Origin of the sequence: Phenylobacterium sp. (assembly GCF_030693405.1) — a bacterium.
Classification (GTDB): domain Bacteria; phylum Pseudomonadota; class Alphaproteobacteria; order Caulobacterales; family Caulobacteraceae; genus Phenylobacterium.
Genome location: NZ_JAUYAW010000064.1, coordinates 1 through 56,102 on the forward strand (window position 1 = coordinate 1; position 56,102 = coordinate 56,102).

The 56,102-nt window shown below is 68.8% G+C and carries 51 protein-coding genes and 1 tRNA gene; 19 read left to right on the top strand and 33 right to left on the bottom strand.

Translation table 11 applies throughout. The features are described 5' to 3' along the window. Both Q8N19_RS13285 and Q8N19_RS13290 read right to left on the bottom strand, forming a co-directional pair. A partial coding sequence (locus Q8N19_RS13285) for a cytochrome P450 (protein WP_305591408.1) occupies positions 1–1,158 on the bottom strand: 1,158 nt, incomplete at its 3' end. Between the two features lie 129 nt (positions 1,159–1,287). Further along, positions 1,288–1,686: a hypothetical protein gene (locus Q8N19_RS13290; protein ID WP_305591410.1), complete on the bottom strand. Its 399-nt coding sequence runs from the start codon at positions 1,684–1,686 to the stop codon at positions 1,288–1,290. Positions 1,687–1,770: 84 nt separating this feature from the next. Here Q8N19_RS13290 and Q8N19_RS13295 point away from each other — a divergent pair, with 84 nt between their 5' ends. Beyond that, positions 1,771–2,301, top strand: a complete 531-nt coding sequence (locus Q8N19_RS13295; protein ID WP_305591412.1) for a TetR/AcrR family transcriptional regulator — start codon at positions 1,771–1,773, stop codon at positions 2,299–2,301. A 77-nt stretch (positions 2,302–2,378) separates the two neighbouring features. Here the strand turns inward: Q8N19_RS13295 and Q8N19_RS13300 are convergent. Continuing rightward, a tRNA-Arg gene (locus Q8N19_RS13300) sits at positions 2,379–2,455 on the bottom strand. 79 nt (positions 2,456–2,534) lie between these two features. Beyond that, a complete protein-coding gene (locus Q8N19_RS13305; protein ID WP_305591414.1) occupies positions 2,535–3,485 on the bottom strand; it encodes an ABC transporter ATP-binding protein in 951 nt (316 codons plus the stop codon). A 123-nt stretch (positions 3,486–3,608) separates the two neighbouring features. Here Q8N19_RS13305 and Q8N19_RS13310 point away from each other — a divergent pair, with 123 nt between their 5' ends. Then, the gene (locus Q8N19_RS13310) at positions 3,609–3,926 is read left to right on the top strand and encodes a zinc-finger domain-containing protein (RefSeq protein ID WP_371133854.1); all 318 of its coding nucleotides are present in this window, start codon (positions 3,609–3,611) and stop codon (positions 3,924–3,926) included. Between the two features lie 279 nt (positions 3,927–4,205). Here Q8N19_RS13310 and rarD read toward each other — a convergent pair whose 3' ends face one another. Then, on the bottom strand, positions 4,206–5,126 hold the full coding sequence (gene rarD, locus Q8N19_RS13315) for an EamA family transporter RarD (RefSeq protein WP_305591416.1): 921 nt from the start codon (positions 5,124–5,126) through the stop codon (positions 4,206–4,208). Positions 5,127–5,277: 151 nt separating this feature from the next. After that, a complete protein-coding gene (locus tag Q8N19_RS13320) occupies positions 5,278–6,309 on the bottom strand; it encodes an aspartate-semialdehyde dehydrogenase (protein WP_305591418.1) in 1,032 nt (343 codons plus the stop codon). Positions 6,310–6,491: 182 nt separating this feature from the next. Between Q8N19_RS13320 and Q8N19_RS13325 the strand changes: the two genes are divergently transcribed. The 5 genes from Q8N19_RS13325 to Q8N19_RS13345 all read left to right on the top strand — a co-directional run bounded on the left by Q8N19_RS13325 (position 6,492) and on the right by Q8N19_RS13345 (position 12,443). Continuing rightward, the gene (locus tag Q8N19_RS13325; RefSeq protein WP_305591420.1) at positions 6,492–6,899 is read left to right on the top strand and encodes a PaaI family thioesterase; all 408 of its coding nucleotides are present in this window, start codon (positions 6,492–6,494) and stop codon (positions 6,897–6,899) included. A 191-nt stretch (positions 6,900–7,090) separates the two neighbouring features. Further along, the gene (locus Q8N19_RS13330; protein WP_305591422.1) at positions 7,091–7,375 is read left to right on the top strand and encodes a hypothetical protein; all 285 of its coding nucleotides are present in this window, start codon (positions 7,091–7,093) and stop codon (positions 7,373–7,375) included. 121 nt (positions 7,376–7,496) lie between these two features. Continuing rightward, entirely contained in the window at positions 7,497–7,814 is a 318-nt protein-coding gene (locus tag Q8N19_RS13335) for a GNAT family N-acetyltransferase (RefSeq protein ID WP_305591424.1), read from the top strand. A 115-nt stretch (positions 7,815–7,929) separates the two neighbouring features. Beyond that, a complete protein-coding gene (locus tag Q8N19_RS13340) occupies positions 7,930–10,692 on the top strand; it encodes a M16 family metallopeptidase (protein WP_305591426.1) in 2,763 nt (920 codons plus the stop codon). Continuing rightward, positions 10,689–12,443, top strand: a complete 1,755-nt coding sequence (locus tag Q8N19_RS13345; protein ID WP_305591428.1) for a tetratricopeptide repeat protein — start codon at positions 10,689–10,691, stop codon at positions 12,441–12,443. The genes Q8N19_RS13340 and Q8N19_RS13345 overlap by 4 nt, the downstream gene beginning before the upstream one ends. 11 nt (positions 12,444–12,454) lie before the next feature. Here Q8N19_RS13345 and leuB read toward each other — a convergent pair whose 3' ends face one another. From leuB to leuC, 5 genes are read right to left on the bottom strand one after another with little or no spacing between them, the layout of a single operon-like run. Continuing rightward, complete coding sequence (gene leuB / locus Q8N19_RS13350; protein ID WP_305591430.1) at positions 12,455–13,510, bottom strand: 3-isopropylmalate dehydrogenase; 1,056 nt, start codon at positions 13,508–13,510, stop codon at positions 12,455–12,457. Between the two features lie 35 nt (positions 13,511–13,545). Continuing rightward, the gene (locus Q8N19_RS13355; RefSeq protein WP_305591432.1) at positions 13,546–13,848 is read right to left on the bottom strand and encodes a putative quinol monooxygenase; all 303 of its coding nucleotides are present in this window, start codon (positions 13,846–13,848) and stop codon (positions 13,546–13,548) included. Continuing rightward, on the bottom strand, positions 13,845–14,456 hold the full coding sequence (gene leuD, locus Q8N19_RS13360) for a 3-isopropylmalate dehydratase small subunit (protein ID WP_305591434.1): 612 nt from the start codon (positions 14,454–14,456) through the stop codon (positions 13,845–13,847). The genes Q8N19_RS13355 and leuD overlap by 4 nt, the downstream gene beginning before the upstream one ends. Then, a complete protein-coding gene (locus Q8N19_RS13365; protein WP_305591436.1) occupies positions 14,453–15,331 on the bottom strand; it encodes a VOC family protein in 879 nt (292 codons plus the stop codon). The genes leuD and Q8N19_RS13365 overlap by 4 nt, the downstream gene beginning before the upstream one ends. Then, a complete protein-coding gene (gene leuC, locus Q8N19_RS13370; protein WP_305591438.1) occupies positions 15,331–16,755 on the bottom strand; it encodes a 3-isopropylmalate dehydratase large subunit in 1,425 nt (474 codons plus the stop codon). Before leuC ends, Q8N19_RS13365 begins: the two co-directional genes overlap by 1 nt. Before the next feature lie 118 nt (positions 16,756–16,873). Between leuC and Q8N19_RS13375 the strand changes: the two genes are divergently transcribed. Further along, positions 16,874–18,418, top strand: a complete 1,545-nt coding sequence (locus Q8N19_RS13375) for an MFS transporter (RefSeq protein WP_305591440.1) — start codon at positions 16,874–16,876, stop codon at positions 18,416–18,418. A gap of 57 nt (positions 18,419–18,475) precedes the next feature. Beyond that, entirely contained in the window at positions 18,476–19,447 is a 972-nt protein-coding gene (locus tag Q8N19_RS13380) for a LysR family transcriptional regulator (protein ID WP_305591442.1), read from the top strand. Here the strand turns inward: Q8N19_RS13380 and rplS are convergent. Together rplS and trmD are read right to left on the bottom strand one after the other, a co-directional pair. Then, on the bottom strand, positions 19,444–19,899 hold the full coding sequence (gene rplS / locus Q8N19_RS13385) for a 50S ribosomal protein L19 (protein ID WP_305591444.1): 456 nt from the start codon (positions 19,897–19,899) through the stop codon (positions 19,444–19,446). The genes Q8N19_RS13380 and rplS overlap by 4 nt on opposite strands. A gap of 26 nt (positions 19,900–19,925) precedes the next feature. Then, the gene (gene trmD / locus Q8N19_RS13390; RefSeq protein ID WP_305591446.1) at positions 19,926–20,636 is read right to left on the bottom strand and encodes a tRNA (guanosine(37)-N1)-methyltransferase TrmD; all 711 of its coding nucleotides are present in this window, start codon (positions 20,634–20,636) and stop codon (positions 19,926–19,928) included. Positions 20,637–20,752: 116 nt separating this feature from the next. Here trmD and tesB point away from each other — a divergent pair, with 116 nt between their 5' ends. Next, positions 20,753–21,616 carry an acyl-CoA thioesterase II gene (tesB, locus tag Q8N19_RS13395; protein WP_305591448.1) on the top strand — a complete coding sequence of 288 codons (864 nt, stop codon included), beginning with the start codon at positions 20,753–20,755 and terminating at the stop codon, positions 21,614–21,616. Positions 21,617–21,749: 133 nt separating this feature from the next. On the opposite strand, the gene rimM is transcribed toward tesB, so the two are convergent. From rimM to pgl, 7 genes are all read right to left on the bottom strand, one after another. After that, the gene (rimM, locus tag Q8N19_RS13400; RefSeq protein ID WP_305591450.1) at positions 21,750–22,253 is read right to left on the bottom strand and encodes a ribosome maturation factor RimM; all 504 of its coding nucleotides are present in this window, start codon (positions 22,251–22,253) and stop codon (positions 21,750–21,752) included. A gap of 158 nt (positions 22,254–22,411) precedes the next feature. Further along, positions 22,412–22,912 (bottom strand): 30S ribosomal protein S16, encoded by a 501-nt coding sequence (gene rpsP / locus Q8N19_RS13405; protein WP_305591452.1) that lies wholly within the window; start codon positions 22,910–22,912, stop codon positions 22,412–22,414. An 18-nt stretch (positions 22,913–22,930) separates the two neighbouring features. Continuing rightward, entirely contained in the window at positions 22,931–24,469 is a 1,539-nt protein-coding gene (gene ffh / locus Q8N19_RS13410; RefSeq protein ID WP_305591454.1) for a signal recognition particle protein, read from the bottom strand. A 221-nt stretch (positions 24,470–24,690) separates the two neighbouring features. Continuing rightward, entirely contained in the window at positions 24,691–25,332 is a 642-nt protein-coding gene (eda, locus tag Q8N19_RS13415) for a bifunctional 4-hydroxy-2-oxoglutarate aldolase/2-dehydro-3-deoxy-phosphogluconate aldolase (RefSeq protein ID WP_305591456.1), read from the bottom strand. Beyond that, the gene (gene glk / locus Q8N19_RS13420; protein WP_305591458.1) at positions 25,329–26,303 is read right to left on the bottom strand and encodes a glucokinase; all 975 of its coding nucleotides are present in this window, start codon (positions 26,301–26,303) and stop codon (positions 25,329–25,331) included. Before glk ends, eda begins: the two co-directional genes overlap by 4 nt. Then, positions 26,303–28,117 (bottom strand): phosphogluconate dehydratase, encoded by a 1,815-nt coding sequence (gene edd / locus Q8N19_RS13425; RefSeq protein WP_371133859.1) that lies wholly within the window; start codon positions 28,115–28,117, stop codon positions 26,303–26,305. Before edd ends, glk begins: the two co-directional genes overlap by 1 nt. Before the next feature lie 16 nt (positions 28,118–28,133). After that, entirely contained in the window at positions 28,134–28,817 is a 684-nt protein-coding gene (gene pgl, locus Q8N19_RS13430; RefSeq protein WP_305591462.1) for a 6-phosphogluconolactonase, read from the bottom strand. 149 nt (positions 28,818–28,966) lie between these two features. On the opposite strand from pgl, the gene Q8N19_RS13435 reads away from it, so the two are divergent. Continuing rightward, entirely contained in the window at positions 28,967–30,043 is a 1,077-nt protein-coding gene (locus Q8N19_RS13435; RefSeq protein WP_305591464.1) for a glycosyltransferase family 4 protein, read from the top strand. 6 nt (positions 30,044–30,049) lie between these two features. Then, on the top strand, positions 30,050–32,194 hold the full coding sequence (locus Q8N19_RS13440; protein ID WP_305591466.1) for an amylo-alpha-1,6-glucosidase: 2,145 nt from the start codon (positions 30,050–30,052) through the stop codon (positions 32,192–32,194). 5 nt (positions 32,195–32,199) lie between these two features. Here the strand turns inward: Q8N19_RS13440 and pyk are convergent, their stop codons facing one another. Further along, complete coding sequence (pyk, locus tag Q8N19_RS13445; protein ID WP_305591468.1) at positions 32,200–33,618, bottom strand: pyruvate kinase; 1,419 nt, start codon at positions 33,616–33,618, stop codon at positions 32,200–32,202. A 155-nt stretch (positions 33,619–33,773) separates the two neighbouring features. On the opposite strand from pyk, the gene Q8N19_RS13450 reads away from it, so the two are divergent. Continuing rightward, entirely contained in the window at positions 33,774–35,570 is a 1,797-nt protein-coding gene (locus Q8N19_RS13450) for a glycoside hydrolase family 15 protein (RefSeq protein ID WP_305591470.1), read from the top strand. A 17-nt stretch (positions 35,571–35,587) separates the two neighbouring features. Here the strand turns inward: Q8N19_RS13450 and Q8N19_RS13455 are convergent, their stop codons facing one another. The 4 genes from Q8N19_RS13455 to vapB form a co-directional block, all read right to left on the bottom strand. Further along, positions 35,588–37,036, bottom strand: a complete 1,449-nt coding sequence (locus tag Q8N19_RS13455; RefSeq protein ID WP_305591472.1) for an amidase family protein — start codon at positions 37,034–37,036, stop codon at positions 35,588–35,590. Further along, on the bottom strand, positions 37,033–37,827 hold the full coding sequence (gene dapB, locus Q8N19_RS13460; RefSeq protein WP_305591676.1) for a 4-hydroxy-tetrahydrodipicolinate reductase: 795 nt from the start codon (positions 37,825–37,827) through the stop codon (positions 37,033–37,035). The genes Q8N19_RS13455 and dapB overlap by 4 nt, the downstream gene beginning before the upstream one ends. 86 nt (positions 37,828–37,913) lie before the next feature. Continuing rightward, positions 37,914–38,321 (bottom strand): tRNA(fMet)-specific endonuclease VapC, encoded by a 408-nt coding sequence (gene vapC, locus Q8N19_RS13465; RefSeq protein ID WP_305591474.1) that lies wholly within the window; start codon positions 38,319–38,321, stop codon positions 37,914–37,916. Beyond that, positions 38,322–38,543 (bottom strand): type II toxin-antitoxin system VapB family antitoxin, encoded by a 222-nt coding sequence (gene vapB, locus Q8N19_RS13470; RefSeq protein WP_293321750.1) that lies wholly within the window; start codon positions 38,541–38,543, stop codon positions 38,322–38,324. It abuts the gene before it with no gap. 177 nt (positions 38,544–38,720) lie between these two features. Here vapB and Q8N19_RS13475 point away from each other — a divergent pair, with 177 nt between their 5' ends. After that, positions 38,721–39,017 carry an addiction module antidote protein gene (locus Q8N19_RS13475; RefSeq protein ID WP_305591476.1) on the top strand — a complete coding sequence of 99 codons (297 nt, stop codon included), beginning with the start codon at positions 38,721–38,723 and terminating at the stop codon, positions 39,015–39,017. A 35-nt stretch (positions 39,018–39,052) separates the two neighbouring features. On the opposite strand, the gene Q8N19_RS13480 is transcribed toward Q8N19_RS13475, so the two are convergent. Next, complete coding sequence (locus Q8N19_RS13480; protein ID WP_305591478.1) at positions 39,053–39,433, bottom strand: hypothetical protein; 381 nt, start codon at positions 39,431–39,433, stop codon at positions 39,053–39,055. 111 nt (positions 39,434–39,544) lie between these two features. Beyond that, complete coding sequence (locus Q8N19_RS13485) at positions 39,545–40,543, bottom strand: hypothetical protein (protein ID WP_305591480.1); 999 nt, start codon at positions 40,541–40,543, stop codon at positions 39,545–39,547. A gap of 318 nt (positions 40,544–40,861) precedes the next feature. Between Q8N19_RS13485 and Q8N19_RS13490 the strand changes: the two genes are divergently transcribed. Next, positions 40,862–43,150 carry an NADP-dependent malic enzyme gene (locus tag Q8N19_RS13490; RefSeq protein WP_305591482.1) on the top strand — a complete coding sequence of 763 codons (2,289 nt, stop codon included), beginning with the start codon at positions 40,862–40,864 and terminating at the stop codon, positions 43,148–43,150. 91 nt (positions 43,151–43,241) lie between these two features. Further along, the gene (locus Q8N19_RS13495) at positions 43,242–44,579 is read left to right on the top strand and encodes an Hsp70 family protein (RefSeq protein WP_371133855.1); all 1,338 of its coding nucleotides are present in this window, start codon (positions 43,242–43,244) and stop codon (positions 44,577–44,579) included. Between the two features lie 51 nt (positions 44,580–44,630). On the opposite strand, the gene Q8N19_RS13500 is transcribed toward Q8N19_RS13495, so the two are convergent. From Q8N19_RS13500 to Q8N19_RS13515, 4 genes are all read right to left on the bottom strand, one after another. Then, a complete protein-coding gene (locus Q8N19_RS13500) occupies positions 44,631–46,217 on the bottom strand; it encodes an alkaline phosphatase (protein ID WP_305591484.1) in 1,587 nt (528 codons plus the stop codon). Positions 46,218–46,272: 55 nt separating this feature from the next. Then, positions 46,273–47,520: an NAD(P)/FAD-dependent oxidoreductase gene (locus Q8N19_RS13505; RefSeq protein ID WP_305591486.1), complete on the bottom strand. Its 1,248-nt coding sequence runs from the start codon at positions 47,518–47,520 to the stop codon at positions 46,273–46,275. 54 nt (positions 47,521–47,574) lie between these two features. Continuing rightward, on the bottom strand, positions 47,575–50,388 hold the full coding sequence (locus Q8N19_RS13510) for a pitrilysin family protein (RefSeq protein ID WP_305591488.1): 2,814 nt from the start codon (positions 50,386–50,388) through the stop codon (positions 47,575–47,577). Positions 50,389–50,482: 94 nt separating this feature from the next. Next, positions 50,483–51,268, bottom strand: coding sequence for a phosphatase PAP2 family protein (locus Q8N19_RS13515; protein ID WP_305591490.1), 786 nt, complete (start codon positions 51,266–51,268; stop codon positions 50,483–50,485). Between the two features lie 21 nt (positions 51,269–51,289). Here Q8N19_RS13515 and Q8N19_RS13520 point away from each other — a divergent pair, with 21 nt between their 5' ends. Then, the gene (locus Q8N19_RS13520; protein WP_305591492.1) at positions 51,290–51,430 is read left to right on the top strand and encodes a hypothetical protein; all 141 of its coding nucleotides are present in this window, start codon (positions 51,290–51,292) and stop codon (positions 51,428–51,430) included. Between the two features lie 58 nt (positions 51,431–51,488). On the opposite strand, the gene Q8N19_RS13525 is transcribed toward Q8N19_RS13520, so the two are convergent. Beyond that, the gene (locus Q8N19_RS13525; protein ID WP_305591494.1) at positions 51,489–52,547 is read right to left on the bottom strand and encodes a deoxyhypusine synthase; all 1,059 of its coding nucleotides are present in this window, start codon (positions 52,545–52,547) and stop codon (positions 51,489–51,491) included. Between the two features lie 105 nt (positions 52,548–52,652). Further along, positions 52,653–53,909, bottom strand: coding sequence for a type III PLP-dependent enzyme (locus Q8N19_RS13530; protein ID WP_305591496.1), 1,257 nt, complete (start codon positions 53,907–53,909; stop codon positions 52,653–52,655). Between the two features lie 306 nt (positions 53,910–54,215). On the opposite strand from Q8N19_RS13530, the gene phnC reads away from it, so the two are divergent. Further along, positions 54,216–55,010, top strand: coding sequence for a phosphonate ABC transporter ATP-binding protein (gene phnC / locus Q8N19_RS13535; RefSeq protein ID WP_305591498.1), 795 nt, complete (start codon positions 54,216–54,218; stop codon positions 55,008–55,010). Further along, positions 55,007–56,077 (top strand): phosphate/phosphite/phosphonate ABC transporter substrate-binding protein, encoded by a 1,071-nt coding sequence (phnD, locus tag Q8N19_RS13540; protein WP_305591500.1) that lies wholly within the window; start codon positions 55,007–55,009, stop codon positions 56,075–56,077. The genes phnC and phnD overlap by 4 nt, the downstream gene beginning before the upstream one ends. Positions 56,078–56,102 lie beyond the last annotated feature (25 nt).

The window sequence follows — 56,102 nt, forward strand, 5'->3', positions numbered from 1 at the left end:
CAGCTGCAGCTCGGCCAGCCGGTTGCCGACGCAGCGATGGATGCCGAAGCCGAACGACATGTGCTGGCGAGGCCGGGGCCGGTCGATGATGTAGGCGTCGGGGGTCTCGATCACCGTGTCGTCCCGGTTGCCCGAGACGTACCACATGACCACCTTGTCCCCCTCCTTGATGGTCTTGCCGCCCATCTCGAAGTCCTGGGTCGCTGTGCGCGCCATATGGGCCAGCGGCGTCTGCCAGCGGATGGTCTCTGAGACCATGGACGGGATCAGGTCGGGATTCCCCCGCAGCTTGGCGTACTGGTCGGGGTTCTGGTTCAGCGCCAGGACCGAGCCGGAGATGGTGTTCCGGGTGGTGTCATTGCCGCCGATTATCAGCAGGGCGACATTGGCGTGGAAGTCGGCCATCGACATGTGCCGGGTCTCCTCCCCATGGGCCAGCATGGAGATGAGATCGCCGGTGGGCTCGGTATTGACCCGTTCGTTCCACAGGCCGGTGAAGTAGGCGAAGCACTCCCCCATCACCTTGCGCAGCTCGGCGATGTCGGCCACCGGCCCATGCCCAGGCGGCGAGGTCATGGTGTCCGACCAGAAGGTCAGCTTGCGCCGCTCCTCGAAGGGGAAGTTGAACAGGGTGGCGAGCGTCATGGTGGTCAGCTCTTTGGACACCAGGTCCACCCAGTCGAATTCCTCCCCCACCGGCAGGCTGTCGAGGATGAATCCGGCCCGCTCGCGGATCAGCGGGGCCATGACCGAAAGCGCCATGGGCGAGAGCGCCGGGCTGACCGTCTTGCGCTGCACGTCGTGGCGCGGCGGGTCCATGGCGATGAAGTTGGCCCCCGACGGCGCATTGGGGTCGCGGAACCCCTGGGCGGCCTTGGGCGTCAGGGTGATGCCCTTGGCCGAGGAAAACACCTGGTGGTTGGAGTCCACCGCCAGGATGTCGTTGTAGCGGGTGATCGACCAATAGGCGCCGTAGTTGCTGTCGGGCGTGTAGTGGACCGGCGACTCCGCCCGCAGCCGCTCGAAAGTCGGCCACATGGCGTCGTCGCGAAACAGCGAGGCCCGCGCCGGATGCAGCTCCTCGATCGGGGTCTCATAGGCCGCCTTGCGGGCCGCCTCCCGCTTGTCGCGCAGCACGTCCACATATCCGTCAGCCATGACCGGTCTCCTGCCCTTGAGGGACGGAGGCTCTTGCCGGCCCCGCGCCCAAAACATTTCGGCGCCCATGGAGCCGAACCAAACACGGTTCACCAAGGGAAAATGCGCGGAGGAGGGCTCAGGTCTGGCCTATCCTGCGCTCGCGGTGACCTTCCCGGCCGGGCGGCGGCGGGTCTGGCCAAACCGGGTGAGGGCGGGGATCGCCAGGAAGATGACCCACTGGGGCATTGGCCAGACCGTCCCCAGCCGGGCGAGGCCATAGAACAGGAACAGGCCTGCAAACCCGAGCTGAATGCCAGACAGCACGGCCTCGAGCAGCGGGTCACGCCGCTCCGCCAGCCCCCAGAGGCCCACGGCCAGCACGGCCAGAACCACAGTCACCGCGTGCCAGAGGATCGAGGCGAAGGCGCCAAGGTCAGGCTCGCTCAGCGCGGCCAGCATGGGCGCGTGCACCTCTGGGCCGCCTGCGAAGACGTGAGTGAGAAACGTCGCCCCCATCAGGACGGCGGCCAATCGGGTCCAGACCATCTTCATCTCCATACGCTGGCGTATGGTCTAGCCAGGTCGCTTGCGCCCGTCAATACGCCGCCGTACGGTTTTCCCGTGGCGAACATGACAAGGCAAAGGCTCGGCGCCGAAGATTGGCTGAGAGCTGGGCTCCAGGCCCTGGCGAGATCTGGTCCCTCGGCCCTGCGCGCCGAGGCCCTGGCGCGCGACCTCGGCACGACCAAGGGCTCGTTCTACTGGCACTTCAAGGACCTGCCACACTACCTGGATCGCCTCATCCAGTTCTGGGAAGAACGCGCCTTCGAGGGCGTCGTGGCGCGGCTTGATGCGGACCTGCCGCCCCGGGGACGGCTGGAACAGCTATGCCTGTTGGCCGTCGGCCTTCGTGATCCGGACTATGGCGGCGCGGCGCTGGAGCCGGCTCTACGCGCCTGGGCGCTGTCTGATACGAACGTGGCCGAGGCCGTGGCCCGCATGGACGCCCGCCGGGTCGCCTATCTGGGCGACCTGTGTCGCGCGGCCGGGATCGACACATCCACCGCTCCGGCGATGCTCTACGCCCTCTATGTCGGCTTGGAGACCCTGGACCGGGACGACGCCGAAGGCGTCATGTGCGCAGCGCTGCTGCGGATTTGAAGCGACCGACTGTTAGTCCGAGACGGCCCAGAGCTGTTCGGCTCGAGGTCTAGCGGTCTCAAACAGTCATGGAGAAGTGGCGCACCCGACACGATTCGAACGTGTGACCTTTGCCTTCGGAGGGCAACGCTCTATCCAGCTGAGCTACGGGTGCTTGGCGCCTGAGGCGGAGCGGGTTTCTAGCCGAAAGGGGGCCGGACCGCAAACGGGTTTGGGGCGCCGTGCGCGGGCCGTTAGGCCACCTGCGGGGTCTTGTCGGTGGTGAGGTCGACGAAGACGTCCTCCAGGCTCGGATCCTCGGTGGCGATGTCGCGGATGCGCAGGCCTGCGGCGCGGACGGCGGCCAGCACCTGTTCGACGCTGGACTGGCCGGTGCGGTAGGTGACGCTGAAGGCGCCGCCGGCCCGGAGTTTGGTCTCAAAGCCCGCCAGGGCCGGTGCCTCTTCCACCGGGGTCTCGGGGGTCACAACCACGCTGCGGGTGTCGAGGCGCCCCAGCAGCTTGGCGGTGGATTCACAGGCCACCACCTGGCCCCGGTTGACGATGGCGATCTGGTCGCAGAGCGCCTGGGCCTCTTCCAGATAGTGGGTGGTGAGCACGATGGTCACGCCCTGGCGGTTCAGCTCGACCACATAGTTCCAGAGCTGGCGGCGCAGCTCCACGTCCACGCCGGCGGTGGGCTCATCCAGGATCAGGACCGGCGGATTGTGCACCATGGCCTTGGCCACCATCAGCCGGCGCTTCATGCCGCCTGAGAGCTGACGCACATAGGCGTTGGCCTTGTCGGCGAGGCCGAGCGCGGCCAGCAGCTCGTCGGTGCGGCGCTCCTTGCGGGGCACGGCGTACATGCCGGCCTGGACCTCGAGCGATTCCCGGGGCGTGAAGAAGGGATCGGCGGCGATCTCCTGGGGCACCACGCCGATGGCGGCCCGGGCGTCCCGGGGGTGGGTGTCGATGTCCCGGCCCCAGATCTTCACCGTGCCAGACGTCTTCTTGGTCAGGCCGGCGAGCGTGTTGATGAAGGTCGACTTGCCCGCGCCGTTGGGGCCCAGCAGACCAAAAATGGAGCCCCGGGGAATGGCCAGATCGATCCCGCGCAGGGCCTTCATCTCCGGCGTGGTCTTGGTGGCCGGATAGGTCTTGACCAGGCCCTGGGCCTCGATGGCGAATTCCGGAAGGTCCATGCGGTCCCCTTTGGCGCCTGCGCAAGGTCGGTTGGCGGGCGCGAACATTGACGGGCCAAGCCCGCCTCGCATACCTAGGCCCGAGCAGCCTCTGCGCCAAGCTTCCGACCGGAGATTTCCCCCATGGCCCGTGCGACCGAAAACCGTGGCGTCCAGGCCCAGACCTCCCCTGAGCCCATGCCGGCCAAGCCGGCGGTCACCGCCCTGACGGCCAGCGCGCGGCCGGCGCCGGAGGTGGTCTATGTGCGCACCGGCCGGATCGCCTGCGACGGGGTCGGCGGGGCGCTCGGCCATCCGCGGGTCTGGCTGGAGATGGGCGGGGCGACCTTCGTCGAATGCCCCTATTGCGACCGCCGGTTCGAGCTGGCCCCTGAAGCCGGCGAAGGCGCCGAGAACGAGCGCCTCGCGCCCGGCGTCTACGAAGGCCCCCACGGGCACTGAAGTCTAAGGCGCTTCAAGCGCCCGCCGTCTCCCCATCTCCTCCTGTCGTCATGCTCGGCCCTGTGCCGAGCATCCCTGTCGATGACGGGCGCAAGCGTCGCGAGGGATCCTGGGCACAAGGCCCAGGATGACGGTTGAGAGGTCCTGCGATCATCGCAGTCGCCTCAAGCGCCGCAGGCTACTTTTGAACCACGAAGAACACGAAGTTCACAAAGGTAAGCAGGGCCCCTTCGTGTCCTTTGTGTCCTTCGTGTCCGCCCTTAAAAGCGCTGCGCGCGGCTAGGCCACCGCCGCGGTCAGCCGGCGTGAGGCCCGCCAGAGGCCGTAGGCGAAGACGCCAGCCCCGGCCCAGATGAAGGCGAAGGCGGTGATCTTGGCCCATCCGAGCGGCTCGCCCTGGACCACACCCAGCACAAAGGTCATGGACGGCGCCAGGAACTGCATGAAGCCCATGGCCGACAGCGGCAGGCGCCGGGCGGCCCAGGCGAACAGGACCAGCGGCACCGCCGTCGCCGCGCCGGAAAAGATCAGCCAGGCCGCCGGCGTGATCCCGAGCGTGAAGTGGTCGGCGCCGGCCTGGGCCAGCCAGATGGCGAAGATCGCGCCGGGAATCCCCAGGAGCAGGCACTCGATGAACAGGCCAGTCTGGGCGTCCGCCGCCACCTGCTTGCGCACGATCCCATAGCCGCAGAAGCTGGCCGCCAGCGTCAGGGACACCCAGGGCAGGCCGCCGATGGCCACGGCCTGGAAGACCACGCCGATGGCGGCGAGCGCGATGGCGCCCTGGGCGATGCGGTCCAGCCGCTCCCGGAAGAAGAGCGCGCCGGCCGCCATGCTGAGCAGCGGATTGATGAAATAGCCGAGGCTGGTCTGCAGGACCTTGCCGTTGTTCACCGCCCAGATGAAGACCAGCCAGTTGGCGGCGATCAGCAGGGATGAGAGCGCCAAAAGGCCAAGCACCTTGGGCTTGCGGAACACCGCCAGGGCCTGGCCCCCCTGGCCTGCCATCCAGACGAACAGGCCTGCGAACGGAATGGCCCAGAAGGTGCGGTGGGCGAGCGTCTCCCACGGGCCAACCCCCATGGAGCCCAGCATCTGGAAGACCAGCGGGATGAAGCCCCAGATCAGATAGGCCGACAGGCCCGCGGCGAAGGCGCCCGGCGGCGGAGAGGTCGGTGATGACGGCGGCGTCGGGGCCAAGGGGCAGGCTTTCGGCTGGGAACGCGCCCTACCTAGACCTTCGCCCACGCTTCACAAGCGCCGATCCGTAGGCGCCCCGCGGGAAACGGACATGCAAATGGGCGGCCGCGGAACGGCCGCCCATTCTTAGACTCGACGTCGCGCTGCGACCTTAGGCGATGGCCTTGGTCTTGATCAGGCCGCGCTCGTCCAGCAGCTGGGCGATCTGGATGGCGTTCAGCGCCGCGCCCTTGCGCAGGTTGTCGGCCACCACCCACATGTTCAGGCCGTGCTCCACGGTCGGGTCATTGCGGATGCGGCTGACAAAGACCGGGAATTCGCCCTGGGCTTCCTTGGGCGTCATGTAGCCGGTCTCATCGCGCTTATCGATCACCACCAGACCGGGGGATTCGCGCAGCAGGTCGCGGGCCTCGTCCTCGTCGAGGGGCTCGTGGAACTCGATGTTCACCGCTTCGGAATGGCCGACCATGACCGGGACCCGCACGCAGGTGACCGTCAGCTTGATGGCTGGATCGATCATCTTGTGGGTCTCGTTCCACATCTTGGCCTCTTCGTCGGTGTAGCCGTCGTCGCCGAAGGCGCCGATGAAGGGGATGACGTTGAAGGCGATCTGCTTGGGGAACTTGTTTGGCGGGGTTGCGCCCAGGACGAACACGTTCTTCGTCTGGTCGAACAGCTCGTCCATGCCTTCCTTGCCCGCGCCGGAGACCGACTGATAGGTCGAGACCACCACCCGCTTGATCTTCGCCCGGTCATGCAGGGGCTTCAGCGCCACCACCAGCTGAGCCGTCGAGCAGTTCGGGTTGGCGATGATGTTCTTCTTGTGAGCGTAGGAGACGTCGTCCGGGTTCACCTCCGGCACGATCAGGGGCACATCCGGGTCCATCCGGAAGGCCGAGGAATTGTCGATGACGATGGGGCCGGCGGCGCCGATCTTCGGCGACCATTCCTTGGAGAAGGACCCCGACACGCTCATCAGCACCAGGTCGACGGTGGAGAAGTCGAACTGGGCGATATCCTCGCAGGCCACCGTCTGGTCGCCGAAGGACACCTTCACGCCGATGGATTTGCGCGAGGCGATCGCGTGAATCTTGTCCACGGGGAATTCCACTTCCTCGAGGATATTCAGCATCTCACGGCCCACATTGCCCGTGGCGCCGACGACGGCCACCCGGTAACCCATCGAACTCTCTCCTGAATGTCTTTGGCGGTGCGCTCCGTTACGCCGCCGCATGAACGCGCGCAAGCACGCCGCCGCAAGGGCCCGTCCGGCCGCAGCTTCGTCCCCCCTCACCTAGGGGCTAGGATGGGCCGGCGCAACCCGTGGGCGAGACACCGCCCGGGGCGCCTGAGGGAGAAACGACCATGAGCCAACCGTCCACCGGCATGCCGTTTGCTGACCTGATGGGGCTTCAGATCCTGGAGCGGGCCAAGGACAAGGTGGTCGGCCAGCTTGAGGTGCGCGAAGACCTCTGCACCGCCGGCGGCATCCTTCATGGCGGGGCCTTCATGGCGTTCGCCGACGCGCTCGGCGCCATCGGCGGCTTCCTGAACCTGCCGACCGGCGCCCGCACCACGACCCTGGAGAGCAAGACCAACTTCCTGGGGTCGGCCAAGGTCGGAACCACCGTCACAGGCGAGGCCACGCCCCTGCACATCGGCCGCCGCTCCAGCGTCTGGCAGACCCGCATCACCGCCGAAGACGGCAAGCTCCTGGCCATGGTCCTCCAGACCCAGATGACGGTGGAGGTCGGGCCGGCGCCTAAAACCTGACCACCGGCGCCTGATCCTCCCGCAGCGCAGCAGTGCGATGTTGCGTCGCAAAATTGTCGCTTGTGACCCGGGGGAAGGGGGCGCTAAAGCTTCTCTCAAGGCGGCCGACAACGACGCAATCGACGACGAAGGCCGCCAGAGGAACGCCCCGAAAAGTGGTTGTCATCAACCCCTCTCCGGGAACGAAAAAAATGATCGCTCGTATCGCTGCTCTCGCCGCCGTCGCGGCTGTGTCCATCTCGGCCCCCGCCTTCGCCCAAGGCGTCAAGGTCCAGGTCGCCGGCAAGTCCGTCGAACAGGTCCATGCCGACATCGTCAGCGCCGCCCGCACGGTGTGCCTGCGCGAAACCACCACCGAGACCTTCCGCCAGTCCGCCCAGGCCCGCTGCGTGAAGTCGACCGTGGAAGCCACCCTGGAAAAGGTCGGCGACGCCGATCTGGCCGCCGTGGCCGGCATGCAGCTGGCCCAGCGCTAAGCCTCGCCGCCGCAGGCCAGAAGCGCCTGCAGCGACCCAAAGTCTGGAAAGGCCGGCGGCGACGCCGGCCTTTCTTGCGTCTGGGGATCATGCTTGTCTGGATCGCCAGAAGGAGGACCCCATGGCCGAGCCCGACGACCTCAAGGTCACCAACAATACCGAGACCGGCCGGTTCGAGGTCCGCCTGGGGGATGACCTGGCCTTCGCCGAATACCGGCTTTTGAAGACCGGAATCCTCTTTCCCCACACCGAGGTCCCGCCCGCCTTCGAGGGTCGGGGCGTCGGCTCCCTGCTGGTCCGCACCGCCCTGGATTACGCCCGCGAGCACGGCCAGGCGGTGATGCCGGTCTGCCCCTTCTTCGCCAGCTACATCAAGCGGCACGCGGAATATCAGGACCTGCTGCACCCCGACTATCGCAAGAGCCTCGGCCTGGACTGAGCCTGTGAGCTTCGCCCTGCCCGCACGCATACGCGCATGACGAGAGGGGTTGGCGGCGCCCGACAACCTATTGTAGGAAAGTCAGGGCTGTTTCTGTTTTGTTCGGGGGCGAACCTTGCGGAGCTTTTGGGCGGCGTGTGTGCTGGCGGGGTGTCTTGCGCTGGCCGGACTGCCGGGGGCGAGGGCTGATGAGCCGGCGGAGGTTCACCCGGATCTGGTGACCGGGGAGCTGTCCAACGGCCTTGAATACCAGATCCTGCCCCTGGTGGGTCGCGAGGGGGTCGCCTTCCGCCTGCTGGTCTGGGTGGGCAGTCAGGCCGAGACCGACGACAATCGCGGGATCGCCCACTTCGTCGAACACATGGCCTTCCGCACCACCCGTCGGTTCGCCGATGGGGAGATGGACCAGGCCATGGCGAAGGCCGGCGCCGCCTTCGGCCGCGACCATGCGGCCTATACCGGGCGCTGGACCACCACCTATCACCTGGACCTGCCCAGCCGCGATCCCGGCCCGATCGCCACCGGCCTTGAGTGGCTGCGGGATGTGGGGGACGGCCTGTCCTTTCTCCCCGCTGAGGTGGCCGCTGAACGGGGCGTGGTGCTGGCCGAGCGCCTGGACCGGACCTGGACCGGCCAGGCGGTCGAGGAGCAGGAGACCGCCTTCCACTTCCGACCGGAGGACAGCCTCAGCCCGGGCGGAGCGGTGGCCACCCTGCGGGCCATGACGCCGGCGGATCTCAAGGCCTTCCACGCCAGGTGGTATCGTCCGGACCGGGCGTTGCTGGTGGTGACCGGGGATGTGGAGCCCAGGGCCATGGTCGCCGAGTTGGAGCGGCGGCTGGGGGGATGGGCCGGGGCCGGCGAGCGGCCGCGGATGGCCGACACCCCTGACCCCGAGCCGCCCGAGGCGCCGGTCGCCCTCATCCTGCCGCCGACACGCCTGCCCGCCCAGAGCCTGGCCTGTCGCAACGCCCCAGTTCCCGAGGCGGGGGCGGGAGGCCTCGAGGAAGACATTCTGCTGGAGGTGCTCAGCCGCCGCCTGGCCCGGGCTGCGGCGACCGCCCGCGGGGTCTACAGCCTGGAATTCGACACCACCGGCCGATATGAGACGCGGCAGGTGGCCTGCCTCATGGCGAGCCACGGTCCGCAGATGGGGCTGGACGCTCTGAACCTCGGCCAGGGCGAGCTTCGCGCCTTCGCCGTCCATGGACCCGAACAGGGCGAGATCGACGCCGCCGTCGCCGAGCAGCGGGCCAAGGCCCGGGGCGCCCTTACCGAGCGGGCCAACGCCACCGCCGCCGAGACCGCCGATGAGCTGGTCTATTCCATCGCAGGCGGCGGGACCTTCCTGCATCCCCACCAGATGATGCGACAGGTGAGCCGCGGCGCGCCGGGCCTGACCCCTGATCGTCTCCGGCAGACCTTCGCCGCCCTGTGGCCGGCAGACGCCCCGCCGACCCTTTCGGTGGAGGAGGCAGGCGCCACCGCCGAGGCCGTGGTCTCAGGCTGGCGCGCGGCGGCCGCCGGCCCCCTGCCCCGACCCACGCCGGCGCCCCGTCCCATCGACCTTGACCTAGGTCCGCCAGGCAAGGTGATCAAACGCGAGGCCCTGGCGCAGGGGGCGACGCGCCTCACCTTCGCCAATGGCCTCGTCCTCAACCACCTGGCCAGCGACCGCTCGCCCGGATCTGTGGAGATCATCATCCGCCAGGGGCCAGGCGCCCGCCAGCTCAACGCCGGCGACTTCGTGACCGCGTCGGTCGCCGTCTCCATCCTGCCCTATGCGGGGATCGAGGCGGCGAGCTACACAGCCCTCCAGGAGCTGAACGCCCAGTGGAGCTGGGATTTCGACGTCAGGTTCGGCGAGTACGGGCTGGCCGTCACCGCCCGCAGCTTCGCCGATCAGGTCGCCCCTCACCTGACCCTGATCACCGCGCACCTGGCGACGCCGGGTTTCTCCGACGAAACCGCCGACCAGTTGGCCCTGCTGGCCGCCCACATGGAGCAGGAGATCCAGCTCAACCCGGCCGAGGCCGCCGCCAACGCCTTCGCCCGGACCATCTGGCCCGACACCGCCGGCGCCGCCCGAGACCCCGACACCTATCGCCGCACGACGCCAGACGACCTCAGGCGAGTGATGGCCACCCAGTTGGCGGCAGGGCCGGTCGAGCTGACCCTGGTGGGCGATATCAGCGAGACCGCGGCGATCGCGGCGGCCGCCACGACCCTGGGCGCCCGGCCGCTCCGCCCGCCGCTAGCGCCCACGCCAGAGCGGCCGCCCCTCGACTATGCCCGCGCCCCGGACGGCCCCATTGAAGTCAAGCATCAGGGGTCAGCCGAGCGGTCCGCCGCCCGGATCTACTGGACCCGCCCGCCCCTGGAGGGCGAGAAAACCCAGGCCGCCGCCCTGGTGCTGAGCGAACTGATGGAGCTCGCGGTGACCGATGAGACCCGTCGGAAGCGCGGCCAGACCTATTCCCCCGTGGTCGATCTGGACGGCGACCTCGACGATCCGCACGACATCGCGATCTATGTGGAGGTGACCCCCGACGCGGCGAGCCTGGATGCGGTGACCGACGCCGTGCGCCAGACCGCCCAAAGCTTCATCGAGGCGCCCCCGAACCCCGCGGCGATCGATCAGGTGGTGCGGCCCCTGCTGGCCCAGCTGAAGACCGCCCAGCTCACCGACAGCTATTGGGCCATGGCCCTGGGGAGTCCTTTTGGCTGGGACGCCGCCCGCAAGGCCGTAGACGACCTGGGCGCGGCCCTGGCCGAAGTGACGCCTGCCGACGTCCACGCCCTGGCGGTCCCCTGGCTGTCGGCCCCGCCCATCCTCGTCCTGGCCCGCCCGGCCGCGCCCCTGAGAGACGCGCAATGACCCTTCGCCCCAAGATCCAATCAGCCCTGGCGGCCGGCGCCTTACTGTTCGGTTTCGCGGCCAACCCGGCGGGGGCCCAGGCCCCGGCGGCGGAAGACCCGGCCCCGCCCCAGGTGCAGGCCTGCTGGGATTCCGACCCCAAGAGCGCCCCTGACGCGACCCTCGCCCTCTGCCGCACAGCCCTGCTGGCGGCGGAGACCGACGAGGCCCGCGCCATGGTCCACCTGTGGACCGCCATCGCCCTGATTGAGAACGGCGACAACGACGCCGCCATCGCCGCCGCCGATCAGGCCGCGGCGATCTTTCCCCTGGCGGAAATCCGCAGCACCCAGGCTCTGACGCGCCTGAACGCCGGCCGCCCTGACGAGGCCCTGGCCTCCGTCGAGGCCGCCCTGCGCCAAGATCCCCAGGCGATAGAGCTGAGGCGCGCCCGCGCCCAAATTCTCACTGCCATGGGCCGCGGAGCCGAGGGGATCGAAGACCTTGAGCGACTGCACCGGGAATTGCCCGACGACTTAGAGCTGACTTTGAACCTGGTTGCCGCCCTCGACAGCCAGGGACAGACGAGAAGGCGGGACCAGATCCTCAACCGCGCCATCGCCCGAGCGCCGGAGGCGGCCGACCTTCTTGTCGAGCGGGCGCTCCTCTTGATGCTGACCCGGCCGGAAAGATCCGTCACCGACCTCGATGTCGCTATCGCCCAGGCCCCGACCGACGAAGCCCACGCGTTGCGAAGCTTCGCCCGCATCGCCGCCGGTGATGTTGAGGGCGCCAAGCGTGACCTTGCCGCCATAGGCGATCTGGCGACGCTCAGCGTTCCGGCCCTGGTCTATGCCTCCTTCGCCGCCGAGACGGCCGGTGACCTGGACGGGGCCCTCGCCCTCGCCGAACAGCTGGTCGAGAGCTCCAACCCAACCGACCGAGGGACCGCCCTCGCCCGGCGGGGTACGCTGCTGATCCAGCTGGACGACCTGACGCGCGCCAAGGCCGACCTTGAGCGGGCGGTCATCCTGGACCCTGAGGAGGCCATCGCCTGGGGCGGGCTCGGCGCGTTGGCCATGGAGACCGACCCCGCCCAAGCTGTGGTCTTCTATCGGCGCGCGCACGCCCTCGACCCAGACGATGCAAACTTGGAGCACAGCGTGGCGGAGGCCCTGTACTGGAGCGGTGACTATCCGGGCGCCGCGGCCGGTTATTCCAGCCTCCTGAAGCGCTATCCGGACAACCCCGAGATGCACGCCTCCTTGGCCGCGACCCTGGTCCGGATGGAGCGCGTCCAGGACGCCGAGCGGCCCAGCGCCCGGGCCGTGGCCCTCGCCCCGGACTATCCGGAATACATGCTGATCCGCGGCGAGGTGCTCTACCTGCTCGGCGAGGAAGACGGCGCCCTGGAGCAGCTGGACAGACTGGCCGCCGCGGGCGCCGACACCGCCTATTCCCGCTATGTCGCCGCCGTCATCCGTCGCGGCCAAGCCGATTATGAGGCCGCCCTGCGGGAGACCGACGCGGGCCTGGCGCTAGCCCCTGATAATGCGGACCTCATGGAGGAAAAGGGCGGCGTCTACTACATGCTGGATGACCCGCTCAGCGCCCTCGAATGGCTGGACAAGGCCCTGGCGATCAATCCGAAGCTGCCTGGCGCCCTCTACGTCCGCGGCCTTGTCCGCGCCGAGCTGGGGGACGCGGAGGGGGCTGCCGCCGACCAGGCCGCCGCCATCGCACTTGATCCCAACTTGGCCGAAGACCTCTAGGCACGAAGCCTCTAGGCGAGCGCCGCCAGGACCGCGTCGCCCATCTGCACGGTGGAGAGCGCGCCGCCCAGATCGCGGGTGCGGGCGCCGTTCTCCAGGGCCTTGATCACTGCGGCCTGCAATCGGTCGGCGGCGTCCGGCCGGTCCAGCGACCAGCGCAGAGCCATTTCGAACGACAGGATAGCGGCCAGGGGATTGGCCACGCCTTGGCCGGCGATGTCCGGGGCCGAGCCATGGATCGGCTCATAGAGACCCGGCTTGCCCGGCGCGCCCAGCGCCGCCGAGGGCAGCATGCCGAGCGACCCGGTCAGCTGGGCCGCGGCGTCCGACAGGATGTCGCCGAACAGATTGTCGGTAACCATCACGTCGAACTGCTTGGGGTTCTTGACGATCTGCATGGCCGCATTGTCTGCGAGGATGTGCTCCAGCTCGACATCGGCGAATTCGCGCTTGTGGAGGTCGGTAACCACTTCGCGCCAGAGCAGGCCGGAATCCATCACATTGGACTTCTCGGCCGAATGGACCTTGTTGCGCCGGCCCCTCGCCAGTTCGAAGGCCACCCGGGCGACCCTCTCGATCTCGGCGGTGGTATAGACCTGGGTGTCCACGGCCCGCTTGCCGCCGCCCGGCAGGTCCTCGATGAAGCGGGGCTCGCCGAAATAGATGCCGCCGGTCAGCTCGCGGACGATCATGAAGTCGAGACCCTCGACCAGTTCACGCTTCAGCGAAGACGCATCGGCCAGGGGCCCGAAGCACAGGGCCGGCCGCAGATTGGCGAACACCTCCATGCCCGCCCGCAGGGCCAGCAGGCCAGCCTCCGGGCGCTTGTCCCGGGGAACGCCGGCCCATTTCGGTCCGCCGACGGCGCCCATCAGCACGGCCTTGGACGCCTTGGCGAGCGCCAGGGTCTCGTCGGTCAGGGGCGAGCCCGACTGGTCATAGCTGATGCCGCCGAAAGGGCGCTCCTCGACCACGAGATCGGGGGTCAGGGCTGCGATCACCCGGCGGACCTCGGCGGTCACTTCGGGGCCGATGCCGTCGCCGGGCAGGAGGAGAAGGTCGGTCATGGTCATCGCCCCATCGCTGGTCGTGTGGGCGGGAACTAAACCGCCCTCTGCGAGGCGACCTCGTAGGCGATGAGACGGCGATCGGAAACCCCGAATTCCGGCCAGGCCGCCCGCCAGACGGCCAGATGCAGCGTGGCGAAGTGGGCGTCCAGGGCGGCCTGATCGCGCCAGGCTTCGAACACCCGGATCAGGCCGGGCTCGGCCACGTCCTCGGCATAGGCGTACTCAAGACAGCCATCCTCTGCCCGGCTGGCCTCCAGCATGGCCAGCATGTGCGGTCGAAAGGCGTCCAAGCGCTCAGGCGGAACGCGGATCGTCCCGGCGATGACCAGGCTCACGCCCGTTCCAGCCAGGGCGTGTCCAGGGCCCGAGCGCTCTCATAGACGTCGATATCGGGCGCCTTCTGCAGGGTCTCGCCGATGGCGTCGAGGCCGTTGAGCATCTTGTGCTTGCGGCTGGGATCGATCTCGAAGTCATAGACCCGGCCGTCCGGCGCGGTGACCGTCTGGGCCGCCAGATCGACGCTGATCACATGATTGCCGCCACGGGCCTGGGCCATCAGGTCCTCGACGGCCTGGGCCGGCAGCACCACCGGCAGCAGGCCGTTCTGGAAGCAGTTATTGTAGAAGATGTCGGCGAAGCTGGTGGAGATCACGCAGCTGATCCCAAAGTCCAGGAGGGCCCAGGGCGCATGCTCGCGGCTCGAGCCACAGCCGAAATTGTCCCCGGCGATCAGGACGCCCGCGTCCTTATAGGCCGGCTGGTTCAGCACGAAGTCGGGCTTTTCGCGGCCCGCCTCGTCGAAGCGGAAGTCGTAGAACAGGCCCTTGGACAGGCCGATCCGGTCCACCGTCTTCAAGAACTGCTTGGGGATGATCTGGTCGGTATCGATGTTGGAGAGCGCCAGGGGGGCGGCCTTGGCGTCGATACGGGTGAACGGCTTCATCGATCAGTCTCCGGAGGCGCAAGCGGCGCGCTCTGCTGAATCATCAGGGCCGGCAGGCCCGGGGCGCCCGCCCGCACGGTGAACACCTGGGTGCCGGGCTTGCGGCCCCGGCGCAGGTCAGACACATCCCAGCCCCCGGCGGCCAGACGGGCGTGGACGGCGGCGGGGTCATCCACCCGCCAGGCCAGGCCGCCGAACCTGTCCGGGGCGTCCGAGACGGGCGCCTTGAGGCTGGCGCCGATCTCCACCAGGGTCTCGCCGCAGCGGAAGAAGAGCTGCCGCGCCCCCCAGTCGGGATTGGACCGGTCGAGCCGAAGGTCCAGGCCGAGCTTGGCGCCGTATATGGCCAGGGCTCGGTCGGGATTGGGGGTATGGATGACCACATGATCGAGCGCGCTGACCGCGGCGGCCTCCCCATGGGTCGCCTCCGACAGGGGCCAGGGCTGGCCATCCCGGGGCGGTGCGGCCAGCAAGAGGCTGAGGCCGGCCGTGGTCTCAGGGTCCAGGCTTGATGTGGTCCAGTAGCGTTTGCGTCCATCGGCGTGGACGGTGCGGATCGATCCCGGATCGCTGGCCCCGATCCCCCGGCGACGGAGCCGGGCGGCGGCCTCGGCGATGTCGGGGGTGGTGAAGGCCAGCGCCCAGACGCCCTCGCCGTGGGCGTCAAGATGGGCGGCGATGGCCGCGCCGAAGCCGCCTTCGCCGTCCGGCGAGATCAGGTCCAGCGCCATGTTGGGCAGCTGGAACCAGGCCTGACGGACCCCGCCCTCGGCGCCGATCCAGTTGCAGGCCCGCCCCAGCAGTCGCGTATAGGCGTCCACCGCCTGATCCAGGTCGCGGACCACCAGGGCCACATGGTCGAGGCCTGCGATCATCAGATGAAGTCGCGCACGTCGGTCAGATGTCCGGCGATGGCCGCTGCCGCCGCCATCGCCGGGCTGAGCAGGTGGGTGCGCCCGCCCCGGCCCTGACGACCCTCGAAATTGCGGTTGGAGGTCGAAGCGCAGCGCTCGCCCGGCGCCAGGCGGTCGGGGTTCATGCCCAGGCACATGGAGCAGCCGGGCTCGCGCCAGTCGAAGCCCGCGGCCTTGAAGATGGCGTCCAGCCCCTCATCCTCGGCCTGAGCCTTCACCAGGCCAGACCCCGGCACCACCATGGCCCGCACATGGGGGGCCACCAGCCGGCCTTCCAGGAAGGCCTTCTGCACCACGGCGGCCGCAGCCCGCAGGTCCTCAATCCGGCTGTTGGTGCACGAGCCGATGAACACCCGGTCGATCTTCGCCTCGGTGATCGGCTGGCCGGCTGTCAGGCCCATATAGTCGAGCGCCCGTTCGGCCGAGGCGCGCTTGTCCGGCGTAGCAAAGCTGGCCGGATCGGGCACCCGCCCGTCGATAGGCATGACGTCCTCTGGGCTCGTGCCCCAGGTCACCAGGGGGGCGATCTGGGCGGCGTCCAGGACGATCTCCCGGTCGAAGACGGCGTCCTCGTCGGTGAAGAAGCTCTTCCAGTGGGCGACGGCCATGTCCCAGGCCGCGCCCTTGGGCGCAGCAGGCCTTCCGCGGATATAGTCGAAGGTGGTCTCGTCCGGCGCCACCAGGCCCGCCCGGGCGCCGGCCTCGATGGTCAGGTTGCACAGCGTCATGCGTCCTTCCATGGACAGCGCGCGGATCGCCTCGCCGGCATATTCGATCACATGGCCGGTGCCGCCGGCCGTGCCGATGGCGCCGATGACGGCCAACGCATAGTCCTTGGCGCCGACGCCGGGCGCGGGCGTCCCGTCGATGGTGACGCGCATATTCTTCGACTTGGCCTGGCGCAGGGTCTGGGTGGCCAGCACATGCTCGACCTCAGACGTGCCGATGCCCTGGGCCAGCGCCCCGAAGGCGCCGTGGGTCGAGGTGTGGGAGTCGCCGCAGACGATGGTCATGCCCGGCTGGGTGCGGCCCTGCTCAGGCCCGACCACATGGACGATCCCGTTCCGCAGATCGCCCATGGGGAAGTATTCGATGCCGTTCTCGGCGACATTGCGCTCCAGGGTCAGGAGCTGCAGGCGCGCCTCCTCGTCGGCCACGGCGCCCGCACCCAGGGCCTGGCCCTCGGTGGGCACATTGTGGTCGGCCACCGCCAGCGTGCGGTCAGGCCGTCGCACCGGGCGACCGGCGGCGCGCAGGCCGGCGAAGGCCTGGGGCGTGGTCACCTCATGGATCAGGTGCAGGTCGATATAGAGGATCGTCTCCCCGTCCCCTTCGGCGACGAGGTGAGCATCCCAGATCTTGTCATAGAGCGTCTTGGCGGCCATGGGCGGCTATGTAGGTGGGCGAAGGCCGTCCCGTAAAGGTCACACGCATCCTCACAGTCCCCACGATTTCGCCTGCTGCGGTTTCGGCCCGACGCCAAACCCGATAGGACGGGTCCCCATGAGCCTCGAGAGCGACCCGCAGGACGAGCGCGACCTCGACCGGGCGACCGCCCTGATGATGGTGGACTCCGCCGCCGCCACGGCGGTGACGGCGGTCACCTCGGGCATCGTGCTGGCCGCCTTCGCCCTCTATCTAGGGGCGTCCAACTCGGTCATCGGCCTGCTGGCCGCCCTGCCCTTCCTGACCCAGCTTATCCAGGCGCCGGCCGTGCCGCTGGTGGAAAAGCTGCGGCGGCGCCGGCTGATCGCCGCGACGGCCGCCTTCTGCGCCCGCCTGACCCTGCCGGTCATGGCCGCCATCGCGCTGTTGCCGCACAACGCCTGGAGCCTGACGGCCCTGGTGGCCGCCCAGGTGGTGATCGGCTCGCTGGGCGCAGTGACCAGCTGCGCCTGGAATTCCTGGGTGAGGGATCTGATCCCGGAGGAACGGCTGGGCGCCTTCACCGCCCGGCGCACCGTGATCGCCACCGGGGTGACCCTGAGCGTGACCATCCTGGCCGGGGTGGCCCTGGATCAGGTGGCGGTCGCCAACCAGGGCCTGGTGTTTGCGGCCTTCTTCGCCGTGGCCTTCATCCTGGGCATGATCAGCGTGGCCGCGCTCGCCCGCACGCCAGAGCCCCCCATGCCGCCGCCGGCCGCAGGCGTGAACCTCTACCGCCTGCTGCGCGCGCCCCTGCGCGACAGCAACTTCCGCCGGCTGATCCTCTTCCTGTCGAGCTGGCAGTTCGCCGTGAACCTGGCGAGCCCGTTCTTCACCGTCTATTTCGTCACCCAGCTCAACTATCCGCTGACCTTCGTCATGACGCTCAGCGTGGTCAGCCAGATCGCCAATATCGGGGTCCTGAAGTTCTGGGGGCAGCTCAGCGACCGGTTCTCCAACAAGTCGGTGCTGGCGGCTGCGGCGCCTGCCTACATCCTCTGCATCGCGGCCACGGCGCTCACCTCGCAGATCGACGACCGCCAGCTGGCCGGCGCCTATCTGATCGCCCTGCACGTGGTGTTCGGCGCCGCCGCCGCCGGGGTGGGCCTGGCCACCGTCAATATCGCCCTAAAGCTGGCCCCCCGGGGCGGGGCGACGGCCTATATCGCGGCCAACACCCTGATCACCTCCATGGCCGCCGCCGCGGCCCCGATCCTGGGGGGCCTGTTCGCGGACTTCTTCGCCGCCCGGGAGCTGGAGCTGCTGATCCGCTGGTCCCGGCCGGGCGAGGAGCTGGACGTGCTCCACCTGGCCTTCAACAATTGGGACTTCTACTTCCTGATGTCGGCCCTGCTTGGCCTCTACGCCCTCCACCGTCTGACCCTGGTGCGCGAGGAAGGCGAGATCGAGCACAAGGAGATGGTCCAGCAGATGATGACCGAGGCCAGGCGGGTTGTGGCCAACCTGTCGCCGGTGGCCGGTCTGAAGATGATGCACGCCTTCCCGGCCGGCCGGCTGATGGAGCGCCGCCGCCGCCGGCGGCCCGAGCGAGAGGCCGAGCAGCAGGCCCTGGCCGAGGCTGCGGCGGAAGAGGCCGACGCCGAAGGCGCGCCGGCCATCTAAGCGACGCTAGGCTCGCCGAACATTGTGCGGCGAAGCTGTAATCCCCATCATCTACCCATGCCGACGATCACCGCCGCCGACTGGGACCTGTTCCAGAGCCTGCACGCCGTCCTTGAGACGGGAAGCCTGTCCGCCGCCGCCCGGGTCCGGGGCGTCGCTCAGCCGACCATCGGCCGGCACATCGAGACCCTGGAGCAGCGCCTGGGCTCACCGCTCTTCCTGCGCTCTCCCCGGGGGCTGCAGCCGACGGAGCTGGCCCAAGAGCTTCGCCCCCGGCTGGAGGACATGGCCGCGGCCGCCGCGGCCGCCATGCGCGACGTGGCCGGCGCCGCCGCCCAGACCGGTGGCACGGTGCGGATCACCGCCAGCGAGATTGTCGGCTGTGAGATCCTGCCGCCGATCCTGGCCGCCTTCCACGCCGCTCACCCGACCATTGAGGTGGAGCTGACCGTCTCCAACCGGCAGGCGGACCTGGCCCGCCGGGACGCCGACATCGCCGTGCGCATGACCAGGCCGACCCAGAACTCCCTGGTGGGCCGGCGTATCGGGATGATCACCCTGGGCCTCCATGCTGCGCCCGACTATGTGGCGCGCCACGGGCTCCCGGCCGATTTCGACGCCCTGGAGGACCACGCCATGGTGGGCTTCGATGGAACGGCGCCCAAGCTCGAGGGGCAGGTCGATATCGGCCGGCCGATCACCCGGGACCTGTTCGTGTTCCGCAGCGACAGCGACGTGGCCCAGCTGGCCGCCCTGCGGGCGGGTCTGGGGATCGGCGCGTGCCAGACCTTGCTGGCCCGCCGCTATGGCCTCGTGCCGGTGCTGGCCGACCGCTTCCAGATCAATATGGAGATGTGGGTCTGCATGCCGGAGGGCCTGCGCACCACCCGCCGCATGCGGCTGATGTTCGACCATCTGGTGGCCGCCCTGTCTGAGGATCTGCGCGAGACCCGTGGGCCCGACGCAGAAAGGGCGGCCGCAGAACCTGCGGCCGCCCTTAAGGCGTCGATCAGAACCGTCGAAGCTTAGGCTTCGGCGTCCTTCTTCTTGGGGGCGTGAGCCGCGGCCGAGGCCTCGGCGCGAGCGTTGCGTTCGACCTTCTCGGCTTCGCGCTCGGCCGGGGTCATCTGGCGCTCGGCGATCCGCGCCGACTTGCCGCGACGATCACGCAGATAATAGAGCTTGGCCCGACGGACGACGCCGCGGCGCTTGACCTCGACGGACTCGATCATCGGCGAGAGGATCGGGAAGACCCGCTCCACACCCTCGCCGAAGGAAATCTTGCGGACGGTGAAATTCTCGTCGACGCCCTCGCCGGAGCGAGCGATGCAGACGCCTTCATAGGCCTGGACGCGCTCGCGCTCGCCTTCCTTGATCTTCACGTTGACGCGGACGGTGTCGCCCGGGCGGAAGTCGGGGAAGTTGCGGGCGGACTTGAGGCGATCGGCCTCTTCCTGGCGTAGCTGCTGGATCACGTTCATCGGTTCAATTCCTTTGTCACTGGGCTTTACGCGCCCTTTGCCTGTTGATTGGCGAGATGCTGCGCCCACAAGTCCGGCCGCCGCTCCCGCGTGGTCTCTTCCCGCTGCTGCGCCCGCCATTTGGCGACCTCAGCATGGTGCCCAGAAAGCAGCACCGGCGGGATGTCGCGCCCTTCGAACGTCCGCGGTCTCGTATACTGCGGATGCTCCAGGAGCCCGTCCTCAAAGCTCTCTTCACTCAAACTCAGCGCTTGGCCCAACACACCGGGCACAAGACGTACGCACGCCTCGATGGTCAGCATGGCCGCCACCTCGCCACCGGCGAGGACGACGTCGCCCACGGCGACCTCCTCGAACCCCCGGGCGTCGAGCACCCGCTGGTCCACCCCCTCGAACCGACCGGCCAGGACGATGACGCCCGGACCAGCAGCCCATGCCTTTGCACGCGCCTGGGTCAGGGGCTGACCCCGGGCGCTCATGTACAAAAGCGGCCGCCCTCGCCGCTCCACGCTGTCCAGCGCCGAAGCGATGACGTCCGCCCGCATCACCTGTCCAGGACCACCGCCTGCAGGGGTGTCGTCGAGGAAGCCGCGCTTATCCTTGGAAAAGGCGCGAATGTCCACTGTTTCCAACGTCCAGAGCCCCTGTTCGCGCCAGGCGGTTCCGATCAGGGAAACCCCCAGCGGACCAGGAAAGGCCTCGGGAAACATGGTCAGGACGGTGGCGTCGAAGGACATGGGCCCATCTGCACCAGCCGGCAGGCAAATGCCAAGGCCCCGGCGGCGCCTTGCCGCGGCGGGCCTCAGCGGTTAAGCCCTGGCGCTTTCGCACCTGCAACATACGATAAGTCATTATGGACAGCCCCGAAATCCTGCCTGACACCCTGGCGCTGGAGCGCATTGAGCAGAACCTGTTCCGGGGCGTGAGTCCGCAGAGCGGCCCTCCCCGCATCTTCGGCGGCCAGGTGATCGCCCAGTCGCTGCTGGCGGCCTATGAGACCGTCGAAGAGCGCATGTGCCACTCGCTGCACTGCTACTTCATCCGGCCCGGCGACCCGCGCATCCCGATCCTGTTCGAGGTCGACCGCTCCCGTGACGGCGGCACCTTCACCACCCGCCGGGTCGTCGCCATCCAGAACGGCAAGCAGATCTTCAACCTCGCCGCCTCCTTCCAGGTGGTGGAGGACGGCTTCGACCATCAGGCGCCCATGCCCAAGGTTCCTGGTCCGGACGAACTGCCCACCGAGGCGGAGTCCATGAAGAAGGTGGCCGACAAGATGCCGCCGGAAATGCGCAAGATGATGTCGCGCCCGCGGCCCATCGAGATGCGCGGCCGCGACGCCTTCGGCTTTGGCGGAAACACCAAGCCCACCGAGGGCAAGTCCGACGTCTGGATCCGCGCCACCGGCGCCATCGGCGATGATCCGCGGATGCACCAGGTGATCCTGGCCTATGCGTCTGACATGAACCTGCTGTCCACCGCCATGCGCCCGCACGGCGTCGCCTGGCAGACGCCGGGCCTGCAGTCGGCCAGCCTCGACCACGCCATGTGGTTCCACAAGCCGTCCAACTTCAACGACTGGCACCTCTACACCCAGGACAGCCCCTCGGCGTCCGGCGGCCGCGGCTTCGTGCGCGGGGCCCTCTACACCCAGGACGGAACCCTGGTGGCCTCGGTCGCCCAGGAAGGCCTGATGCGGATGCGCAAGGGCGACTGAGGGGGCTAAGGGCTGGGCGCGCCGATCCACCCCTATCCCGTCATGGCCCGGCTTGACCGGGCCATCCATGAACGCCGGATCTGGCCGCGGTGTGCATGGACCCTCGGTCAAGCCCGACGGATAGAAAAACTCCCTACTCGGTCTCTTCCGGCGGGATGGCGATCAGCTTGCCCTCGGCCAGCTTCACCTCAGGCACGTTGTCGCGGGTGAAGGGCAGCCACCAGGAGGGGCCGCTGGCGGGCTGGACCTCAAGCAGGTCGCCGGCGCCGAAGTCCTGCACGGACTTCACCTCGCCAAGCCGCTCGCCCGCCGGCGTCTCCACGACAGCCCCGATCAGATCGGTCAGATAGAATTCGTCCTCCTCCGGGGCCGGCAGGGCCTCCCGGGGGATGAACAGGCGCAGGCCGCGGGCCGCCTCGGCCTGCTCGCGGGTCTCGATCTCCTTGGCGCGGGCGACCACGCCGCCCTTGACGGGCCGGGCGCTGGTGATCGTCAGGGCCGGCGATCCGTCCTGGCGCAGCAGCGCCTTGAAGGCGCCCAGCGACATGGGGTCTTCGGTGAAGGTGGTGATGCGGAGTTCGCCGCGCACGCCGAAGGCGCCGGCCACCCGGGCCACCTGGATCAGCTTGTCGGGCATGTCGCCTTCGCGTCAGAGGGTCGTGTCACCCCCCGCCCGTCACCTTCGGGCTTGGCCCGAAGGTCCATGAACACCAGCCCCTCGAGAATGGGCGTCGTCAGTGTGCATGGATGGTCGGGTCAAGCCCGACCATGACGGAGGAGATGTGAGAGCGGCTCTTAGCCTTCCTTGGCGTCTTCGGCGGCCGGCTCGGCGGGCGCCTCTTCGGCGGCGGCGGGCTCTTCAGCCGCCGGGGCCTCAGCGGCGGGCTCTTCAGCGGCGGGGGCTTCGGGCTCGGGCTCGGGCGCCGGCTGGGCGGCGGCCTCGGCTTCGGCGGCGGCGCGGTCGGCCTCGCGCTGGGCGCGCTCTTCAGCCCGCTCCTTGGCCTTGCGGCCCGGCTCGGCCTTCTGCGGGTTGTTGCCGTGCTCCCACTTCACCAGGCCCTGCTGGGACAGGAAACGGGCGACGCGGTCGGTGGGCTGGGCGCCCTTCTTGACCCACTCCTCGATGCGCTCGATCTTCAGGACGACGCGGTTGGGGTCGTCCTTCTTGAGCAGCGGGTTATAGGCCCCGACCTTCTCGATGAAGCGGCCGTCGCGCGGGGCGCGGCTGTCGGCGACGACGATCGAGTAATAGGGGCGCTTCTTGGCGCCGCCACGGGACAGACGAATCTTGAGCATGGATGTTCCTTGTGAGCTCTAGGATTTCTTGAAGGGATTGATGCCTGGCGGCAGACCGCCGCCAAGGCCGGGAAGTTTGGGGAGGCCGCCGCCGAGGCCGCCCATGCCGGGGCCGCCTAGACCGGCGAGGCGGGCCTTGGCCTCCTCGATCTCCTGCGGGCTGGGGGCCTTGCCGCCGCCCATGGCCTTCATGCGGGCCATATCGGCCCCACCGCCGCCGGTGAGCATGCCCGCCATCTTGGCGAAGCCCTTGCCCCCGTCGCGGCTCATCATCTTGAAGGCGTCGGCCATCTGGCGGTGCTGTTTCAGGAGCCGGTTGACCTCGGCCACATCGACGCCGGCGCCCTTGGCGATACGGCGCTTGCGCGAGGCCTGCAGGATGTCGGGCTTCTTGCGCTCGGCCTTGGTCATGGACGAGATGATCGCGGCCTGACGGTCGAGGGTCTTGTCCGAAACATTGGCCTCGGCCATCTGCTTCTTCATCTTCTGGACCCCGGGCAGGAAGCCCATCAGTCCCTCCATGCCGCCCATCTTCTTCATCTGGGCGAACTGGTCGGCCATCATGTCCAGGTCGAACTGGCCCTTGGCCAGCTTCTTGGCCATGACCTCGGCCTTGGCCTGGTCGAAGTCCTGGGCCGCCTTCTCCACCAGGGCGACGACATCGCCCTGGCCCAGGATCCGGCCGGCCACCCGGCGGGCGTCGAAGGCGTCCAGGCCGTCGATCTTCTCCGAGACGCCCAGGAACTTGATGGGCAGGCCGGTGACCGCGCGCATGGACAGCGCCGCGCCGCCGCGGCCGTCGCCGTCCGACCGGGTCAGCACCAGGCCCGTCAGGGGCAGGCGTTCATGGAAGGCCTTGGCGGTGCGCACCGCGTCCTGGCCGGTGAGCGCATCGGCCACCAGCAGGGTCTCGGACGGATTGGCGATCCTGGCGATCTCGGCCGCCTCGGCCATCATCGCCTCGTCCAGAGTCGTGCGGCCGGCGGTGTCGAGGATCAGGACGTCATAGCCCTGCAGCTTGGCGGCCGAGAGCGCCCGCCGGGCGATATCCGGCGCCGATTGGCCAGCCACGATCGGCAGGCTGTCGACGCCGGCCTGGGTCGCCAGGGTGGCCAGCTGCTCCATGGCCGCGGGACGGCGAGTGTCCAGCGAGGCCAGCAGCACCTTCTTGCGCTCGCGGGCCAGGCGCAGGGCCAGGCGGCCGGCCGTGGTGGTCTTACCCGAGCCCTGCAGGCCGGCCATCATCATGACGGTGGGGGGATTGAGGGAGAGGTTCAGCCCCTGAACCTCATCGCCGCCCAGCATCTCCACCAGGCCGTCATAGGTGATCTTGATCACCTGGTCGGTGGGACGGACCGAGCGCAGCACCTCTTCGCCCGAGGCGCGCTCCTTGGCCTTGGCGATGAAGTCGCGGACCACCGGCAGGGCCACATCGGCCTCCAGCAGGGCGATGCGGACCTCGCGCAGGGCCTCGTCGATGTGCTTTTCAGACAGCACGCCGTGGCCCGACAGACGGTCGAATACCCCGGAAAGCCGTTCAGAAAGTGCGTCGAACATTCCATCTCCCATGGGGTGACGACGTCACGCCCGCTTGTCTTCCGGCTCCATGGCGGCCTGCAAGCAGGAAACCATGAGCCCAAACGCGATCAACCCCCGTGGACGATCACGTCGACGGGGGGCCTCGCCGCCCTCGTCCCATATGGTGATGGGGGTCGTGGCGGGGGAGGGCGCTGACCGAGGTTGCGCCGGAAGGGCGCGCTTATGCGCCTGTGGATGCTTTAGGTCAAGATCGGCGGGGCCGGCCGGGTCCGGGGCAGGGCGGCCGCGGCCCGAGCGAGATCGGTGATCGCGTCCCAGTCGCCGGCCGCCACGGCGTCCCTGGGCGCCACCCAGGAGCCGCCGATACAGGCCACATTGGGCTCGGCCAGATAGTCCGGCGCCTTGGCCGCATCGATCCCGCCGGTGGGACAGAAGACCGCCTGGGGGAAGGGGCTGGCCAAGGCCTTCAACAGGCTGACCCCGCCCACGACGCTGGCCGGGAACAGCTTGAAGGCGGTGAAGCCGTGGGCCATGCCCGCCATCAGCTCGGTGGCCGTGGCGATCCCTGGCAGCAGGGGAATGGGGCCGTCCAACCCCTCGCCGGGGATCAGGCCGGGGCTGACGGCGAAGCGGGCGCCGGCCCGGGCGGCGGCCTGGCGGGCGGTGGCCGAGGTGACCGTGCCGGCGCCGACCACGGCGTCCTCCACCTCGCCAGCGATGGCGGCGATGGCTTCGAGGGCGGCCGGCGTGCGCAGGGTCACCTCAAGGGCGAACAGGCCGCCCCGGGTCAGGGCGCGGGCCAGGGGGACGGCGTCGGCGGCGTCCTCGATGATCAGCACCGGCACCACCGGGGCCAGGGCCATGATGTCGTCCAGAGTCACAGGCGCACCCCTTCCAGCTGGGTCAGCTCCCGGCTGCAACCCACCAGGGCGGCAAAGGGATGGGTGATCAGATAGGTGGGGATTTCCCGCACATAGTCGGTGAGACGGCCCTTAGCCTCAAAGCGGTCCCGAAAGCCGCCGGACATCAGGCGCTCGACCATCCTTGGCGCGATGCCGCCGCCCACATAGACCCCGCCGCGCGCGCCATAGGTCAGGGCCAGGTCCCCGGCCACGCCGCCGAGAATGGCGCAGAAGCGGTCCAGGACTTCAGCGGCGGTCTCATCGCCCCCTGCAGCGGCCTCCACCACGGCGCGCTCATCGGCGAGTCGGGGTATGCGACCCGCCATGTCCTCCAGCGCCAGATAAAGGTCGTAAAGCCCCTGGCCCGACAGCACCCGCTCCACCGACACACGGCCATAGAGCCCCTGGAGCCGTTTCCAGACCTCGACCTCGACGGCGTCATGGGGCGCGAAACCTGCATGACCGGCTTCCGTGGCCACGGCGATGTCCACATGCTGTGAGCGCGCCACCGCGCCGACGCCAAACCCCGTGCCGGGCCCCATCACCACGATGGGGCAGGTGGAGGCCCCGCGCAGATCAGGTCCGATCTGGCGGAGATCGGCGGGCGCCAGCACTGGCGTAGCCATGGCCTGGGCGGCGAAGTCATTGATCAGCTTGATGGCGTCGAAGCCGAAGCTGGCGATCAGGTCAGTTTCCGAGACCTGCCAGTCGAGATTGGTGAACTCGATCTCCCCGTCCACCACAGGTCCGGCGACGGCCACCACCGCCTTGGCGGGGCGCCGCTTGCCGGCGGTCTCCTCCAGATAGTCGGCGATGATCTGATCCAGGCCGCTGTAATTGGCGCAGATATAGGTCTTGGTGTTGCGGAGATGGCCCTCGCCATCGACCAGGGCGAAGCGGGCGTTGGTGCCGCCCACATCTCCCACCAGGCCGGCATAGTTCGCGCCCATCAGGCCACCTCTTCGAACAAGGCCGAGGCGCCCGCCTCGGCGGGACCGGCGGCCCGACGCATCCAGCCAAACAGCTCCCGGCCAAATCCCCGGGCGTGAACCGGCGCCTGGGCGGCCGGTCGGGCCGCCAGGACGGCGGGGTCGACCATGAGTTCCAGCCGGCCCTGTAGCGCATCCACCAGGATCATGTCTCCATCCTGCACCTTGGCCAGGACGCCTCCGTCGGCGGCCTCAGGGCTCACATGGATGGCGGCCGGCGCCTTGCCAGAGGCGCCCGACATCCGCCCGTCGGTGACCAGGGCCACCTTCAGGCCCCGGTCGAGCAGCAGGACCAGGGTCGGCGTCAGGCTGTGCAGCTCGGGCATGCCGTTGGCCTTGGGGCCCTGGAACCGCACCACGGCCACGAAATCCTCCGTCAGCTCCCCTCGCCGGAATGCCTCCAACAGGTCCTCCTGGTCGTCGAACACCCTGGCCGGGGCCTCGATCACCAGATGCTCGGACTTGACCGCCGAGGTCTTCATCACCGCCCGGCCGAGGCCTCCGGCCATCAGGCGCAAGCCCCCCTCCGGCTGGAAGGGGTCATCGATGGGTCGCAGGATGTCGCGGTTGAGGGACTGGGTCGGCCCCTCTCGCCAGACCAGGGCGCCGTCCTCCAGGAAGGGCTCGCGCTGATAGGCCCGAAGGCCCCCGCCCCCCACGGTCACAACGTCCTCGTGGGCGAGGCCGGCGTCCAGCAGCTGGCGGATGACAAAGGCCATGCCGCCGGCCGCCTGGAAGGCGTTCACGTCCTCTGACCCATTGGGATAGACCTTGACGATCAGCGGGACGACCCGGGACAGGTCGTCGAAATCGGCCCAGGTCAGGAGGATCCCCGCCGCCCGGGCGATGGCCACCATGTGCAGGGTGTGATTGGTCGAGCCGCCGGTGGCCATCAGCCCGACCATGGCGTTGACCATGGCCTTCTCGTCGACCACCTGGGCCATGGGCGTATAGGCCTCGGTTCCGGCGATGATCTCCACCGCCCGCTGGGCGGCCGCCGCCGTCAGGGCCTCGCGCAGGGGGGTGTTGGGATGGACGAAGGCCGCGCCCGGCAGGTGCAGGCCGGTCATTTCCATCATCATCTGGTTGGTGTTGGCCGTGCCGTAGAAGGTGCAGGTCCCTGGCCCGTGATAGGACTGCATCTCGGAGTCCAGCAGCTCCTCGCGGCTCACCTTGCCCTCGGCATAGAGGCCGCGCACCCGTGCCTTTTCGGCGTTGGAGAGCCCCGAAGTCATCGGCCCTCCGGGGACGAAGATCACCGGCAGGTGTCCGAAGGCCAGGGCGCCCATGGTCAGGCCCGGCACGATCTTGTCGCAGATCCCCAGCATCAGGGCGGCGTCGAAGGCGTCGTGGGACAGCGCGATCCCCGTCGACATGGCGATCACGTCCCGGGAGAACAGGGACAGCTCCATGCCTGGCCGGCCTTGGGTCACCCCATCGCACATGGCCGGCACCCCGCCCGCCACCTGAGCCGTCGCGCCCACGGCCTCGGCGGCGGCGCGGATCACGTCGGGAAACCGCTCATAGGGCTGATGGGCCGAGAGCATGTCGTTATAGGCCGTGACGATGGCCAGGTTGGGCGCCATGGGATTGCGCATCTTCGCCTTGCCCGCCTCGGGCAGGGCGGCGAAGGCGTGGGCGAAGTTGGCGCAGGACAGCTTGGCCCGCCCGGGACCGGAGCGCTGGGCGGCGTCGATCTGGGCCAGATAGGCGGCCCGGGTCTCGCGACTGCGGGCGATGATCCTGTCGGTGACCTCGGCGACGACCGGATGAATGGGCATGGCGGCTCCTTCAGGGCGTCCAGAGAACCCGCACGGGAACGCGGGCCTGGGTCAAGAGGGCGGCGACCGGCAGATCGGCGCCGTCGCAGGCGCGCTCGACAACCTGCCGTTTTTCCGCCCCGGCGATTAGAATGAGAATGGCCTGAGAGTGTAACAACGCCCCCAGGGTCAGGGTGATCCGCGGCAGGGGCGGATCGCCAATGGCCTGGTCGAAACCCAGGCACAGCCGCCGCCCCTCCGGCGCCATGGCGGCCTCAAGCCCGACGGCGCCCGGGATGAGCGAGGCCACATGGCCGTCCGGCCCCATACCCAGCAGGGTCATGTGAAACGGCGCCAGAGCCGCGATGTCCGGCTCAGCGGCCTCAGCGCAGGCGACGGCGTCAGGCGCCTCCCGCCACAGGGGGACGAAGCGGGCGGCCCGGGCCTCCCCCGTCAGCAACCGCGACGCCACCAGCGCCTGGTTGGACGCCGGGTCGTCTGGAGGCACGAACCGCTCGTCCGAGAGGGTGATATCCACCTGGCTCCAGTCCAGGGGGATCTGACTGAGCCGGTCATAGATCAGTCCCGGAGAGCGCCCGCCGGTGACCACCAGCCGACCCCGCTCGCCCTGCGCGACGGCGGCGGCGAGGGTGTGGGCGACAGCGCCGGCTGCGGCGTCCGCCAGAGCCTCTGGTGTGGCGAATGTCTCGATCATGGCTTCTTCTAGTCCCATCGCCGCTTCGGTGCAGCCCACCTCAGGCGGAACCTTCCACCCCGTGGCCGGTTCCTAGGAGTCAGCACGTCGCAGGCCACGACGCGCCGCCTCCGGCCTTCGCCTCTGGCTAGCCGCCTAGGAGACGCGTCATGCGCATTGCGCAGGTTTCGCCCTTGTACGAAGCCGTACCCCCCCGGTTCTATGGCGGAACGGAACGGGTGGTCGCCCACCTGACGGACGCCCTGGTCGACCTGGGCCACGAGGTGACCCTGTTCGCGAGCGCCGAGGCCCGCACCAAGGCCCGGCTGATTCCCGTGCGGGACGAGGCCATCCGCCTGGACCCAAGCCCGCTGAAATCCGATCTGGCCGCGCACATGAATGCGCTGGCCCAGGTGAGGGCCTTGGCGGACGACTTCGATCTGATCCACTTCCACACCGACATGATCCACTTCCCCTTCTTCGGCGACATGGCGCATCGCACCTTGACCACCCTGCACGGACGCCTGGACCTGAAGGATCTTGCGGGCGTCTATGACCAGTGGCGGGACTTCCCGCTGGTCTCGATCAGCGATCACCAGCGGCTGCCCCTGCCGGGCGCCAACTGGGCCGGCACCGTGCATCACGGCATGGATGAGGGGCTCTATCGCTTCCACCCGGAGCCCGGGCGCTACCTGGCCTTCCTGGGCCGCATCTCGCCGGAAAAGCGGCCGGACCGGGCCATCGAGATCGCCATCGGCGCGGGGGTTCCCCTGCGGATCGCCGCCAAGGTCGATGCGGCGGATCGGGACTATTATGAGGGCCGGATCAGGCCGCTGATGGACCACCCCCTGGTGACCTATGTGGGCGAGATCGGCGACGTGGAGAAATCGGCCTTCCTGGGCGGGGCCCAGGCGCTGCTGTTTCCCATCGACTGGCCCGAGCCGTTCGGCCTGGTGATGATCGAGGCCATGGCCTGTGGCGCGCCGGTGATCGCCTATGACTGCGGTTCGGTGCCCGAGGTGCTGGAGCCGGGGGTGACGGGCCTGATCGTCCGCAGCCAGGCCCAGGCCATCGCCGCGGTGGCGCAAACCGCCCGCTACGACCGGGCGGCCATCCGCGCCCGCTTCGAGGCGCGCTTCTCGGCCCGGGCCATGGCGCAGCGGTATCTCGATCTGCACGCGGTCCGCGCCGCAACGCGGACCCTGGCGCCGACGGCGCCGGACCTTACCCTCGCCGCCAGCGCCTGAGTGACCATGGACGATCTTGCGCCTGACGCCCTCACCAGCACCGGTGAAACGGGCGAGTCCCGGTCGCCGAACCGGCTCTACGCCCTGAAGGACCGGGACACCTTCATGGTCTGCGACGCCTTTGGCGACGTCACCGGCGATGGCGACGGCCTGTTCCACAACGACACCCGGATTCTCTCCCGGTTCCGCCTGATGTTGGGCAGCGCCAAGCCCTCGCTGCTGTCTGCGGCCATCGGGCAGGATAATGTCTTCTTCTCATCCCACGGCGCCAACCAGGCCCTGCCCTTTCCGGGTGGACCGGTGGGGCCGCCTGGGGTCTTGCACGTCCAGCGCCGCCGCTTTCTCTGGGATGAGCGGCTCTTTGAGAAGATCAGCATCGTCAATTACAGCCGGGACGTGGTGCTGGCGCCCCTGACCCTGGAGTACGGCGCCGACTTCCGGGACATGTTCGAGGTCCGGGGGGCGACCCGACCCAGGCGCGGGGTCTTCCGCCCGCCGGTCTGCGACGGTCGTTCAGTCCGCTTTGGCTATGAAGGCCTGGACCATGTGGAGCGGGCCAGCATCCTGGCCTTTTCCGACGCGCCCTGGCGGATCAGCGCCCAGAAGGCCGAGTTCATGTGCAGCCTCAATCCGGAGGGGCATTTCGAGCTCTATATCGAGGTCGGGGCTCATGGCGGGCCGGTCCCCAGCCGGGAACGGTTCAATGAGGCCGCCATCCGCGCCCGTTGGGATATGAGACGACGGCGCCGGCATGGGGCGCGGCTGCGCAGTTCCGGCCGGCTGTTCAATGAGTGGCTGGACCGCTCAAGGTCGGACATCGCCTTGCTGACCACCCGGCTGGAGACCGGTCCCTACCCCTATGCCGGCATTCCGTGGTTCTCCACCGCCTTTGGGCGGGACGCGATCATCACCTGCCTGCAGCTACTCTGGTTTGCGCCTGGCCTGGCCAAGGGGGTCTTGACCTATCTGGCCGCTCACCAGGCCGAGGAGGTCTCCAGTTTCCGGGACGCCGCCCCGGGCAAGATCATGCACGAGACGCGCAAGGGCGAGATGCCGGCGGTCGGCGAAGTGCCCTTCGCCCGCTACTACGGGGGGGTCGACACCACGCCCCTGTTCATCGTCCTGGCCGGCGCCTATGCCGAGCGGACCGGGGACTATGAGCTGATCGACGCCTTGTGGCCGGCGCTGAAACGCGCCGTGGCCTGGATCGAGCGGTTCGGCGACTCCAATGGCGATGGCCTGATCGACTATGCCCGCGGCGAAGACTCGGGCCTGTCGAACCAGGGCTGGAAGGACAGTGAGGACTCCGTCTTCCACGCCGACGGGCGGTTCCCCAAGGGGCCGATCGCCCTGGTCGAGGTCCAGGGCTACGCCTTCGCCGCCTTCAGGACCATGGGGGAGCTGGCTGAGCATCGGGGGGACCTGGAGGCCGCCCACCTGTGGCGCGACCGGGCCGAGCGGCTGCGGATCGCCGTGGAAGAGCGCTTCTGGATGCCCGACCGGGGGTTCTATGGCATCGCCATCGACGGGGCCGGCGAGCTATGCGCCGTCGAGGGCTCAAACCCCGGCCACCTGCTGTTTGTCGGCCTGCCGGCGCCCGAGCGGGGCAAGGCTGTCGCCCAGCATCTGCTGTCGGGCGGCTTCTCCACTGGCTGGGGGCTACGGACCCTGGCGGCCGGCGAGGCTCGCTTCAATCCCATGTCCTACCACAACGGCTCGGTCTGGCCCCACGACACCGCGCTCTGCGTCCAGGGCCTGGCCAATTACGGGGAGCGGGACGGGGTGGTGCGGCTGATGTCGCACATGTTCGAGACCGCCGCCCATTTCGAGATGCGGCTGCCCGAGCTGTTCTGTGGCTTCCCCCGGGGGGCCGGCGAGCCGCCGGTGGCCTATCCGGTCGCTTGCCTGCCCCAGGCCTGGGCGGCCGGCGCCGTCTTCATGATGCTGCAGGCCTGCCTGGGCGTGAAGGTCGACGGCGCGGCCCGGCGGGTCGAGATCACAGACCCTCGCCTGCCCATCGGCATCGACCGTCTGCGGGTGGAGGACCTTCGGGTCGGCCCGCACAAGATCAGCCTCGTCTTCGAGGACGTGGACGGCAAGGTCGTGGTGCGCTGGCCGCCGGTGGACGGCGTCCGGGTCGTGGTGCGCTGAGCGCCCTAGCGTCGCGGCACGTGGGCCAGACGCAGGATATTGGCCGCGCCTGGCGAGCCCATGGGCAGGCCCGCCAGGATCAGGATACGGCGGCCCGGCGCCGCCAGGCCCAGGTCCCGGGCGATCTCGGTGGCGATCTTGGCCAGGGATTCAGAATCTGTCGGCTGCGGCACGACTCGGGCTTCCACGCCCCAGGTCAGGGCCAGGCGCCGCGCGACGCCCACATGGGGCGTGAGCGCCAGGGCCGGCTGCAGCGGCCGTTCGCGGGCCAGGCGCAGGGCCGTCTGCCCGGTGGTGGTGAAGCTCGCCAGACAGACGATGGACCGCCCTTGCGCGGCCCGGCCGGCGGCGGCCACCAGGGCGTCGGCGTCGGCGTCCTCGATCGGGTATTCCGCCGCCATCAGCTCGGGCCAGCGGGGGTCGCGCTCCACCCGGCAGATGATGCGATCCATGATCGACACCGCCTCCAGGGGAAAGTCGCCCGCCGCGGTCTCGGCCGACAGCATCAGGGCGTCGGCCCCCTCATAGACTGCGCCGGCCACGTCGGAGGCCTCGGCCCGCGTGGGGGTCGGAGCGGTGGTCATGGATTCCAGCATCTGGGTGGCGACGATCACCGGCAGGCCCCGGGTGCGGGAGGCGCGGATCAGCGCCTTCTGGACCACCGGCACATCCTCGGGCGCCAGCTCCACCCCCAGGTCGCCCCGGGCCACCATCACCCCGTCGCAGAGGTCGAGGATCTCATCCAGGGCGTCCAGGGCGGCGGGCTTTTCGATCTTGGCCAGGACCGCGGCCCGGCCCTGGACCAGCTGGCGCAGCTCGGCCATGTCGGCGGCCCGCTGGACGAAGGACAGCGCCACCCAGTCGACCCCATGTTCCAGGGCGAAGGCCAGGTCCTTGCGGTCCTTGGGCGTCAGAGCCGGAATGGGGATCGGGTGGCCGGGCAGGTTGAGGCCCTTGTGGTTGGACAGGGCCTCGCCCACCACCACCTCGGTTTCGGCGAAGTCCTTGCCGTGGCGCACCACCCGCAGGCGCACCCGGCCGTCATCGATCAGGATGTCGGCGCCAACCTTCACCGCCGCCAGGATTTCAGGATGCGGCGCGCAGACCCGGGTGGCGTCGCCAGGAGTCGGGTCGAGATCGAGGCGGAAGGCCTGTCCCGGACGGATCGAGACCGGCCCGTCGGCGAAGCGGCCGAGCCGCAGCTTCGGACCCTGCAGGTCGGCCAGCACGGCCAGGGGCCGACCGACGGCGGCCTCGGCGCCGCGCACGGTGGCGATGGCCTTGGCGTGATCCTCGTGCGACCCGTGGCTGAAATTCACCCGGAAGACGTCAGCGCCCGCCCGGGCCAGGGCCTCAACCTGATCAGGACTGCGGCTGGCAGGGCCCAAGGTGGCGACGATGCGGGCGCGGCGGGCTCGAATCATGGGTTCCCCGTTTGGCTGCGGACCCCGCACGGGGCCAAGAGGGCGGCGAGTCGCTCGGCGCGGCCACGATTACAGCTTAGCAAACGGCGCCCGCGCGCCGTCGAGAAAAAGGACGCACAGCCCATGCGACACAACACCAGCGAGGCCCTGGCCCTGTGATCCAGACCCTGGACCTGTTTCCCATCGGCAACTGCTCGGCCAGCGCGCTGATCGACCGGCATGGACGTTTTGTCTGGGGCTGCGTGCCCCGGGTGGACGGCGACCCCTTCTTCTCGGCCCTGCTCAGCGACCGCGATCCGGCCGACCGGGACGTCCAGGGCCTGTGGGACATCCAGGCCGAGGGCCTGGCCCAGACCCGCCAGACCTATCTGCGCAACACCCCCATCGTGCGCACCGAACTGACCAATAAGGACGGGGAGAGCCTGGAGATCCTCGACTTCGCCCCCCGCTACCGGCAGTTCGGACGGATCTACCGGCCCATGGCCATGATCCGGCTGATCCGGCCGATCAGCGGCGCCCCGCGCATCCGCATCCGCATGCGGCCCAGCATCAACTGGGGCCAGGCGCCCGCCCGCCAGACCACCGGCTCCAACCACATCCGCTATGTGGGCGGCCCGACCACCATGCGGCTGACCACCAACGCCCCGGTGAGCCACATCACCGAGGAGCGTCTGTTCCGCCTGGAAGAGCCCATCGCCATGTTCCTCGGCCCCGACGAGGGGTTCGACGCCGATGTGATGGCCACCACCACCCGCATGCTGACCGAGACCACCCACTATTGGCGCGAATGGGTGCGCACCCTGTCGGTGCCGCTGGAGTGGCAGGAGGCGGTGATCCGTTCGGCCATCACGCTGAAGCTCTGCGCCTATGAGGAGACCGGCGCCATCGTCGCCGCACTCACCACCTCCATCCCCGAGCATGCGGAGTCCGGGCGCAACTGGGACTATCGCTACTGCTGGCTGCGGGACGCCTATTACGTGGTCCAGGCCCTGACCCGCCTGGGCGCCGCCGACATGCTGGAGAACTACCTCTCCTACCTGCGCAACCTGGTGGCCGAGGCCGGCGGCGGCCATGTGCAGCCGGTCTATGGGGTCGGGCTGGAGCCGGGGCTGACCGAAAAGATCGCCACCGCCCTGCCCGGCTATCGCGGCATGGGGCCGGTGCGTATCGGCAACCAGGCCCACGAGCATCTACAGCACGACGTCTATGGCCAGATCATCCTGTCCACCGTCCAGGCCTTCTTCGACGAGCGCCTGCTGCGGCCGGCCACGGTGGAGGATTTCCGCGCCCTCGAGCCCGTCGGCGAGCGGGCCTATGAGGTCTATGCGACGCCGGACGCCAGCCTGTGGGAGTTCCGGGGCCGCGAGGCGATCCACACCTATTCGGCGGTGATGTGCTGGGCGGCCTGCGACCGGCTGGGCAATGCGGCGGTACAGCTCGGCCTGCTGGAGCGGGCGGCCCTGTGGAACGCCCGGGCCGATGAGATGCGCAAGGTCATCGAGGACCGCGCCTATAACGAGGAGCTGGGCCGCTACGCCGCCACCTTCGATGGGGACGAGCTGGACGCCAGCCTGCTGCAGCTGGTGGACGTGCGCTTCACCCCGGCCACCGACCCGAAGATGGCCGCCACCATCGCGGCGGTGGAGAAGGGCCTGAGGCGGGGCCCCTACATGCTGCGCTACGCCCTGCCCGACGATTTCGGCGAGCCGAAGACCGCCTTCAACATCTGCACCTTCTGGCTGATCGAGGCCCTCTATCTGAGCGGCCGCAGCGAGGAGGCCCGGGCGCTGTTCGAGGAGATGCTGACCAGGCGCACGGCCGCGGGCCTGTTGTCAGAGGACATCTCCTTCGACGGGAACGAGCTGTGGGGCAACTATCCCCAGACCTATTCCCTGGTCGGGCTGATCAACTGCGCGACGCTTTTGTCCAAGCCCTGGGCCGCGGTGCGCTAAGGCCGCCTCAGCCCGCCTCAGCCCGCCGGCGGCGGGGTGAAGCCGCGGACATTCTCGTCGATGGACTGGGCCAGGGACAGGAGCCGCGCGTCGGTCCCATAGCCGCCAATCAGCTGGGCGCCCACCGGCAGGCCGTCGGCGGCGATCCCGGCCGGCAGGGTGGTGGCCGGCAGCAGGCAGGCGGTGGCCAGGGCGATCCAGCCCAGCATGGTGATGTAGGGCGCGCCGCTCCCGTCGGAGAACTGCAGCCGCCGGGAGGCGAACGAGCCCTGGCTGTGGGGGAAGGCCGTGCCGGGCGCGATGGGCGCCAGGATAGCGTCATAGCCCTCGAACACCGCCTCCATCTCCCGGCGCAGGCGGGCGCGGATGGCGTCGGCCGCCAGCCAGTCCCGGTGGCGGGCGGTATAGGCCATCACCGAACCAGCCCAGGAGAAGGGGCCCGCGCCCCGGGCCCTTGCGAAGCGGGCGGCCGGACGCATCAGCTCCATGCGGCGGATTTGCTTGGCCGGCAGGTCGGCCCCGATGATCGAGCCCAGCAGCATCAGGTAGGACTCCAGCAGGGTCTCGACGTCCACCGGCGGGGAGATCACCTCGACCTGGGCGCCGGCCGCGGCCAGCTCCACGCCGTAAGCCTCCAGCACCGCCTTGACCTGCGGATCGAGCGGCAGGCCCGGCGCCTCCAGCCAAAGCCCGATGCGGGCCTTGGTCAGGTCGGCGGGCGGCGCCTTGGGCGAAACCCCGCCGTCGGCGATCACCGACAGCAAGAGCCGCAGGTCCCGGGCCGAGCGGGCCATGGGGCCGATGACGTTCAGGTCCGGCTCCTGCCAGGAGCCGGGCCTGGGCGGCACATGGCCATACTGGGGGGTCAGCGCCCAGGTGGGCTTGTGCGAGAAAACCCCACAGAAATGGGCCGGCACCCTCAAGGACCCGCCGATGTCCGAGCCGATCTCCAGGGCCGTGACCCCGGCCGCCAGGGCCGCGGCCGCCCCGCCGGACGATCCGCCGGGCGTACGGCTCACATCCCAGGGATTGTTGGTCGTCCCATAGAGGCCATTGAAGCTCTGCCAGTCCCCCGCCATGACCGGCACATTGGTCTTGCCCCAGATCACCGCGCCGGCCCGCCTGGCCTGCGCCACCACCGCGGCGTCCTCGGCCTGGCGGCGGCGATGGACCTCCAACCCCGCCGAGGCCGGCATGCCGCTGACGTCCAAGGTATCCTTGATGGTCATGGGCAGGCCGGCCAGCGGCCCCAGCGCTCCGCCCCGGGCGCGGATGTCGTCAATGGCCTTGGCCCGCTCCAGGGCCCGCTCCAGATCGGCCGCGACCACGGCGTTCAGCCGCCGATGGGTCTGTTCATGGCGGGCCAGGGTGAGCTTCAGCAGCTCCACGGCGGTGACCCGGCCAGACGCCAGCAGGGCCAGCTGGCCCGAGGCGTCGAGGCTGAGCAGGTCGAGATCGCCGCTCACTGGGCGGCCTCGGCCGCGCGGGATTTCAGACCCAGCACATCCTGCATGTCATAGGCGCCCGGCGGCTGGCGCACGGCCCAGAGGCCGGCCTCCACAGCCCCGCGGGCGAACAAGCTCCGGTCCCTCGCCGAATGGGACAGGGTCAGAATCTCGTCATCAGCGGCGAAGACCACCGAATGCTCGCCAATGATCCCGCCGCCGCGCATCACCGAATAGCCGATCTCGCCGTCCGGCCGCGCGCCGGTGATCCCGTCCCGGGCGGCCCGGGCCACGGTCTCCAGGGCCACGTCGCGCCCCTGCGCGGCGGCCTGGGCCAACATGATCGCCGTGCCGGATGGCGCGTCCACCTTGCGCCGGTGGTGGGCCTCGAAGACCTCGATGTCGTAGTCGGCCGCCGCCAGGGCCCGGGCGGCCTGGGCCACCAGGCCCAGCAGCATGTTGACGCCCAGGGAGAAATTGCCCGCCCGCACGATGGGAATGGCTGTCGCCGCCTGTGCGATCACCGCGATCTGGTCGGCGTCAAAGCCGGTCGAGCCGATCACCAGGGCGATATCGCCCCGGGCGGCGCACACCTGGGCCAGCTCGCAGGAGGCCTGAGGCGTGGAGAAGTCCACCACCACATGGGCCGCCGCCAGCGCGCTGGCCTGATCCACCAGCCGGGGATCATCGGCCCCCGGCCGATCGAAACAGGCGAACACGCCCGCATCGGAGCGCGCCTCCAGCACGGACACCACCGCCTGGCCCATCCGGCCAAGGGCGCCTGAGACAGCGAAACGAACAGGTGCGGTCAGGACGGTCTCTCCGGGGCTTGGCGACGCAAGGCAGCGAATGTCGCCCCTGGGCGTGTGGGGTCAAGGGCGCAGGTGGGGCGGGGCGTTTAACCCGTCGCCAGCCAGTCCTCGCAGCGCAGCCCGTCGACCCGGCGAAACTCAGACAGATTGCCGGTGATCACGGTCAGGCCCCGGCTGCGAGCGTGGCCGGCGATCAGGAGGTCATAGCCGCCGATCATCTCCCCCCGCGCCTCCAGATTGGCGCGGATATCGGCGGCGTGGTCGGCGGCGGCGGCGTCGAAGGCCAGCACCTCCAGCCGCGCGGCGAACCGCTCCACCTCATTGCGATTATGCGCCGGCCGCGCCGACTTGGCCGCGCCATGCAGCAACTCGGTCAGCACGATGGTGGAGATGCAGAGGCTGTCGGCCTCCAGATTGAACCGCTCGCGAACCTGAGGCGGCCGGTCCCGCAGCACCCGGATGCAGAGATTGGTGTCCAGCAGGTAGCGCAGCATTCAGAACGGCTCGCGGCCTTGCGCCGCCGGCTGATCCCGCTCGCCCAGATCCACCCCCGGCGCATCGAAGAAGTCGTCCCAGATGGCGTCGGCCGGCACGATGACCCGCCGCTTTCCATCCCGAAGCACCGCCACGGCCCGCACGCTGTCGGGAAAGGCCACGTCCTTGGGCAGGCGCACAGCCTGGGAGCGGTTGGACTGAAACAGGGTCGTGCGGGTCATGGGGCGCCTCTTGGGATATACGCAAGGTATATCCCACCTTGGGGTGAATCAAGGTCGGGGGTGGCCTTGAGCCGTTCAATCTCCTGGGCGAAGCGTCGCCACCCCCCCTGTCGCCCATAGTTGACATGTAACTGGAGAGCGCCAAGGTCACTGGGCGTAAATGGGAGACTTGAGCGGATGCCTCTGAAGACCAGCCGCTTTGATGCGGCCGCAGTTCTGGACACGCCCGAGGCGATCGAAGCCTTTCTGGAGGACGCATTCGAGTCAGGCGACCCGTCCTTCATCACCCACGCCCTGGGGATCGTCGCGCGGGCCAAGGGGATGTCGCAACTGGCCGAAGAAACCGGCCTCTCCCGCCAGGCCCTCTACAAGGCGCTCAGCGCCGAGGGCCGCCCAGAGTTCAGCACCGTCCTGAAGGTGGCCAGCGCCCTGGGCTTCCGCCTGCATCCGGAGCGGGTGGCGGAGGGCGCCTGAGCGGGCTCGCGGTCGGCTGAACGAGCGTGGCTCAGTCAGGCCCCCTTGAGGCGCTCGATCTCCCGGGCGAAGGCGGCGCGGAGTTCGTCAGCCTGATCCTGCGGCAGCCAGTTGGCCATCTGCGGAAACACCGTCTCCCACATCAGGGCGTCGCGGGCGGCCCAGGGCATGGTCTGCGCCCCCTGAACCTGCGCCAGCAGCCCGTGCAGCCGCTTGCGGATGGAGGCCGGGTCCGGCGCATAGCTGCGAACCGGCGGTTGCATTCGGTTCTTGCTGTCGCCGAACAGGCTGAGTTGTCGTGGCGTCTCGGCCATAGGGGTCAGTTCACGGCCTCTGGCTTGGCGCCTGCGCGCGCGCACTGGCCGGCAGGCGGCCATGGCGTCGGTGATGGGCGCCCGCTTCGTATGGTCATCCATTGCATCATCTCCGACCACACCGAGTATGTGGTCCTGACCAAGATCAAGCCGGATAAGCGGACGCTCGTCCGCGTGCACCAGGCGGACTTCGCCGCTCAAAGATCACACGCTCTATATCAAATCAAACTGATACTGATAGAGATGATCTACAGCTCGATCAGGTGATGTGGCAATTAAATTGCAGCCTCTGAAATATATAGGAAGTTGATTTATAACTGAGGAGTGCAACCCAAGTGTGGTGCCATACACAGTCTTGCCGCTGTAGTCTATACCCTCAAAAATGAGCTCCATCCCCTGCCTGTGGAATGAATATCCAAGAAAAACTAATCTCTCACACGTCGATACATAACTCTTTATCTGTGATAGGTGTTTCTCGTTTGTAAGGTCTTCAGAGTAAGTCTTGATGCGCTTCGCGACAGTCGACACGCATGTTTCATCTGATCCGCCGAACTCGACAGCTTCATCCACGCTTCTTATGCTAGGGAGGCGGCCCAACGATCCATAAACGTGGGTGATTGGCACATCGCTGACAGCGTCCTCAGCAACTTCCTGGGATACGCCGAACGCATCCCTGACCGAGGCAACTAGAAAATGCTCTACGCAGCGGTCATAGTTGAATATCACAAATGAGACGCTAGATAGCGCATGCCGAATTTCGCTTGGTTGGTGACCTCGCTTTATTTTTTGAAACAGAAATCCCAACCACGTTTCAGATAGGGAGGCATATCCATTTACCCTCTCATCGACGTTCGACGATTTGAGTTCGCACATTGGATACGACGCCGCCTCGGCGTTTAGAATGCACTCTGCGATGGCCATCCGGCAAAGTCTGACGACAAGTCTATTCTCTCGAAAGTCGTACAGAAAATCATCTACAGAAGCTGAGTGCAAAATTGCGCCTCGAATTATGGACGCGGCCTCCATAATCTGATCAGGTTTTTCCTGCAGCGCGTTCACTGCTCGACCAAATCGGTCAGTGTTGTTCAAGAATGCAACACTGTTAAGGCAAACCAATGTGTTCCTGACCCGATCCTTCAGTCCCACTCCCAGCGGGAAACCAAACTCCGCGCTTGCGCCAGCGCCGATCACGAAACACGTTGAACGCTTCATGGAGCCCCACACAGGCAATAGTGTCAGAGGTGCTTGCCGCTTCGGCTGAATTTCCCTGGATAGGACGGGCCGCGGCTATCAGAAAGCGCTGCCCGCAAGCAACGACGAGCTAAAGTTGCACAATGCGGTGCCGCTAGCCATAGCATGTGGAACTTTAGGCGCATCCCCCACCGTCACCCCACGCCCGCCGCCCGACACGCCCACCACCCCCCGCAATTCCTACCGCCCCGCGGGAGTCTTGCGGTTGTGGCGGGGGGGCGGGGTATGTAGGTTGCGGCCCTCTTCCATCACCAGTGTCTGCAAGGACCGTCCGCGCTCATGAGCGACGCCGAGAAACGCACCTTCACCGACGAGGAGGCGCTGAGCTTCCACCGTCTGCCCACCCCTGGGAAAATCGCCATCGTGCCGACCAAGCCGATGGCCACGCAGCGGGACCTCTCGCTGGCCTATTCCCCCGGCGTGGCCGTACCGGTGCTGGCGATCGCCGAGGATCCGGACAAGGCCTATGACTATACCTCCAAGGGCAACCTGGTGGCGGTCATCTCCAATGGCACGGCCATCCTGGGCCTGGGCAATCTGGGGGCCCTGGCATCCAAGCCGGTGATGGAGGGCAAGAGCGTCCTCTTCAAGCGCTTCGCCGATGTGGACTCCATCGATGTGGAGGTCTCGGCCACCGACGCCGATGAGATCATCACGGTGATCAAGAACATCGGCATCACCTATGGCGGCATCAATCTGGAGGACATCAAGTCCCCCGAGTGCTTCCGCATCGAGACCGAGCTGCAGGAGCTGCTCGACATCCCGGTCTTCCATGACGACCAGCATGGCACGGCGATCATCTCGGCCGCGGGCCTGCTCAACGCCTGCAAGATCACTGGCCGGTCGCTGGCCGATGTTAAGGTGGTGCTGTGCGGCGCCGGGGCTGCGGGCATCGCCTCCCTGGAGCTGATGAAGGCCATGGGGGTGCAGCATCAGAACTGTATCGCCGTGGACAATACCGGCGTCATCTATCGCGGCCGCTCCGAAGGCATGAACCAGTGGAAGTCGGCCCACGCCATCGACACCGACAAGCGCACTCTGGCTGAGGCCCTGGAGGGCGCCGATGTGTTCCTGGGGCTGTCGGTCAAGGGCGCGGTGACCCCGGAAATGGTCGCCTCCATGGCGCCCAATCCGATCATCTTCGCCATGGCCAATCCCGATCCGGAGATCACGCCGGAAGAGGTCCACGCGGTCCGCAAGGACGCCATCATGGCGACGGGCCGCAGCGACTATCCCAACCAGGTCAACAACGTCCTGGGCTTCCCCTACATCTTCCGCGGCGCGCTGGACGTGCGCGCCCGGCGGGTGAACATGGAGATGAAGATCGCCTGCGCCCAGGCGCTCGCGGCTCTGGCCCAGGAAGACGTGCCCGACGAGGTGGCCGCGGCCTATCACGGGGTGCAGCTGAAGTTCGGCCCGCAATACATCATCCCGAGCCCCTTCGATCCGCGGCTGATCTCCTACATCCCGCCGTTCGTGGCCCAGGCGGCCATGGACACCGGGGTGGCGCGCAAACCGATCGAGGACATGGACGCCTATCGCGCCCAGCTGGCCCAGCGGCTCGATCCCACCGCGGCCTTCCTGCAGAAGCTGCAGGGCTCGGTCCTGTCGGGGCCAAAGAAGCGCGTGGTGTTCGCCGAGGGCGAGGAGCCCAGCGTGATCCGCGCGGCCTACGCCTTCCAGACCGCAGGGCTCGGCGAGGCCATCCTGGTGGGCCGCGACGAGCTGGTGGCCGAGAACATGCGCGCCGTGGGCCTCAGCCCCACCGACGCCAATCTGCGGGTGGTCAACGCCCGGACGTCGGACCACAATCCGGAGTTCGCCGAGTTCCTCTACAAGCGCCTGCAGCGTCAGGGTTATCTGATGCGCGACGTGCAGCGGCTGGTGAACCAGGACCGCAACACGTTCGCCGCCTGCATGGTGGCGCTGGGCCACGCCGACGGCATGGTCACCGGGGTGACGCGCTCCTACGATCAGGTGCTGGACGAGGTTCTGCGGGTGATCGATCCGGCCCCGGCCGGTCGGGTGATGGGCATGTCAGTGCTGCTGGGCAAGGGCCACACCCTGTTCATCGCCGACAGCAATGTCACCGAAATGCCCGAGGCCGAGGACCTGGTGGAGATCGCGCTCGAGGCCGCGCAGGCCGTCAAGGCGCTGGGCTACACCCCGCGTCTGGCCTTCATGTCCTATTCCACCTTCGGCAATCCCATGGGCGACCGCTCCGAAAAGGTGCGCGACGCCGTGGCCATGCTCGATGAGATGGAGCTCGACTTCGAATATGAGGGCGAGATGCCGCCTTCGCTCGCCCTTGAGCCCGAGCGTCGGGGCAACTTCCCCTTCATGCGCCTGACCGGCCCGGCCAATGTGCTGATCATGCCGGCCATCCACTCGGCCTATATCTCGACCCAGCTGGTGCAGGCCTTTGGCGGCGCCACCCTGGTGGGCCCGATCCTGCTCGGCCTCGAAAAGTCGGTGCAGATCGCGCCCCTGTCCTCCTCGGTCACCCGCATCCTGCAGCTGGCCACCCTGGCCGCCTACGACCTGCGCCAGACCGAGGCGCCGCGCTGATGGCTTACGGCGCCCGCCAGCTTATCTGACGGATCGCGCGCCTTCGGGGCGGCGGGCGATCCGCCGTCCGCCCCCCGAAGGAGTCCGCGCCATGAGCGCCCCGCCCATGACCTCGACCCCTGCAGGCCTCAGCCTGGGGATCGACTTCGGCACCACCAACACCGTGCTCGCCCTGGCGGCGCCCGGCGCGCCCGCCAGCCTGGCGCGCTTTCCGGCGCCGGACGGCGATGTGTTCGCCTTCCGCTCGGCGCTGGCCTTCCACGCGCCCCCGGACCAGCCCACTGAGCGCACGGTGGAGGCCGGCCCCTGGGCCATCGAGGCCTATGTGGAAGACCCGCTGGAGACCCGCTTCATCCAGTCCTTCAAGACCTTCGCCGCCTCAGCGAGCTTCACCGAGACCCAGATCCTGGGACGGCGCTACGCCTTCGAAGACCTGCTCTCGGCCTTCCTGTTCAAGCTGCGCGAGCACGGGGGCGAGACGCTGGCCCACCTGCCGGCCCGGGTGATTGTTGGCCGTCCCGTCACCTTCGCCGGCGCCGCGCCTGATCCGCGCCTGGCGCTGTCGCGCTACGAGACGGCCTTCGCCCGACTGGGATTCTCCGAAATCCTCTATGTCTATGAGCCGGTGGGCGCAGCCTTCTTCTTCGCCCGCACGCTGAAGGCCGACGCCACCGTCCTGGTGGGCGACTTCGGCGGCGGCACCAGCGACTTCTCCATTATCCGCTTCAAGCGCGATGGCGAGGGCGCGTTCCGGGCCGAGCCGCTGGGGCGTTCAGGCGTTGGCGTGGCCGGCGACGCCTTTGACTACCGGATCATCGACCAGCTGGTGTCGCCGGCGCTCGGCAAGGGGTCCAGCTACAGGACCTTCGGCAAGACCCTGCCCATCCCCAACCGCTATTACTCGGCCTTCGCCCGCTGGGACCAGCTGGCCCTGTTGCGGGCCTCCCGGGACATGCGCGAGATCCGCAAGCTCGAGCGCGAGGCCGTGGAGCCTGAGAAAATCGCCCGGCTGATCGAAATCCTCGACGACAACCACGCCTATCCCCTCTACCGGGCCGTCTCGCGCCTGAAGGAGACCCTGTCGCGTCAGGATCAGGCGCGCTTCGCCTTCGAGGCCGGCGGGGTCTCCATCGTCCGCGATGTGGCGCGGGGGGAGTTCGAATCCTGGATCGCCCCGGAACTGGGCAAGATCGAAGGCGCCGTGGACGAGGCCCTGGAGGGCGCCGGCCTGACGCCCGACGGGATCGACCGGGTCTTCCTCACCGGCGGCTCATCCCTGGTGCCGGCGGTCCGCGCCATTTTCACCCGCCGCTTCGCGCCGGAGACGATCGAGACCGGCGGGGAGCTGGAGTCCATCGCCTCGGGCCTCGCCCTCATGGGCCACGAGCCCGACCTCGCCCGCTGGGGCGAGCGGGCAGTCTTGGCTTAAGCCTGACGCGCGTTTCGTCCGATAACCGGTTCCCACTTATCGGAATGCGCTCTAGGCCGGGACGACCACCGCCTCGCCGGCCGGAACCGCCAGTTTCGCCCGGGTGCTGACCGCGCCGCCGGGGGCGCTGACCTTGTCCATCACGCGGAAGGCGGTCTCGAACCGCTCTGGCGTCACCTCGCAGAGCAGGTAGCCCCGCTGGGAATTGTTGAACTTCAGCTGCGGATTGGCCGCCTGGACCTGCGCCATCCGCGGCGACTGGTCGGTCCCGTCGCCGCCTGAGGTGATGGAGGTGGCCACGAACTCGGTGGCGATCGCCCGTCGCTCGGGCTCACGGCCGTTCAGGTGCAGCTCGCCCGCATAGTTCTGATGCTCGTCCCCGGTCAGGACCACCGGATTGGACACCTGACGGTCGCGGATATGGCGCAGCAGGCGGGCGCGGGGGGCGCGATAGCCGCTCCAGGAGTCGGGATTGGCCATGTAGCCCGGCCCCGGATCGCGATCGACGTCCATGACCATCACCTGCTGGGCCAGGACGTTCCAGCGGGCGGGCGATGACGACAGGCTGTCGAACAGGAACTGTTCCTGCGCCGCCCCCAGCATCTCGGCCTGCGCCCGCTCCAGCTCATTGCATGCGCCCCAGCGCCCGCCGCAGGGCTGGCCGGTGCGATACTGCCGCGTATCCAGCAGGTTCAGCCGCAGCAGGCTCCCGTAGTCGGCCCGCCGGTAGAGCCTCATGGCCGGGCCGGCCGGGAAGGCCGAGCGCCGCAGGGGCATGTGCTCGTAATAGGCCTGCATGGCCGACTGCTGGCGCAGGCGGAAGATGGCCGGGTCGGTCCCATCCTGGTCGAGGTCGGCGGCCCAGTTGTTGTCGATCTCGTGGTCGTCCCAGGTGACGAACCAGGCGGCCGCGGCGTGGCTGGCCTGCAGGTCGGCGTCCATCTTGTACTGAGCGTAGCGCCGCCGGTAGTCGTCCAGGCTGTAGGTCTCCTGACCCACATGCTGGCGCTGGTTGGCCTGGGGGCCGGCCGCGGAGTTCCACACCCGGGCCGAGCGGCCCTCATAGATGTAGTCCCCGTAGCAGAAGACGAAGTCGAGCTCGTCCTCCTCCGCCAGCCGCCGGTGGGCGGTGTAAAAGCCCTGTTCGTAGTGCTGGCAGCCGACCACCCCGAACCGCGCCCGGGCCAGGGTCGCCCCGGCCGCGGGCATGGTGCGAGCCCGGCCTGCGAGACTGCGCTCGGCCCCGGCCATGAACCGGTAGTGATAGGTCCGCGCCGGCGACAGGCCGGCCACCTCCACATGGACGGCATGGGCCAGTTCAGGCCTAGCCACGGCCTCGCCCTTGGCGGCGATGCGGGCGAAGGCCTCGTCCTCAGCCACCTCCCAGCTGACCGGCACGGGCCGGGCGGGCATGCCGTAGCCCGGCGCCAGGGGGTCCGGCGCCAGCCGCGTCCAGATGACGAAGCCGTCCGGGGCCGGGTCGCCGGCGGCGACGCCCAGCTGGAACGGATAGTCGGCGAACACGGGCTGGGCCATCGCCTGGCGCGGGTCCAGCGCCGGCGCCAGGAAGGCCCCCAGGCCCGCGGCCAGCATCCGTCGGCGCGACAGGCTCAGGGCTCGGGTGATGTGATCGTCCATGCGCGCCTCCCCAGGAACGCTCCAGATCCTAGCCTCGCTTGATGACGCCCGTGAGTCAGGCCTCCCGCAGGCCCAGCGCCGCCAGCGCCTCGTCAGCGGCCCGCAGGCCGCTCTCCCAGGCGCCATGGGCGGTGGAGAAGGACCGGGTGGACGTGGCCTCGCCGGCGAAGAACAGTCGCCCGTCCACCGGCTCGGCCAGGGCCCGCCTGGCCGCCGCGCAGCCGGGCAGGGCGTGGGAATAGGCGCCCATGGCCCAGGGATCGACGCCCCAGCCGGTCTCGGCCAGGGGCTGCAGCTGGCCGCGCACATCGGCGCCGTAGTGGGCCACCAGCTCATCGATGGCGAAGGCCGTGGCCGCCCCGGGCCCGGCCGCCGACAGGGCGCGGGCGTGGTCGCCGCCGAAATAGGCCTCGATCACCGGCCGCCCGAGCGGTCGCAGATAGTAGCTGCCGGTCTCGGCCCGGTCGGTGACGCCCCACAGATGGCTCTCCCGGGGGAAGACCTCCGGGGCGGCGGGGCGCAGGAACACCTTCTCGGCCTGGCCAAGCGGCAGGCCCGTGGCCGCATCCACCTTGGCCGGCAGGCGGGGATGAATTCGGATGGCCTCCTGGGCGATCAGCGCGCTGGAGACCGTCAGGACGGCGGCCTTGGCGGTGATGGCGCCCCGCGCGGTCTCAAGCCGCAGCCTCGGCCCCGTATGGTCGATGGACAGCACCGCGCAGTGGGGCACGATCAGGGAGCGCGGCGCCAGGCCGCAGATGGCGGCGCCGTAGCCATCCGGCGCCCGCCAGTTCACCCCTGTATCGGTGAAGGCGCCATAGTCCTGCACCGAGACCTGCGAGAGCGGCGCACCGTTATAATAGGCGCTGAAAGCCTCAAGCATCGGATGCCACCGGGCGGCCTTTGGCGGCAGGTGGGCGATGGCGCGGCCTTCCTGTCCGGCCCGGGCGGCCTGGTCCAGAGCCGCTTCGAAGTCGCGCATGGCCCGGGCGAAGGCGGCCTGGTCTTCCGGTGTCAGGCTCTGATTGGCCTCCGGACGGCTCCAGGCCGGCGGGGTCTGGTCCAGGGCCACGCCGGCCCGGGCGAACAGGGCGGCCAGGGGGTTGCGATCGGCGCTGTGCAGCCATCCGCAGCCCAGATCCAGCGGCAGGTCAGAGCGGGCGGCCAGGGTGTGGGCGCGGCCGCCGATGCGGCCCTGACCCTCCAGAACCACCACCGAAAGGGCGGCCCGCGACAGGCGCGCCGCCGCGGCGAGGCCCGCGGCGCCGGCCCCGACCACGACTACATCGAACTCATCCTGCATAGGTCATCTAGGCAGGTTCTATGGCCAAGGTTCAAGCCCTGGCGGGCGATTGGCTCAGCTGGCGGGCGTGGTCAGGCCCGGGGCTTCCAGATCCAGGGTCTTGGCGGGGATGCGCCGCAGGTCCGGAGCCTTTTCCTGCAAGGCCTCCAGGAACAGGGCCGCGTCCCCGGCGATGATCACGGCGGCGTCCTGCGGCGACAGGCGCTCGGCGGCGAAGGCCCGAACGGCCTCCGGGCTCACCGCTTCGACCTTGGCGGTATAGGCGGTGATCTCCGACAGCGGGACGTCCTGCAGGGCCAGTTCGCCCAGCACGCCGCCCAGGCCGCCGGCCGTGCCGAGCGCCCGGCCAAAGGCGCCGATCAGCACGGACTTGCGCGCGCTGAGCTCCTCTGGGGTCACCGGCTCGGCCGCCAGTCGGCGCATTTCGGTGGCGATCAGGTCCATGACCTCCGGCGCCGACTCATTCTTGGTCTGAGCCTGGGCCTGGAAGGCGCCGGTGGTCCGCCGGGCGGAGAGGCTGGAGCCCGCCCCATAGGAGAGGCCGCGTTTGATGCGGATCTCCTGATTCAGCCGGGCCGAATAGCCGCCGCCCAGCACCGAATTGGCGACAATGCCGGGGTAGTAGGCTTCGTCCCGGCGGGAGATGGCCGGCTTGACCAGGCGCACGGCGGCCTGGCCGGCGCCGGGCAGGTCGATGACCACCACCTGGCGGGCGGCGGTGGGCGTCACCTGCGGCTGGGCCGGCAGGGGATCGGCGGGCCGCGCCCAGTCGCCGAAGGCCTCGCGGGCCAGGGTCAGGCCCCGCTCAGGGGAAATGTCGCCGCTGAGCACCAGGATGGCGTTGTCGGGCCGGAAGTGGCGCTGATGCAGGGCTTTCAGCCCCTCGGGCGCGAGCCTCGGCAGGGAGGCCGGCGTGCCGTCGGCGGGATGGCCAAAGGGGGTGCCGGCGAAGACGACGGGGCCCACGGCCATGGCCGAAAGCTGGCCCGGGTCCTCATAGGCCACCGACATGCCATCCAGCGCCTGGGCGGTCTGGCGCTCTAGCTCCTCAGGGGCGAAGGCCGGATTGCGGGCGACGTCGGCCAGGATGGCGAAGGCCTGGGCGGCCTTGTCCGACATGACGGTCAGGCTGACATTGGCCTGCTCCAGCCCGGCGGAGGACGACAGGCTCGCCCCCAGGGCCTCGATCTCCTGGGCGATCTGCGGGGCGGAGCGGGTGGTCGTGCCCTCGGTCAGCATGGCCGCGGTCATGGACATGGCCCCAGCCTCGCCTTGGGGATCGGCCCAGGCGCCAGCCCGCACGATGAGAGCGGCCGAGACCAGCGGCAGGTCGCTGGAGCGGGCGACGATCACCCGCAAACCGTTGTCGAGCACCGTCTCGGAAGGAGTCGGCAGGACCGGGTCCACCGGCGCGCCCACCGGCGGCGGCGCCTGGCGCTCGGCCTCGGGGGCGAGGGTGACGATCTCGCCGTCGAAGACCACCGCCTGGGCTGGCGGCGGGGCGGGTTCAGCCGCCGTCGATCCTGCCGGACGGGCGCTCTCAGGACGGTAGCGAATGGTCATCCGACGGTCTTCGGCCAGGTACTTCTGCGCCACGGCCTGGACGTCGGCGGCGGTGACGGCGGCGAGGTCGGCCAGTTCGCTATTGGCCTTGGCGGGGTCCCCTTGCGTGGCCCAGGCATAGCCGAGCGCAAAGGCGCGGCCATCGACCGTCTCGCGCTCGCGCAGGGCGCCGGCGATCAGTTCGTTGCGGGCCTCCGCCAGCTCGGCCTCGGTGGGCGGGGCGGCGCGCAGACGTGCCACCTGCGCCAGCAGGGCGGCCTCGCCGGCCTCCACCGTCTCGCCGCTCGCCAGAATGGCGCCGACGGCGAACAGGCCCGGCTGCTGCGGCAGGTCGGCCTGGGAGAAGGCCTCCACGGCGATCTGCTGCTCATAGACCAGGGCGTTATAGAGCCGCGAGGACTTGCCGCCGGACAGGATGGCGTCGAGCACCTTGAGCGCCGGGGCGTCGGGGCTCGCGGCCTGCGCCCCCAGCCAGGTGAGGACCACAGCCGGCAGGGGCACATTGGGACCATAGCCGTCGAACACACCGGGGCCTTTGCGCGGCGGCTCCACCGCCTCGACCCGCTTGAGCGGCGCGGCCGGCGTCTTCAGGGGCGCGAAATAGCGGTCCACCCAGGCATCGAGCTGGCCCTGATCGAAGTTGCCGATGACGATCAGCACCGCATTGTCGGGACGGTAATAGTCCCGGTGAAAGGCGCGAACATCGTCGATGGTGGCGGCGTCCAGCTCGGCGATGGAGCCGATGCCGGGGCGCTTGTAGGGGTGTTCCTGATAGCTGGCCTGAGGGATCATCAGGCCAAACAGCCGGCCGTAGGGGGCGGCGAGGATCCGCTGGCGCAGCTCCTCCTTCACCACATCCCGTTCGGAATTGAAGATCTCGGCGTCCACCACCAGAGAGCCCATCCGCTCAGCCTCGGCCCAGAGCAGACGCTCCAGGTGGTTGGCCGGGATGACCTCGTAATAGTTGGTGAAATCGTCCCAGGTCGACGCGTTGTTGAACCCGCCCACGTCCTCGGTCATCCGGTCCAGGGTCTCGGACGGCATGTTGCGGGTGGCCTTGAACATCATGTGTTCGAAGAGGTGCGCAAAGCCCGAGCGCCCCTGGGGGTCGTCCTTGGAGCCGACCCCGTACCAGACCTGCACCGTCACGTTCGGCGTGGTGGCGTCGATCCCGCTCAGCACCCGCAGACCGTTGTCCAGCACCCGCTCGCGATAGTCGATCGGCGGAATGTCGGCGGCCTGAACAGCGACCGGCGCCGCCAGCAGGGCGGCGGCGAGGGCGAGGCGGGCGAAGGCGCGAAACATGGCGGGCTCCCGGACGACGACAAGCCCCAGCCATATCATCCTGAGCGGGCGGCGAAAGGTGGGTGTGGCCGGCGCCTAGCCTCAGTAGGCGCCCTCAGTAGGCGGTCTGGGCGATCAGCTCGGCCTCGGCGGCGCAGGCCCGGTCATCGGCAAGGCCCCTGGCGCGGGCGGCGTCCACCTCGGCCATGGCCGCCTCGAAGTCGGCGCGGAAGGCGGGCGTGGCGTTCAGGGCCGCGACGATGGCCGCGCCATTGGTGCGCCCGGCCTCCACGGCGCTGGGGGAATGGACGCCGCAGACCACCCGGCTCTCCCCATAGGCCCGGCCGCGGGCGAGGATCTGGCCCGACCGTTCGGGGGCCATCTGGGCCAGGATCAGGGCGTTGGCGAAGCCCCAGGTGGAATGACCCGAGGGATAGTCCGGGCTCTCGTCCAGCTCGTGCGAGGCGGGCACGCAGATCGGCCCCTGCTGGATCAGATAGGGCCGCGGGCGCTTGAAGATGTCCTTCACGCTGGCCACCTGGGCGCCCAGCTGCAGGCCTACCCGGGACATCAGCAGGTTGAGCCTGGGCGCAGTCTGCGGGGTCAGGTCGGCGCCCAGCGCGCAGGCGAAACTGGTCATCATGGACGCTGGCGCGGTGGGCACATCGGTCTGGGCGAGCGCCCAGCGGGCAGAGCCCTCCAGGGCCCGGGTCTTGCGGAAGACGTCCCGGTCGGCCTGGTCCCGGGCGCTGCCGGCCGCCGGCGGGGCCGGCAGCAGCAGCGCCGCATCAGGCAGGGTTTCAGCTGTCAGATAGCCCGCGGGCCGCGGGGCCTCCTGGGCCAGGGCCGGTGAGGCGACGAGCGCCAGGGCGGCGAGGATGGCGGGCGTGAGCAGCTTCATGGATCCCCCTCAGGATTTTCCATGATCATGCGCCCGATGCGCGGCGAAGCGAAAGGGGGCCGCCCCTCCACCGTCACCCTCTGGCTTGACCCGAGGGTCCATGCACACGGCCCCTCGCCGGTGTTCATGGATGGCCCGATCAAGCCGGCCATGACGGAGTGAGAAGAGGCGGGCCAAGCTCGCCCAACGAAAAAGGCCCCGCCGGAGCGGGGCCTGATCCTTAGGCTTTCTTTTCGAACAGCTTGTTCCAGCGGCGGCGCTCGCGGGTCTTCCACGATCCCCGGTGCCAGGCGTCGGAGGCGATCAGCGGGACCACGGTGGTGGCCTCGGCGAAGACCATCTGTTCCCAGGTGACGTCGACCTTGCCCCAGGAGCAGGCCTCCTGCAGCGTCGAGGACGAGCAGGCGCCGTCGCGCACATCGGCCACGGTCAGCTGGATGGCGTATTTGTGCATATCGACTTCCTCGCCGAGGATTTCGGCGCAGACCACCGTGTCCTGGGCGAAGTTCTTGGGCACGCCGCCGCCGACCATGAAGAGGCCCGTGGTGCCGGCGGCGATCTTCACATCGGTCAGCTCGCGGAAGTCGGCGATGGAGTCGATGGTCAGGTAGGGCTTGCCCGCCTTCATCCGCTCCACCTGATGCTTGACCAGGCCGAAGCCCGCCGAACTATCGGTGAAGGCCGGGCAGAAGATCGGCACGCCTTCTTCATAGGCCGTCTGGATCAGCGAGCCGGGCTTCTTGGCGTTGCCCGCCGCCAGCCACTTGCCCATCTCCCAGATGAATTCCCGAGAGGAATAGGGCCGCGGCTCCAGCTGGTCGGTGATCTCCTTGATCACCGCGTCGCAGGTCTGCAGCTCTTCTTCATCGATATAGGTGTCGTAGATCCGGTCGATATAGAGGGCGCGCAGGTCGCGATCGTCGACCGGCTCCTTGGCCTGGTAGTGCTTGAAGCCCAGGGCCTCGAAGAAATCCATGTCGACGATGGAGGCGCCGGTGGCGACCACGGCGTCGATCAGGCCGTACTTCACCATGTCGCGATAGATGTGCATGCAGCCGCCGGCGCTGGTCGAACCGGCGAGCGTCAGCCAGGTCGAGCAGGAGGGATCCTCCAGCGCCATGGAGAAGATGTCGGCGGCGCGCGCGGTGTCGCGGCTGGTGAAGCTCATCTGACGCATGGCGTCGATGATCGGGCGGGCGTCGTACTGGTCGATGGCCACATGCTCGACAGTGGACGAGAGCAGCTCGGCCTTGCGGTTGGACTGAACCTCAGCGTTCATTCTCTTGGAGTCCTAGAGTTTGAGCGCCCGTCCATGGAGAAAGGACGCGACCGGGACGGAGCGACCGGTCGCGTCTCTATGCGGTTGTGCGTTGAGCCTAACGCACTAGCGCCGACGACGTTTCTTGCCCCGGGCCCGCGACAGCTTGACGACATTGTGCGTCTCGGTCCGCGGCACCGGGATGGAGCGACGGGCCAGGCCGTACATCGAGGCCATGGGCGGGTCGTTCACCGCCACGGTCTCGGTGTCGCCGAAGCCGTTGAAGCGGGTGTTCATCGCCACCCCATAGGCGCCCAGCATGCCGATCTCGACATAGTCGCCCTCGCGCACATCCTCGGGCAGCCAGAAGGGGCCGGGCATGTGATCGAGGGAGTCGCAGGTGGGGCCATAGAAGCGGTAGGGCTTCAGCGGGCCTTCGACTTCCCGGGCCGAGCCATCGGCCTCCCGGCGAAGCAGTTTCACCGGGAAGGGCCATTTGGTGTGGGTGGCGTCGAACAGGCTGCCATAGGAGCCGTCGTTCAGATAAAGAGCGTCGCCCTTGCGCAGCTCGACAGCGGTCAGCACCGAGGAGGCTTCCGCCACCAGGGCCCGGCCCGGCTCGCACCACAGCTCGGTGGTCTCATGGACCATCATCTCGGCGAAGCCGCGATCGATGGAGTCCATGTAGTCGGCGAGCGCCGGGGGCACCATGCCGGGATAGACCGACGGGAAACCGCCGCCCACATCCACCACATCGGCGAACACGCCAGCGCGGACAAGCGCCCGGGAGGCCTGGCTCATGGCCGCCTGATAGGCGGTCGGCCGCATGCACTGGCTGCCCACATGGAAGGAGACGCCCATCAGCTCCTGGGTCGCCCGGCGGGCGGCCAGCAGGAGGTCGGGGGCCTCGTGCGCATCGACGCCGAACTTGCCCGACAGGGAATAGGCCGCGCCCTCGGCGGCGACGCCCAGACGAACCATCAGGTTCAGGTCCTTGGCGTGGCCCGTGGCGTCGAGAATCTTGGCCAGCTCTTCGTGCGTATCCAGCGCGAAGGTCCGCACCCCATGGTCGAAATAGGCCGTGGAGATGGAGCGGCGGCTCTTCACCGGATGCATGAAGGCCATGCGTGAGCCTGGGGCGTATTGGGCCACCAGCTCGATTTCGGGCACCGACGCCACGTCGAACGACCGCACGCCATTCGCCGCGAGGGTTTCAAGCACCCACGGCGAAGGGTTGGCCTTCACAGCGTAGAAGACGTCGCCTTTAAAATTGTCCTGGAACCAGCGCGCCGCTAGGGCCACGGCGTCCGGTCGCGCAAAGGCGACAGGACGTTCCGGTGACCGCTCACGGACCAGGTCCAGGGGCGTATGGTACGTATGCACCTCACGCAACCCCCAACAGATTGTTGAACCCAATCCGGCGTTAGCAACGCTTAGGACAACGGGGTCCGCCGGAGCCGGTGCAGATAGTGGCATCTGAAAGCGATGTAAAGGGCGGAAGCCAAAAAGGTCCTTGGCCGGCCAGGGTTTGGCGGGCCCCGGGGGGCGTTCGACCGTCCCCGCGACGTCGCCCCACAGGCCCCATGCTGGACCGCGCCCGGCGCCCATGTCATGAAACCGTCGTGGGGCTCGGCGATCACACGCTGATAAGAGTTGGGCCGCCAAACGCCCAGGGGATATTCGCCATTCATGTCTGACGCAGCCGTTCTTTCGGTGCGCCAAGTGTCGAAGAGTTTCGGGTCCCGCCGCGCGCTGGACACCGTCTCCCTCGACGTCGCCCGCGGCGAGATGATCGCCCTGATCGGTCCTTCGGGGTCGGGCAAGTCCACCCTGCTGCGGGCCATCAATGGCCTGGCGCCCATCGACAAGGGGCCAGGCCGGATCGAGGCCTTCGGCGGCGCCGTGCAGGCCCAGGGCCGGGTGGACCGGGACGTGCGCCGCACCCGCATCCGCATCGGCATGATCTTTCAGCAGTTCAACCTGGTGGGCCGGCTGACCCTGTTCACCAATGTGGCCATGGGCTCCCTGGGGCGGATCGGCTTCCTGCGGGGCCTCCTGGGCTTCTGGCCGGCCGAGACCAAGGGCGCGGCCATGGCGGCGCTCGCCCGGGTGGGCGTGGCCGAATATGCCGGGCAGCGGGCGGGCACCCTCTCCGGCGGCCAGCAGCAGCGCGCCGCCATCGCGCGCGCCCTGGTGCAGAAGGCCAAGATCATCCTGGCCGACGAGCCGGTGGCCTCCCTCGACCCCGTGGCCGCCCGCAAGGTCATGGAGATTCTGCGCGACCTGAACCGGGCCGACGGCCTCACCCTGATCGTCACCCTGCACCAGGTCGACTACGCCATGCGCTATTGTGACCGGGTGATCGCGCTGAAGGCTGGCAAGGTGGTCTATGATGGGCCGCCCACCGGCCTGACCCGCAAGCAGCTTATCGACATCTACGGTCCGGAATTCGAAGACGTCTTCTGGGAAGGAGCTCCCCAATGATCCGTCGCAGCCTGATCGGCGCCGGCCTTACGCTCGCCCTGGCGCTCGGCCTCAGCGCCTGTTCCGAGCGCGAGACGGCGAACAGCGCCGCGCCCGAAGTGCTGAACTTCTCGATCCTGGCGACGGAGAACTCCACCAGCCTGGACACCTTCTGGCGGCCGATCCTGGCCGACATGGAGAAGGAGATCGGCATTCCGGTGAAGCCCTTCTACGGCTCCAACTACACCGCCCTGATCGAGGCCCTGCGCTTTGGCCAGACTGATGTGGGCTGGTTCTCCAACCTGTCGGGGCTGGAGGCCGTGCGCCGGGCCGACGCCGAGATCTTCGCCCGCACCTTCGATCCCTCCGGCGAGGACGGCTATCGCTCGGTGCTGATCGCCACGGCGTCGAGCGGCCTGACCCTCGAAGACGTGCTGAAATGCGACCGCACCCTCGATTTCGGGATCGGCGACGCCAAGTCCACCTCGGGCACGCTTGCGCCCATGACCTATCTGTTCGCCCCTGAGGGCATCGAGCCCGAGCGCTGCTTCAAGCAGGTGCGCACGGCCAACCACCAGGCCAATCTGTTCGCCGTCGCCAATGGCGTCCTGGACGTGGCCACCAACAATTCCACAGCCATCCGCCTGCAGACCGCCCGGGATGTGGAGAACCGCGCCAATGGCCAGCCCACGGTCACTGACAAGGTCAATGTGATCTGGGAGTCGCCCAAGCTGCCTGAGGATCCCATCGTCTGGCGCAAGAACCTCGACCCGGCGGTCAAGGAGAAGGTCCGCCAGTTCTTCCTCACCTATGGCAAGGGCGAAGGCCCCGAGGCCGAACGTCAGCGCAAGCTGCTCTCGGCCATCTCCATCGGCGGCTTCCTCCCGGCGGATTCGAGCCACCTGCTGCCGGTGCGCGAGATGGAGGCCACCGAGGCCCTGCTGCAGGCTCGAAACAGCCGCGACCAGGCGCGTATCGCCGAGGCCCAGGCCACCCTGGACGCCATCCGCGTCGAGCGTGAGGCTCTGGACGCCCGGGCCGGCGAGGCGCCGCCGCCCGCCGCCGCCGTCACGCCCGCGGCGCCTTAAGGCCCCGAGACAAAGAGCCCAACGC

Excerpts from the sequence above, each read along its gene's own strand:
- Q8N19_RS13290 (WP_305591410.1), bottom strand. The coding sequence starts at position 1,686 with ATGGTCTGGACCCGATTGGCCGCCGTCCTGATGGGGGCGACGTTTCTC.
- Q8N19_RS13295 (WP_305591412.1), top strand. The coding sequence starts at position 1,771 with ATGACAAGGCAAAGGCTCGGCGCCGAAGATTGGCTGAGAGCTGGGCTC.
- Q8N19_RS13305 (WP_305591414.1), bottom strand. The coding sequence starts at position 3,485 with ATGGACCTTCCGGAATTCGCCATCGAGGCCCAGGGCCTGGTCAAGACC.
- Q8N19_RS13310 (WP_371133854.1), top strand. The coding sequence starts at position 3,609 with ATGGCCCGTGCGACCGAAAACCGTGGCGTCCAGGCCCAGACCTCCCCT.
- Q8N19_RS13320 (WP_305591418.1), bottom strand. The coding sequence starts at position 6,309 with ATGGGTTACCGGGTGGCCGTCGTCGGCGCCACGGGCAATGTGGGCCGT.
- Q8N19_RS13325 (WP_305591420.1), top strand. The coding sequence starts at position 6,492 with ATGAGCCAACCGTCCACCGGCATGCCGTTTGCTGACCTGATGGGGCTT.
- Q8N19_RS13330 (WP_305591422.1), top strand. The coding sequence starts at position 7,091 with ATGATCGCTCGTATCGCTGCTCTCGCCGCCGTCGCGGCTGTGTCCATC.
- Q8N19_RS13335 (WP_305591424.1), top strand. The coding sequence starts at position 7,497 with ATGGCCGAGCCCGACGACCTCAAGGTCACCAACAATACCGAGACCGGC.
- Q8N19_RS13345 (WP_305591428.1), top strand. The coding sequence starts at position 10,689 with ATGACCCTTCGCCCCAAGATCCAATCAGCCCTGGCGGCCGGCGCCTTA.
- leuB (WP_305591430.1), bottom strand. The coding sequence starts at position 13,510 with ATGACCGACCTTCTCCTCCTGCCCGGCGACGGCATCGGCCCCGAAGTG.
- leuD (WP_305591434.1), bottom strand. The coding sequence starts at position 14,456 with ATGAAGCCGTTCACCCGTATCGACGCCAAGGCCGCCCCCCTGGCGCTC.
- Q8N19_RS13365 (WP_305591436.1), bottom strand. The coding sequence starts at position 15,331 with ATGATCGCAGGCCTCGACCATGTGGCCCTGGTGGTCCGCGACCTGGAT.
- leuC (WP_305591438.1), bottom strand. The coding sequence starts at position 16,755 with ATGGCCGCCAAGACGCTCTATGACAAGATCTGGGATGCTCACCTCGTC.
- Q8N19_RS13375 (WP_305591440.1), top strand. The coding sequence starts at position 16,874 with ATGAGCCTCGAGAGCGACCCGCAGGACGAGCGCGACCTCGACCGGGCG.
- Q8N19_RS13380 (WP_305591442.1), top strand. The coding sequence starts at position 18,476 with ATGCCGACGATCACCGCCGCCGACTGGGACCTGTTCCAGAGCCTGCAC.
- rplS (WP_305591444.1), bottom strand. The coding sequence starts at position 19,899 with ATGAACGTGATCCAGCAGCTACGCCAGGAAGAGGCCGATCGCCTCAAG.
- trmD (WP_305591446.1), bottom strand. The coding sequence starts at position 20,636 with ATGTCCTTCGACGCCACCGTCCTGACCATGTTTCCCGAGGCCTTTCCT.
- tesB (WP_305591448.1), top strand. The coding sequence starts at position 20,753 with ATGGACAGCCCCGAAATCCTGCCTGACACCCTGGCGCTGGAGCGCATT.
- rimM (WP_305591450.1), bottom strand. The coding sequence starts at position 22,253 with ATGCCCGACAAGCTGATCCAGGTGGCCCGGGTGGCCGGCGCCTTCGGC.
- rpsP (WP_305591452.1), bottom strand. The coding sequence starts at position 22,912 with ATGCTCAAGATTCGTCTGTCCCGTGGCGGCGCCAAGAAGCGCCCCTAT.
- ffh (WP_305591454.1), bottom strand. The coding sequence starts at position 24,469 with ATGTTCGACGCACTTTCTGAACGGCTTTCCGGGGTATTCGACCGTCTG.
- glk (WP_305591458.1), bottom strand. The coding sequence starts at position 26,303 with ATGGGCGCGAACTATGCCGGCCTGGTGGGAGATGTGGGCGGCACCAAC.
- pgl (WP_305591462.1), bottom strand. The coding sequence starts at position 28,817 with ATGATCGAGACATTCGCCACACCAGAGGCTCTGGCGGACGCCGCAGCC.
- Q8N19_RS13435 (WP_305591464.1), top strand. The coding sequence starts at position 28,967 with ATGCGCATTGCGCAGGTTTCGCCCTTGTACGAAGCCGTACCCCCCCGG.
- Q8N19_RS13440 (WP_305591466.1), top strand. The coding sequence starts at position 30,050 with ATGGACGATCTTGCGCCTGACGCCCTCACCAGCACCGGTGAAACGGGC.
- pyk (WP_305591468.1), bottom strand. The coding sequence starts at position 33,618 with ATGATTCGAGCCCGCCGCGCCCGCATCGTCGCCACCTTGGGCCCTGCC.
- vapC (WP_305591474.1), bottom strand. The coding sequence starts at position 38,321 with ATGCTGCGCTACCTGCTGGACACCAATCTCTGCATCCGGGTGCTGCGG.
- vapB (WP_293321750.1), bottom strand. The coding sequence starts at position 38,543 with ATGACCCGCACGACCCTGTTTCAGTCCAACCGCTCCCAGGCTGTGCGC.
- Q8N19_RS13475 (WP_305591476.1), top strand. The coding sequence starts at position 38,721 with ATGCCTCTGAAGACCAGCCGCTTTGATGCGGCCGCAGTTCTGGACACG.
- Q8N19_RS13480 (WP_305591478.1), bottom strand. The coding sequence starts at position 39,433 with ATGGATGACCATACGAAGCGGGCGCCCATCACCGACGCCATGGCCGCC.
- Q8N19_RS13485 (WP_305591480.1), bottom strand. The coding sequence starts at position 40,543 with ATGAAGCGTTCAACGTGTTTCGTGATCGGCGCTGGCGCAAGCGCGGAG.
- Q8N19_RS13490 (WP_305591482.1), top strand. The coding sequence starts at position 40,862 with ATGAGCGACGCCGAGAAACGCACCTTCACCGACGAGGAGGCGCTGAGC.
- Q8N19_RS13495 (WP_371133855.1), top strand. The coding sequence starts at position 43,242 with ATGAGCGCCCCGCCCATGACCTCGACCCCTGCAGGCCTCAGCCTGGGG.
- Q8N19_RS13500 (WP_305591484.1), bottom strand. The coding sequence starts at position 46,217 with ATGGACGATCACATCACCCGAGCCCTGAGCCTGTCGCGCCGACGGATG.
- Q8N19_RS13505 (WP_305591486.1), bottom strand. The coding sequence starts at position 47,520 with ATGCAGGATGAGTTCGATGTAGTCGTGGTCGGGGCCGGCGCCGCGGGC.
- Q8N19_RS13510 (WP_305591488.1), bottom strand. The coding sequence starts at position 50,388 with ATGTTTCGCGCCTTCGCCCGCCTCGCCCTCGCCGCCGCCCTGCTGGCG.
- Q8N19_RS13515 (WP_305591490.1), bottom strand. The coding sequence starts at position 51,268 with ATGAAGCTGCTCACGCCCGCCATCCTCGCCGCCCTGGCGCTCGTCGCC.
- Q8N19_RS13520 (WP_305591492.1), top strand. The coding sequence starts at position 51,290 with ATGATCATGCGCCCGATGCGCGGCGAAGCGAAAGGGGGCCGCCCCTCC.
- Q8N19_RS13525 (WP_305591494.1), bottom strand. The coding sequence starts at position 52,547 with ATGAACGCTGAGGTTCAGTCCAACCGCAAGGCCGAGCTGCTCTCGTCC.
- phnC (WP_305591498.1), top strand. The coding sequence starts at position 54,216 with ATGTCTGACGCAGCCGTTCTTTCGGTGCGCCAAGTGTCGAAGAGTTTC.
- phnD (WP_305591500.1), top strand. The coding sequence starts at position 55,007 with ATGATCCGTCGCAGCCTGATCGGCGCCGGCCTTACGCTCGCCCTGGCG.